Genomic DNA, 57,671 nt, shown 5'->3' with positions numbered 1-57,671 from the left:
TACATCACCGTTCCCAATAAAACGGATATGATAATGATAAAGAAAACAAAAACGAATATTTTAGTCCTGCTGGCATGCAATGCCCTGACCAGATTGTTGGATTCCCCCACAAAGCGCACCAACTTTAATATTCTAAAAACCCTTAAAAGTCTTAAAATACGAAATGCCGTAAGGTATTGCGAACCAATCAGAAATAGGGAAAGGTATTTGGGAATAGTGGATAGTAGATCAACAATACCAAAGAAACTGAAAATATACTTTTTGGGCCGGTTAATGGAAATTATTCTTAAAATGTACTCAATGGAAAAAAGTATTGTGACCGTCCATTCCGAATAGTTTAAAAATCTATGGTGCTTTTCATCGAAGGAAGGGATGCTCTCGAGCATTACGATTACAACACTATAGACGATCACTACAAGTAATATGATGTCGAAAAATTTTCCAGCGGGAGTATGGGTCCCGTAAATTACTTCGTGAATCTTATGTCTCCAACTTTTATTGACTTTCAAAGTTTAGTGTTTTAGTTCTAGAATTTTTAAGACCTTTTTTTTTCTTAGATAGGAAGAAATGATGTGGGTCGTGTTTTCATTTCCTTCCATAGGTGTTATTATGGATTCCAAGATATGAATATTATTTATCTGATGGTTTAAATTAAAATATCCAAGACCTTTAAAAACACCATCTTTAATTTCTATTCCACAACGTTCGCCAATTTCCCTGCCCTTGTCCATGATCAAAATGCTCTTTTTTGAAAAACTGTATTTTTCAATAGCCTGCCGTGCTCTTTCATTATAGGCTTCTGTAGGTTCTTTTTTAATGCAGCCTCCTAGGCAACTGTTGTCCTCGTAATGGGAACAGTGCATTTTTGCCTGCGAGAGCCTATTTATTTTATTACACAACTGAAATTCCTCCCTAATCTTATGTAGAAAATTCTCGGCACCTTGAAGGCTGTTAAAAGTGGCTACCGGTCTTTTTTTTGGGTCAATGGTCTCTGCCGTCAGTGCAATATATCCATTCCCGTCAACGGATTGGTATATTCCATGGGAAAAAAGCCTTCTTTTGTAATAGGAATTGTATTTGGGCTTGTTTCGTAATAATTCTGCATTTTCCTTTAATAGTGCAGCCAATTCATTGCCTGTCTTTTCGTAAGAAACCCGTTTAGTCTCTTTTTGAATTTTTCTGGCCTTTGGACTATTATTGGTAAAATGCTGATTGACCCTTTTTTTTATGTTGCTGCTTTTGCCCAACAAAATAATATCTCCATCCTTATTGTGTAAATAATAGACTCCTGTTTCTGAAGGTAATTCGTCTACCATATCAAGTTGCCTGGGCGACAGTTCGCCTTGGGTCTCACTTCTTAAAACACTTTTAACAATGGTTTTATCCAAGTCTTTTAAAAGTAATAGTTTAAATAGCTGTAAAGTGGCCAATGCATCCCCATTGGCCCTATGGCGGTCACTTACGGGGATCCCCAAGGAACGAACCAATTTGCCAAGACTATAGGATTCGGCATCCGGTAGTAATTGCTTGGAGAGTTCAACGGTACAGAGGGTCTTGCGTTCAAAATTAAATCCCAACCGCCTGAATTCAGTACGCAATATGCGGTAGTCGAACTGCGCGTTATGGGCTACAATTACGGCATCTTCCGTAATTTCGACTATGCGCTTGGCTACTTCATAAAATTTCGGAGCTGTACGTAGCATATTATTGTTAATGCCCGTAAGATTGACTACAAATGGCTGAATGTCTTTTTCCGGGTTTACCAAGCTAATAAATTGATCCACCACTTTATGCCCGTCAAACCTGTGGATAGCAATTTCGGTAATCCCCTCTTCATTGTATTTACCTCCTGTGGTTTCAATATCTAATATGACGTACATGTATTATTTCTAATTCGGATTGGTAAACAAAGATACATATTCTGTTGTCAAAGAAATAGCAAGTTTAGCGGCTAATTTCTGGCTCCAAAAATGCTGCTTCCTACTCGTATCATGGTACTCCCTTCCACAATGGCAATCTCGTAATCGCCACTCATTCCCATAGATATTTCTGATAGATCCGGGAGTACGGGTTTAGTTTTTTCAAACAAACTTTTAAGCTGTTTAAATTCTTTTCTGATTTGCGGGATGTCATCGGTAAATGTAGCCATTCCCATTAATCCAACTATCTTTATGTTAGCTAGTTGTTGAATGTCATTTGCGGTAATTATTTCATTTAATTCTTTCTCGTCAAAACCAAATTTGGTGTCTTCCTCAGCGATGTGAATTTGTAGCAGGCAGGGAATGATGCGTTGGTGCTTTTTGGCCTGTTTATTTATTTCCTTCAGCAGCTTTAGGCTGTCCACCCCATGGATCAGGGATACATACTCGGCCATATACTTAACTTTATTGCGCTGAATATGACCGATCATATGCCATTGGATATCTTTTGGAAGAATCTCCCATTTCTGCGTCATTTCCTGAATTTTATTTTCACCAAAAATCCTTTGTCCTGCGTCATAGGCCTCCATAATGTCCGATGCAGGTTTGGTTTTGGAAACCGCTACCAGTTTAACGTGGGGCGGAATCGATTCCTTGATTTTCTTTAAATTAGCTTTAATGGACATTCACTTATTTTTTTGGCTTAAACCTTTAGTATGGCATTTTAAGCGGTAAAACTTATAATTTAAATATAGGGGCTCAATTAACTGCTAGTTAAACTGTTTTGAAACCGTTTCGGCTTTTCGGGATTGGGAATAATCATAAAATCCTTCTCCGGATTTAACACCTAATTTTCCTGCCGTTACCATATTCACCAATAAGGGGCAAGGAGCATATTTAGGATTTTTAAATCCGTCATACATTACATTTAGGATGGACAGGCAAACATCCAAACCAATAAAATCTGCCAGTTGTAAGGGACCCATTGGGTGTGCCATACCCAATTTCATGACCGTATCTATTTCAGCAACTCCGGCAACCTTATTGTACAGGGTTTCTATGGCTTCATTTATCATTGGCATTAATATGCGATTGGCTACAAAACCAGGATAGTCATTAACTTCTGTAGGGGTTTTTCCAAGGTTCAGGGAAAGGTCCATTATAATTTTTGTCACCTCATCAGAGGTGCTGTAACCTCGTATAATTTCTACCAATTGCATTATGGGTACGGGATTCATAAAATGCATTCCTATTACCTTATCGGCCCTATTGGTGGCAGCTGCTATCTGTGTTATGGAAATGGAAGAGGTGTTGGTTGCCAAAATAATGCCCGATTCGCAGATGGTATCCAATTCTTTGAAAATTTTAAGCTTTAGGGCCGTGTTTTCTGTGGCGGCCTCTATTACCAGGTCGGCTTTTTTGACCCCATCAGCTAGGTTGGTATAGGGAGTTATGAATTCCAAGGTCGCTTTCTTGTCATTCTCGGTGATAAGCCCCTTGGCTACCATTCTGTCCAGGTTTTTGCCTATGGTGGCCAAGCCTTTGTCCAAAGAATCCTGGGAGATATCTATAAGGTTGGTTTTGTATCCATTTTGGGCAAATACATGGGCAATACCATTGCCCATTGTTCCGGCTCCTATGACTGCTATGTTTTTCATTGGTGTGTGTGTTTACCTAGGATTTTATCCCTTATTGCTTACTTGCGCTCCTTGTTTTATAACAATTAAACTTTGCTTCTATTTCTTTTGAAAGGATTTAATGACTTCCAAGGCAACCCTTAATGCGCGGGTACCTTGTTCCAGGGTTACCACGGGGACGGTATTTTGGTTTATTGCATCGGCAAAGGTTTCCAGTTCGTCAAGAATGGCATTGTTTGAAGCTATGTCGGGGTTTTCAAAATAAATCTGTTTTTTTACACCTTCGGCATTCTGCAAGATCATATCAAAATCTCCAGGTTTTTCAGGGGCGTCCTTCATTTTGACCACTTCCACTTTTTTCTCCAGAAAATTCACGGCGATATATGCGTCCTTTTGGAAAAAACGGGACTTACGCATGTTTTTCAAGGAAATTCTACTTGCCGTAAGGTTGGCTACACAACCATTCTCAAATTCGATTCTGGCATTTGCAATATCCGGGGAATTACTGATGACCGATACGCCACTGGCGTTAATTTGTTTAACATCGGACTTTACCACACTGAGTATGGCGTCGATATCATGGATCATTAGATCCAAAACCACTGGTACATCTGTGCCTCTTGGGTTAAATTCTGCCAACCTATGGGTTTCAATGAACATAGGGTTATTAATGTTCTCCTTTACCGCCATAAAAGCTGGATTAAATCTTTCCACATGGCCGACCTGTCCTTTTACCTGATATTTTTTCTCCAACAGTAACAATTCGTCAGCTTCTTCTATGGTATTGGTGATAGGTTTCTCAATGAAAACATGTTTCCCTTTTTCCATAGCCTTTTTGGCGCAATCAAAGTGGGAAAGGGTAGGGGTAACAATGTCAATGACATCAACGGCATCTATTAGTTTATTGATGTTTTCGTAAAAAGTATATCCGAATTCCGCTTCCACTTTTTTGCCATTGATAACATCTGGATCGTAGAAACCTACTAAATTGTATTTTTCGGACTCATTGAGTAATCTAAGATGAATTTTCCCTAAATGTCCTGCTCCGAGGACGCCAACATTAAGCATATTTATTTATTTTCTTCAAAAATAAGGATAGTTTGCAAGTTTAGGGGCTTAAAAAATAAAAGTTAGGATTTATACACCTTCTTTTATGTGATCCTATATTTTAAAGGAAATTGATAAAAATTATTCAGGGTCATTGGAGCTGTGGTTTGGAAAATTAAAAATAAATCTGGTTTTAAATTACCTGCAGATAGTAGAATAAGTTAGATTGCAGTATGTAATTTATCCAATTTTTCCATTTTAAGTTTTTCGTTTTTTTAACTTTACAGACCAAAACCAATCAATTGAAAGATACATTAAAACATCGCGGAATGCGCAACAAATTGGCGGACATTCTTGCAGAAAAGGGAATTGCCGATAATGCCGTCCTAAATGCCATCCGCTCTGTGCCAAGACACCTGTTTTTGGATAGTAGTTTTGAAGACCACGCTTACCAGGATAAAGCTTTTCCAATTGGAGCGGAACAAACTATCTCCCAGCCTTATACAGTGGCCTTCCAGTCAGAACTTTTGCAGGTAAAGCCAAATCATAAAATCTTGGAAATAGGGACGGGTAGTGGGTACCAAACCGCGGTTTTATTAAAACTTATGGCCAAAGTATATACCATTGAGCGCCAATTGGAGCTTTTTAAAAAGACGAATCTCTTTTTTAAAAAAATGGGGTACAGGCCCAAGAAAGTAATTTTTGGGGATGGTTATAAGGGGTTGCCAGAAGAGGCTCCCTTTGATAGTATCATAGTAACTGCCGGGGCTCCATTTGTGCCTAATCCTTTGTTGGCGCAACTTAAGGTTGGTGGCAGGTTGGTGATACCTGTGGGGTTGGATGAGCAAATAATGACTTTATTTGTAAGGAAGTCAGCCAAGGAATTTGAGAAAAAGGAATTAGGGTCTTTTAGATTTGTGCCTTTGTTGGAGGATAAAAATTAGTTAATTCACTAATTATTAAAACTTTTTTTAATTCTGTCCAGGTTTTTCTTGTTGTCACGGTCTTTGATGCTTTCGCGTTTATCATACAGTTTTTTACCCTTTGCCAATGCAATGTTTATTTTTGCCAAACCCCTGTCATTTAGGAAAAGGTTTAGAGGGATTATGGTTAGGCCCGAATTCTTTACTTCTTTTTCCAGTTTTTTAAGCTCACCACGGTTCAATAAAAGTTTTCGCTCGGCTTTCGGCATATGGTTAAAATGGGTTCCGTGAGAATATTCATCTACCTGCATGTTAATGACAAATAATTCGCCTCGGTCATTAAATTCACAAAAACTTTCCGAGATGGAAGCCTTACTCTCCCGAATCGATTTAATTTCGGTACCGGATAAAACTATGCCCGCGGTATACGTGTCCAACAGTTCGTAATCGAACCTAGCCCTTTTGTTTTTTATATTTATTTTTTTCTGCATATGTTTGACAAAAATAGCAACAATTATCCGATTGGCAATTAGGGCTTACTTAGAGATTTTGCGTTTGTGATCGCATGTATGTTTGTTTTTTTTGTAATGAATGGGACCTCTTTACGATTAATCTTAAAATTATAGAGATGAGAATAGTATACCCTTTGGTTTTGATTTTATTAATTATTTCGTGTAAGGAAAAAATGGGAACCGCTATTACTGCCCAGGATATAGTTGATAGGTCAATTTTGGCGAGTGGCGGGGAATTGTATGAAACTAGTGATATTTCTTATAAATTCCGGGATTTTCACTATGCTTCTGAATGGAATGGGGGTAGTAGAATCCTAAAGCGTATTAAGCTCACGGATTCTTTAACGGTGTTGGATGTTAAAAGTACCCATGGATTAAAGCGTTTCATTAATGATAGTTTGGTGCCATTAAAGGATTCGATAGCCAATGTGTACGCAAACTCGGTGAACTCGGTACATTATTTTGCAAACTTACCATATGGATTGAATGATCCCGCAGTCAACAAGAAGTTGTTGGGGGAAGTTACCTTAAACGGCAAGGAGTACTATAAGCTAAAGGTCACCTTTGATCAGAAAGGTGGAGGGGATGACTATGATGATGTTTATTTGTATTGGTTTAACAAGGTGACCTTTAAGCCCGATTACCTGGCTTATGAATTTCATGTGGATGGCGGTGGAATCCGTTTTAGATCGGCTTACAATGAGCGCTATATAAAGGGTATCCGTTTTGTTGATTATGAGAACTTTGAAGCTTCCCCGGAAGTTGCTACAATATATGAGGTTGATAGTCTTTATGGACGAGGTCAATTAAAACTATTGTCAAAAATAGAGTTGAAGGATATCTCTGTGGTGGCGTCCGATTAATCCATTTTTAATCTAATGTCGGTAGCTTTTCCATTTATGATCCGCACAATAAAAAGACTACTGTTGTCATAATCATCCATGTGTTCATATTTTTCTTCTCCCAACATAAGATTTACAAATTCCGGAGTGGTATTGCTGTGACCAACGATAAGTACGTCTTTGCCTAGGTTCTCTTTTTTAAATTCTTCTATGATAATCGCTTTCGGGTCATAATATTTTGGGGTAATTTCTTTCTTTATGGAGGTAGGTGCGGCAGTCATTGCGGTTCTTTCAAAATCCGTGATATAAATGGCATCGAGCGCTACAGGGTCAAATACCTCTGCCCAACGGATGGCCCGTCCCAATCCATCTTGATTCAATTCTGGATCTATATTTTCCGGATCGCTACGATCTTTTTCGGCATGTCTTATGAAATAAAAGGAGGAAATATAATCTTCTGCATTTTCCAAGGGTAACTTTGGTTCGTCCTTACAGGCCGTATTCCCAATAGTTAATGCTAGAATTAATAGCAGTTTTATATTTTTCATGGTCAATTCTATTTTTGGTAAATGATTATTCTAGTAATGTAACTAAAATTACATTAAAAAAGTATGTAGAGCCCGCAGATTTTTGTTCTTTTGTATATGGATAAAAAGTACGCTATTTATGCTGTTTTGTTTGCGATATTTGTTTCGCACGCCCAAGAGGTTGCAGTTCCTACCGATCTTAGGCAGCATAATTTAACTGAATTCAATTCCAGTTTATTTAATCCCGTTTTTTCTCTGGACAGGAATAATCCGCAGTCTATTGCGTGGTGGTCCAGATATCAGTGGCAAACCATAGATGCTGATCCAACTTCTATTTTTTTAAATTATTCAGGAAAAATAAACGAGCAATCGTCTATAGGTGCTGGTTTTATCCAGAATAATACGGGCGTGTTTTTAAATACCGGCGCAGTGCTTAATTATGCATATGCCTTTAATTTCGACAATAATATGCAATTGTCTGTGGGGTTGAATGTATTTGGTTTCAGTAGTGAAATTGCCGATGACCGCTATACACCGGATCCAGATATTTTACTACCGCAATTGGAAGTATCCAATGCCTTTATTATGCAGTTTGCGCCCGGAGTTAGGTTTTCAGTGGATGGTTTTAGTGTAGGTTTTACTGCCGAAAATATTTTTGATTATGATTTTTCCACTAATAATAGTTATTCAGAATCTGATGAAAAAATCTACTTGGGTATGGTAGATTATCAGTTTCCCTTAACACTTTTCAGTGGTGTGGATAATGCTTATCTACGACCTCTATTATATGTGAAGTCGGTACCTTATGGCGATACCCAGGTGGGTCTAAATGCCTTGTTATCGTCCAATAAATTTTGGGTTCAAGGTGGTTATAATAGTTTTTATGGTATATCCGGTGGATTGGGTGGTAGATTTTTTAAGCATTTATCATTGGGTGCCTTAATAGAATACGGCACGGACGCTGAGATCAAGAATCAAGACCCAAGTTTTGAACTAATAGCAGCTTATACATGGGGCAGTCCCGATGACCCTAAAAAGGGAGTAGGTCTTGAGGTGGATGAAGACGAGGAAGCCTTGATGAAATTGGAGGAAGAAAATCTACTGAAAGAAGACGAAAATCAGAAAGCGGAGGATTTAAAATTGAAGGAAGAGCTCACCAAAGCAGAGGCTTTAGCTGAGAAAAATGCGAATAAAAAATCCAAAAAACAAAAACGGGTTAGGGGCAAGAAAAAGAAAGCTTTGGCTGAAGAATTAAGGCTGGCCCAGGAAATGGCCGAGGCTAAAAAATTAAAGGAAAAGCAGGAGGCTGAGGCTATGGCCAAGGCTATTCAGGTGAAGGAGGAGCAACGATTGGATTCCGTGAAAAATATGGAGCTTGCCTTAGCTAAGAAAATTCAGGAAGATCTGGATAGGATTGCAGCTAGGAAGAAGGCGGGCAAGTCTGTGACTCAAGGACATTATGAGGAAGTAGACAAAATTGAGGGTCAGAAAGCCGGTTTTTATCTTATTGGCAATGTTTACGGTACAAGCAGATACCGTGATATCTTTATTCAAAATCTTAAGAAGAAAGGTATTGATGCCAAGTTTTTCTACCTAGCGAAGACCAAATGGGACTATGTGTATTTGGAAAGGTTTGATACTCTAAGTGATGCGGAAGCGGCGAGGGATAATGACTTCAATGGCAAGTATGCCGAAAAAACCTGGATTTTCAGGGTGATAGGGGAGTAGTACTTGGTTACTTTTTTATCTCGCGTACAATTAATTGGTCCAAGTAGGCTATAGTGTTGATCAGGTATTTTCTATCACCTGTAATAGTTGCCATGGCAACTGCGCCTTGTATCATTGTAAATAGTTGTTTGGAAAATTGAAGGGGGGTTACCGGTAACCTTAGTTCATTGTTGTTTAGCCCATTTTCCAAAACCAAGGCAATTTTTCCTTCAATAGTTTTTATCGTTTCCCTAGTTGCGGCCAGTAACTGTGAATTATTGTGATTGGCGTCAACACCAATATTTAAGATTGGGCAGCCACCCAATTCCTCTACGAAGGTGTCGTAGTGCCGATAGAAATTGGTAAGTACAAAAAGCTTCTGAAGGGAAGTTCCACTCGAATTTAATTTTTCATCAATTTCAGATAAAAGTTTCTTGCTATTGTATTCGAATGCGGCAAGTGCCAAGGAATCCTTATTTTCGAAATTCCCGTAAATCGCCCCTTTGGTAAGTCCGGTAGCTTCTGTAAGGTCGCTCATGCTAGTTCCCACATATCCAAGTTTGTTAAAAATTGGCGCAACAGTTTCAATGATATAGGCAGTGGTTCTTTCAGCTTTTGTAGACATGTCCTTACAGTTTTATGCTAATATAAAAAATATTATACTGCATGGTATTTATTGTTAATAAAAAAAGGGCATCCAATTATGAATTGGATGCCCTTCTATTGTAAATGATTAATTTATTTGGCTAGTTCATTTTCATTTCTAAATACTAGCTGGTCATCAAAGGAGTCTATGAGGATAATCCCACCTGGTTGAATTTTACCACTTAACAACTCTTTGGAAATATTGTTCAATACCTCTCTCTGAATTACCCTTTTTATGGGGCGTGCTCCATATTGGGGGTCGTAACCTTTATTCGCCAAATATGCAATGGCCTCGTCTGTAGCATCGATTGTGATATTCTGCTTACCAACCAATTTTTTCAACTGATCGAGCTGCAGGACCACTATCTTGCTTATATCTTTTTTACTTAAAGGGGTAAACATGATAATGTCGTCTATACGGTTTAGGAACTCCGGCCGTATTGTTTTGCGCAATAGCCCGAGCACTTCCACCCTTGCGGCTTCCGCGGCGCTATAGATGTCCTTGTTGTTCTCAAACTTTTCCTGTATAATATGGCTTCCCATATTACTTGTCATGATAATTATGGTGTTCTTAAAATCAGCGACCCGGCCTTTATTGTCCGTTAATCTACCTTCGTCCAATACCTGTAATAAGACATTAAAGGTATCTGGATGCGCTTTTTCAATTTCATCAAGTAGCACTACGGAATACGGTCTTCTTCGTACTGCTTCGGTCAATTGTCCGCCTTCGTCATATCCTATGTATCCTGGAGGCGCGCCTACCAATCTACTTACGGCATGTCGTTCTTGATATTCACTCATATCAATCCGAGTCATGGCATTTTCGTCGTCAAAAAGATAGGCGGCCAATGTTTTGGCCAATTCTGTTTTTCCTACCCCGGTAGTTCCTAGGAACAGGAAGGATCCAATGGGTCTTTTGCTGTCCTGTAAACCAGCCCTACTTCTTCGTATGGCATCGGAAACCGCCTGTATGGCTTCTTCCTGGCCCACTACTCTTTTGTGGAGGACATCTTCCAATTTTAACAGCTTTTCGCGTTCACTTTGGAGCATTTTGGTAACAGGGATACCAGTCCATTTGGCTACCACTTCGGCTATGTCTTCATTGGTGACCTCTTCTTTGATCAAAGTTTCTCCAAGTTGTTGCTCTTCCAATTCGCTTTCAAGCTTTTCCAACCGTTCCTGGGCTTCCTTTATTTTACCGTATCTAATCTCGGCAACTTTTCCATAATCCCCATTGCGTTCGGCCCTTTCGGCCTCCAACTTAAAGTTTTCAATGTCGTTCTTTGTTTTTTGGATGTCGTCCACTACTGTTTTTTCACTTTCCCATTTGGCAAAGATTTCATTTCGATCCTCCTTTAAATTGGCAAGGTCAACGTTCAAGGCCTTTAGTTTTGAGGTGTCGTTCTCTCGCTTTATGGCTTCGATCTCAATCTCTAACTGCATTATTTTACGATCTAAAACATCGAGTTCTTCAGGTTTGGAATTAATTTCCATTCTAAGCTTGGAAGCGGCCTCGTCCATTAGGTCAATTGCCTTGTCCGGCAAAAACCTATTGGTAATATAGCGTTGCGATAATTCTACTGCAGCAATTACGGCTTCGTCCTTAATTCTCACCTTGTGGTGTGCCTCGTACTTCTCTTTTATTCCTCTTAGAATGGATATGGCACTCTCGGTATCCGGTTCATCCACTATAATTTTCTGAAACCTTCGCTCCAAGGCCTTGTCCTTTTCAAAGTACTTTTGATACTCGTCCAGGGTGGTGGCTCCTATGGCACGAAGCTCGCCACGTGCCAAGGCAGGCTTTAATATATTGGCCGCATCCATGGCACCCTGACCTCCTCCAGCACCTACAAGTGTGTGGATTTCATCAATAAAAAGGATAATATTGCCATCGGAAGTGGTTACTTCCTTAATAACTGCTTTTAAGCGTTCCTCAAATTCCCCTTTGTATTTGGCACCCGCAATAAGAGCGCCCATATCCAATGAAAAGATTACCTTATCCTTAAGGTTCTCAGGAATGTCGCCCTGTACAATTCTGTGGGCCAAGCCTTCTGCAATAGCTGTTTTTCCTACTCCTGGTTCACCTACCAGCATAGGGTTGTTTTTTGTTCTTCGGGACAGGATTTGTAATACCCTTCTAATTTCCTCGTCCCTGCCGATCACTGGGTCCAGTTTTCCGCTATCGGCAAGTTCATTGAGATTTCGGGCGTATTTGTTTAAGGAATTGTAGGTATCCTCTGCACTCTGTGAAGTTACCTTTCCGCCCTTTCTTAATTCGGTAATAGCGGCTTTGAAATCCTTTTCGGTAACTCCCTGGTCTTTTAGAATATGTGCTATTTTACTTTTGGATTTGAAAATGGCCAATAATAAATGTTCAATGGAAACATATTCGTCTTCCATTTTTTTTGCAATAATACTGGCCTCGGTCAATGTTTTATTAGCTTCCCGTGAAAGCATGATTTCACCACCGGAAACCTTGGGGAAGCTTTCCAGTTCTTTTTCCAAAATTTGGTTTAATAAGGTGGTGTTGACATTGAGTTTTTTGAGAATAAATGGGAGCACATTTTCCTCAACTTCCGAAATGGCCTTAAAAATATGTTCGTTCTCAATTTGTTGATGGCCCAAACCTTGCGCCATCTGCTGCGCATGTTGTAGGGCCTCCTGTGATTTTATAGTGAAGTTATTGAAATTCATATAGTTGTTTTTTTTGCGTTATTGTTTACTTTTGAAGTATTAAGGGCAACAACCTTACCACTGTTTTTAGCAGGACAAAATGTCGCTTATTTATAGAAAACGAGCGACAATTAGACAGGCTGTAATTTTTGAAGCCTAATACGACTTAATATTAAAATTACGAAATGGGAATTCTTAACACACTATTTGGGAAAGAAAATAATAAGGAAAAAAAAGAAGCCAAGGTGGCGCCATGGATTGCATTGGCCTCAGTAGAACAATTGGCGGAAATAAAGGAAAGATCTAAAGTGAAACCTCAGGCCATATTTAAGCACTCCACAAGCTGTGGAATTAGTAGAATGGTCATGAACAGGTTTAATGAAGGGTATGACATACCCACAAACAGTTTGGATCTACATTACCTTGATTTGCACAATTACAGGTCGGTTTCCAATGAAACCAGTAGCATTTTTGGGGTTATTCACGAATCGCCACAGTTACTAGTGATTAAAAACGGCGAGGTAGTAGCGCATGAATCCCATGGGGCCATTACCCAACTGGATATAAAAAAATACATTTAGTACTAAAGAATATCCTTTCTTTTTACTAAATGTATTTTTCAATTTGGGGCTAAAAAATAAGTAAGACCTATTTGGGCTTAATTGAATCTATGTCTGGTGACTATGCCTTTTAATTTGGCTTTTAAATCCTCCCCTGCATCATAAACCATTTGTTCATTACTAGGGAATGGAACTGCCGATAATTGCAGCAATGGAACCATATCCTCTTCAAGGGCATTTGTATCGCCATTGTGTTTGGCGTATACGTGGTTAAAGATAAATTGACTCGCCAAAGGGTAAGAATTAATTTGTTGTTGATTTTGTAAATCCAAAAAACTAACATTTCCAACTACTTCAACCGACTTCTGCTGGGTAAATTGATAAAAATTACATTTTACGGTTTTAAATTTATCAACCTTTATTTTATTGCCCAAACTGTCCTTTAAAACCTCTCCTTGAGGGTTTGTGGCGTATTTGTAACCATCCTTGATCTGTTTTTCTTTAGAGATTTGTTTTTCGGTAATCTGTTCCGGACTAATATTTATATTCCTAAACGCTACCTGCATCTCGTAGTCGTAATTAATATTTTTCAAGGCATTGGTATGATAAACGGTCCATAGATCGTTTAATCCGTAAGTATTAAAATTTAGTAGCTCCTCCTCCAAGCGATTGGGGACTATTTGTTCGGAATCGTTGATCATAATCACTTGAACGTAATCCAATCCTTTGTTGTGGGCCTCTTCCAATTTAAGTTCGGTATCCTTGTAATTAGGATTTAACTGGCTTAAATAGGTAAATTGCTCAAAAGCTTTTCTAAAATCTTCTTTGTAGTTGCCAGTGTTTAATAGGGCAGTGGCATTGTTGTATAGATAGTCGGACAATTGGCGTTTCGACTTTAGTATCTCTTCATCATAATCCTTAAACGCAAACCTGGCATTCCTATTTTCATCATACAATTGTAATGGTAATAAAGGTTTTATACGTTCCTGAATGGATTTTAGGTTCTGATAGCTATTAAAGATCACCTCATGGTTTGCTGGATTGTTATCCTTCTTTAAGAATGCAATCTCTTGAAGCTCGCGTTCTGTATTTTTCTTATAGGCCTCCTCCAGCAATTGAATGTAGGGCTGGTTGGACTTCTTTGTCTTATTCTCTGCAATATTCTTTAATGCATTATTAATGGCATGGCCATAGTTACCTGTATTTAAGGCTTCCTGTGTTTTTTTAACCCCTCCGCAAGAGATAAAAATAAACAGCATAAGTGATGCAAGTAATGATTGTTTCATAACGTTTGGTTTAAAAATATTATGGACATAGTTCAATAGCTATGCCAAAATAGTTCTATACACAAACGTGAAACTATTCGGTATCGTACAAACAGAGGTTATTTTTTTGACTTCTATTTTTTCTTTTGTTGAAAAACAGGCAGCAATTTGGTGGTAACTTCCCCAAAACCAATACGCACATTATCCTTTTGGCAATATCCCGTTATGGTTACGGTATCATGATCCTCAATAAACTTTCTTGTTGATCCGTCTTCCAAGGTCAAGGGTTTTTCCCCGCGCCAAGTAAGCTCCAGCATTGAGCCATAAGTATCAGGGGTTGGACCGGAAATGGTCCCACTGCCCATCATGTCGCCACTATTCACTTTGCAACCATTTATGGTATGATGGGCCAGTTGTTGCGCCATAGTCCAGTACATATATTTAAAATTAGATCTGGTAACTGTGGTGGCTTTGCCATTTTCTGGCTTAATGGCAACTTCTAAATTAATGTCGAACCCTTTTTTTCCTGATTGCTGTAAATAGGGTAGGGGTTTTGGGGTTTGTTCGGGACTGCCCACTCTAAATGGTTCAAGAGCATCCAAGGTAACTATCCAAGGTGAGATGGATGATGCAAAATTTTTGGCAAGGAAGGGACCTAATGGAACGTATTCCCATTTTTGTATATCCCTAGCACTCCAATCATTAAAAAGTACCATACCAAATATATAATTCTCAGCCTCCTCGACCGGTATAGGTTCGCCCAAAACGTTGGCATCTGTGGTAATAAAAGCCATTTCCAATTCAAAATCCACTAATTTGGAAGGGCCAAAAATAGGTTGGTCTGCCCCTGCAGGAAGGGTTTGCCCCATTGGCCTTCTAACAGATGTGCCGCTTGGTACAATTGAAGAACTCCTACCGTGATACCCCACAGGTATGTGCAGCCAATTGGGAAGAAGAGCATTTTCTGGATCTCTGAACATTTTGCCAACATTGGTGGCATGTTCCTTACTGGAATAAAAATCCGTGTAGTCGCCAATTTGTACTGGAAGCTGCATTTCAATTTCGTCCATGGTAAAAAGAACAATATTCTTGTGGTCCTCATTGTTCTTCAATTGGTCGTTATTGATATCGAAAATTTCGCTGATTCTGTTTCTAACCAAACGCCAGGTCTTTTTGCCGTCGGAGATAAAATCGTTAAGGGTGTCCTGTAAAAAAATATCATCGGTCAATGGAATATCCTTAAAATACCCCAATTGATGCAATGCCCCCAAATCTATTGCGTAATCACCAATTCTAGAACCAATGGTGATTATGTCATCCCTAGTCAAGAAAACTCCAAAAGGAATATTCTGAATGGGAAAATCAGAATTAACGGGTACAGGTAACCATGTTTTTTTTTCTGGATGATTCGTTTTTAGTGGCATCTTCGAATTGTTAACTTGTGTTTAATAAATATCTTATCAAATATATTATTTTCTTCCAATTAACGCTCTGCAATTCGTATTTTTGCACATTATTTAATAGAATAATACAGTATGCAACGCGACAATCAAATTTTTGAACTAATTGAGGCGGAAAAGGAACGCCAAATTGATGGAATTGAACTTATTGCTTCCGAAAATTTCACCAGTCCCCAGGTTATGGAGGCTGCTGGATCGGTATTGACCAACAAATACGCCGAAGGGTATCCTGGTAAGCGCTATTATGGTGGTTGTGAAGTAGTAGACGAAATAGAGCAATTGGCCATAGATAGAGCCAAGCAATTATTTGGAGCTGCTTATGCCAATGTTCAGCCACATTCTGGTTCCCAAGCCAATGCTTCTGTTTATCATGCCTGTTTAAAGCCTGGAGATACCATTCTTGGATTTGATTTGTCCCATGGGGGTCATTTAACCCACGGGTCTCCGGTAAATTTTTCAGGTAGATTGTATAACCCCGTATTTTATGGAGTTGATCAGGAGACAGGAGTTTTAAACTACGATAAAATACAGGACATAGCTACCAAGGAACAGCCTAAGCTCATTATTGCAGGAGCTTCTGCCTATTCCAGGGATATGGATTTTAAAAGATTTAGGGAAATTGCCGATAGCGTAGGTGCTATATTATTGGCCGATATATCCCACCCCGCGGGGCTTATAGCCAAGGGGATTTTGAACGACCCAATACCACATTGTCATATTGTTACCACAACTACCCATAAGACATTGCGAGGACCAAGAGGAGGTCTGATTTTAATGGGTGAGGACTTTGACAATCCATTTGGTGTTAAGTTGAAGAACGGTACTCTAAGAAAGATGTCGGCTTTATTGGATTTGGCAGTTTTTCCAGGTAATCAGGGCGGTCCTTTGGAGCATATCATTGCTGCAAAAGCAATAGCCTTTGGAGAAGCCTTGACCGATGAATTCTTACATTATATGTTACAGGTTAAGAAAAATGCCGCAGCAATGGCCAGCGCGTTTGTGGAAAAAGGATATAATATTATTTCTGGAGGCACGGATAACCATATGATGCTTATTGATCTTAGAAATAAGAACATTACAGGTAAAGATGCCGAGAATGCCTTGGTAAAAGCAGATATTACCGCCAATAAGAATATGGTTCCTTTTGATGATAAATCACCTTTTGTTACTTCGGGTATCCGTTTTGGTACTGCCGCCGTTACTACAAGGGGTTTAAAAGAAGATCAAATGAAGACCATTGTCGGATTTATTGATCAGGTAATCATGAATCCAGAAGATGAAAAGATTATTGAAGAAGTAAGGGAAAATGTAAATGCCCTAATGCATTCAAGAGAATTATTCAACGCTTAATAAGGCTATAGATAGCTGTCCAGAAGGTTTAATTAAAGTCTTGCCCGCATTGTAAGATTTTAATACTTTTTGGACAGCTTTTTTTTTGGAGATCAATTATCCTATTCGCTTAGGATTTGAATATCTCCATAAATAATTGTTTTGGTATTTAGATCGTAAATGGCCGCTTCTTCAGTTTGGTCATAATACATGCCCCAAAATCCGAAATAGTCGTTTATGTTATTGTTGTCGGAAACAATATTCCTCATTTTGGTATCGCCCTCCAAGGTATCTTCCTCAAATACTGGTATAAACATTTCAAAAGGGGTCTCGTTTAAACCTTTTGTATAATATAGGTTATGTTTAACGAGTTCCGCAAAGATTGTTTCTGCTTGGTCGGCAATACTTTGATCGTATATTTTACTGATTAGAATAGTAGTATCCGTAAGGGAAATAGTCAGCTCACTTATGTCTATGGATATAGTGTTCAATTTTTTTAGTTCGAAATATGCCCGTAAGAACAAAAAGGTCTTTTTGGGACCGGATTTTTTATGGGTTCCATGGTCGGATGCTATCTTGTTTAAATAAAACAATGATTCGTCCAGACTGAAGTTACATTTAATATCTATGGTTAAATTTGCTGACTCTTTTTTCAACCCATAGTTACCAATATTGACTTCTGCATAATAATTCTTTTCCAAACTTTTTCTAAAAGACTCCAAACCTATAATATGGTCGGTGCTTTTAACCTCAATGTTTGAATTATTGAAAAATTCGTTTCCTAACTTAGACATCTCGAAATAAATTTATTGAAAATCTAATTTCAAAATTAGCTTAATGCTTTGTCCTTAATTAAATAAAAACCTTATAAAAAGTAAGGTTTCGATTCAATTGGGGTGTGTTCGTCGAAAAAGTAGACGATGAATGGTAAAAGGGTAAAATTTGATAGGGAATGGGAGGAAATAAAGGTATTTGATGATAGTTTTTAGATTTTCCGAATTTGGAGTTAAAAAGACCTCATTGAGTTCGTGAAAAGCTATAAATTCAATTATAGAAATCCTCTGTTTCTAGCTTCATGAACCAAAGCTAAATCGTTTTGCTTTTCTACGCCAAAAATAACTTTAAGTTGTCTTTTTCTATTTTCGATTCCGGCGAGCGAAAGGTTTATAAAATCTACCATATCCTTGGTCCTTGTCCCAATGGATACGTGATACAGTATTTTTTTATCATTATCATCCAATAAAAGGTCATTGGATACCTTCTTTCTTATGGCAACCAATGCTTTTTGACTATAATAGGGCGGTGAGGTAATTACACCTTTGACCATGGCAATGAGCGATTTTTCGTCAACTTCCGATTTCACCATATAGCCATCGGGATTTACGTTTTTCAAAATACTATTGATCCTATAGTTGTCGCTAAAGGATGACATAAAGACTATTTTGGTGTCAGGAATAACTTTTCTTGCAAATATTCCTAGGTCTTCCCCGGAGTAAGGTTCTTCCAAATGGGTTTCCGTTAATTGTACGTCCAACAATAAAAGGTCATATTTAAAAGATCTAGCGGAATCCTCTATTTTCTGCTTTCCGGTTTCAAAAGTATTGGCTGTTTCAACTTTGACTTGGAATTCTTCGAACTCTCCAGCCTCCAAAAGATATTTATAGCCAGTAGTGATCATTTCGTGATCATCTATCGTTAAAATCCTTAAAGTTCTCATTCTATTTGCAATTAGTAATCTATTATGCAGATTGGGGTTCTATCTGTTTTTCCAGGACATAAGGGATAGTAACTATTACTTTTGTTCCTTTTCCAATGCTACTTTGAATGTCATAAGTTCCATTTAGCTTCTCCAATCTAGAATTTATATTTTTAAGTCCAATACCTCGTTTTCCTTTCTTTTGATCAAAACCTACTCCGTTGTCCAATACTACAATTCTCACATTATTCTCATCAGACTCAAACAATAGGTCCACTTTCGAGGCCTTGGCGTGTTTTATACAATTCTGTAAACTCTCCTGTACAATTCTATAAATGTTAATTTTAATATCTCCCTTTAATTCATCCCAATCTATTTTATCGTCGTACTCAAAATGACATTTCATCTTGGAAGAATCCTGAATTGTTTTAACCAATTCCTCAATGGATACAATAAAGTTATGAATTTTTTCTTCCGATGCCCTGCTTAGTTCATGTGAAATTGTTCGAATTTCCTCCTCCAACTGTTGTAATTTCTTTAGTAGGTCGCTCCGCTTTAGAACGGAATCGGAATCGGTTTTATTGTTGAGGCCGGTGAGAATTAAACGTATTCCTAACATTTGTCCCAAAATACCGTCGTGCAATTCTTCCGATATTCGTTTCTTTTCCAGTTGTTTACCTTCTTCAACCTTTTTGTTTTGAGACAATAAAAGATTGAAAATTTCTTGATTCGCCTCTTGTTGAGCCTTTTCAAATCTTAATTTTTGATTTTTCCGGCGTTGATCAAGGGTAATAAGTATAAAAACTGCTAATATAAGTACCGCCACAGCAATACCTATCCATAATTGACGCTGCCTGGTAAGCAATTCATTTTGTTCAATAAACTCATCGGTCTCAAACCGTATCCTGGTAAATTTATTTCTAACAGCACGTTCCTCTCGAAGTAGGCTGTCGTTCAACTTTATGTATTCCTGAGTATAACGAGCAGCATGTATTGGGTCAAGTCTTGCAATATGTTCAAGGGATTCGAGCAACCTAAAGTTGTTACCTGTCTGTTCTGATACTATTTTAGATTTTTTGGCATACTCTAGGGCCATTGTTGTATCATTTTGACTCAAATAATAATTTGATATTTCAAAAAGGGTATTCGCTAAGCTCCTAGGGTCGTGTATACTATCCTTAATTCTTAAGGCTTTTTTAAATGTGGCAAGTACTTCGGTGGTATCTCCAAGTTTATTTTTACTGTTTGCATAATTAGATAGTGCTATAGCATACAATCGGGTATTCAGGTGGTATATATTGTCTGCAGTAATCACAATATTAAATGATTCGATGGCCTTTTTATATAGGCCTTTGTCGTGATACACTTTGCCCATATTATTTATGGTGTTAAAGCGGGTTTGATTAGATTTATCCGATTTGTCCAAATAAAAAAGTGCCTTTTCATAATATTCCAAAGCCTTGTCATATTCATTGATGGCGTTGGTCACGGAACCCAAATTATTATAGCATAGAAATAATTGGTAATTTTTGTTCAGTGGTTTAAAGAATTCAATGGCCTCAATGGTTGTGACCTCACTTGCGGTATAATCCTTAATATTGGACTGCACCCTGGCCAAATTATATAAAATGCGACCGGTAGCATAATTATCTTTAAGGGATTTAAATATTTTCTCAGCTTGTGTATAATGGTAATACGCACTATCCTGTAAAGCATTGTCTTCTAGAAAAGAACCCAGATCCCAATGATTGTTGGCCAGGGCATTGGAATCTTTTGTTTTTTTGGAAAGGTGAAGTGCAATTTTATTAGAGCGCCTAAATTGCAAAGAATCCCCTAATATGGAATAGTAGTAGGATATTCTGGAGAAATGTTTGGATTTAAGGGAGTCGTTTTTTTCTTGCAGGGCCAAATCATAGGCCTTTGCTAGATTTTTTTTGTAATCTTGTTCAGAATTGCTGTTGTCTTCGGACAACCAATAGGCAATACTGTCATTTTCTTGTGTAGATCTTGAGTCTTTTGTGCCAATGGAAGTTTCCTTACAACCAATATTTATCAGTTGTAGGAAAATTAATAAGTATAATACAAATTTATAACAGATACTTTTCTCCATAAAGGTGGAAAGATAAAAAAAAAGCCCTAAACAAATTTGCTTAGGGCTTTAAATTTTATTGATGTAATTGAAACCTTTTTTAATATAGAAACGTTTTCCGTTCCTTATGCAATTTCGCTGTTAACATTTTGGAAATCAGACGTTGCCTTCGGAGGGTCCCTTCTTTCTTTTGGTATACTGTCTCCATCGGTGGCAACGGCATTATCGCTGTACTGGAAATCTGTGGTCGCCTTTGGAGGATCTCTTCTTTCCTTTGGTATACTGTCTCCATCGGTGGCAACGGCATTATCACTGTACTGGAAATCGTTGTTGGCCTTTGGAGGATCCCTTCTTTCCTTTGGGATACTGTCTCCATCGGTGGCAACGGCATTATCACTGTACTGGAAATCGTTGTTGGCCTTTGGAGGATCCCTTCTTTCTTTTGGAACGCTGTCTCCATCGGTGGCCAAGGCATTGTCATTGTACTGGAAATCGTTGTTCGCCTTAGGGGGATCTCTTCTTTCCTTTGGAACGCTGTCTCCATCAGTAGCAACGGCATTATCGTTGTACTGGAAATCGTTGTTCGCCTTTGGAGGATCTCTTCTTTCCTTTGGCACACTGTCGCCATCAGTGGCGATGGCATTATCTACAACAGGAAACATTTCATGGGTTCCCATAGCAAATAAGCCCATACTTAGCAGAACTACTGCAAAAATAGATAGTAATTTTTTCATTTTTCGATGGTTTTCGAGGGTTAATAATGTATTGCTAAACTAATACAGATGACCCATGAAAAAATTATGTAGGAATTATCTTTAGCAGATGTCCGAGTTCTATTAGTGAGCGTACTGTTTTTGTAAGAATTTGACTAATTAAGCGTGGAAATGGTATTTTTGGCCAATACTTGTTTTAGATTTTCAATATTGCTTTTGTAAGATTTGGAAAATGGCAATTGTAGTTTTTCATGCTTCAAAGTGCATAGGCCTTTACCATAATTGATCCTAGAAACAAAGTTAATGTTAATGATATAACTCTGATGGACCCTCACAAAATTTGTGGGCAAATTGTTTTCAAAAGTCTTTAACGTTTTAAAAGCGCTAATAGTACTTCCGTCTTTCATAAAAAAATCGGTAGCATTATTATCTGCCTGTAAATACATGATTTCTTGTGTATTTATATAGCGGTAGTCTTTATAGGATTGAAGTAAAAGTGTCTTGGGCTCTTGTTCCTTTGGGGTTTTTAATTTTAAACGGAGTAAGGTCTTTCTGATGTCGAATTCGTTATAAGGCAGTAACCAATAATCGAAGAAATGACATTTTAATGCTTCAAAAGCGAATTGTTTGCTTTTGGAGATACCTATAAATAAGGGGATTTCCTTTAAATATTGGTGCATTTCCATAATCATGTGAAAATACTCATGGGCTTTTTCATTCAAATGAATGAATACAACATCTGGTGATTTCTTCAGAATACCATTTAGTCCGTGTACACTGTCAGTGGCTACACCAGCACAATAAAACTCACTATATTCTTCCATATAGTGCTGTAGCTGCAAATTGGATTGGGCATCGGAGTCCAAAATGGTATATGTATATTCCATATTTTCAGATGATTTTAAGGCAAATTAGTGATACTTAGTAGCATAGGGTGGCATTTTAACCTTAGAAAAACTAGGGTTTTCGTTTTATTGGCAAAATATACAAAATTTGGAAGATTTTTCTTTCAAATATTAAAGAGTAGTATTATGTTACTTGGTGTATATTACTTCATAGGCACCAATGGTTGGATTTTTAGTCCTGTCTGTACCCAAAATATCTAGGGGAACTAAATCAGCTGCATCTTGATTTCCGGTTCCAATTGCACTGGAATTTTCTTTGATCATAAAATTGTTTTTAGTGGGCGATAGAAAGATTGGGTCCAGATTGAGAAGTGTATTTTTGTATAAGTATGTATCGCTAAAATTGTATAGGCCGTCTTCTGTATTGTTTGTGAATTTTAATAAGCAGTTTTCAAAATTAAAATTAAAGGTTCTATCGGGCGCCTTGCTTAAGTTTAATTCGTTGGGATTGCTTCCGTAAATAATGCAATTCTTAAAATCAGCTTTTACCAGGTCATAGGAATTACCTTCAATATTGACTGAGTTGTCTATTTGTAAAGCAGCATTGGATCGAAACCCATATTTCCAATAATTGGCGATGGTAGCATGAATAAAGCTGTACTCGCCACCCTGGTTACAATACAATGATATGTTTCCTGCTCCCCCAAGGACCAAATTCTCGCTTTGCAACACCGCTGTTTTTGCCCATAAATTAATATTTTCACTATTATATATTTGAGAATTTTTTATGGTCAATGTGGTTTCCGCAACGGTATTATCGCCCTGAACGAGAATACCAACGGTGGCATTTTTAATTGTGAGGTATTCTATTTTGTTATTTATACTGCCTTTAGATATCCATATAGACCCCCACTGTCCCGGGATGTCCGAATAGGAGGGCTCCAAACGGTTGCCTTCAAAAATAACTTCATTTTCCAGTAATTCCTTGTCCTGGCTTAGTTTACCGCTAATATGTATGGAGGCATTTTTTTTTATCAATACCCCGGAATTCTTATGGAAATGCACCCGTGCACCTTCCTCTATTGTCAAGGTTTTGCCTTCGGGTACCGAGGCGTATCCGTAGATTACATGGGGTTTATCCTTGGTAAACAGCAGTTGATTTGCGTTTAGTTCAAAACCCTCGACAATTATTTCTTTCCCTGTTTCATTAACATCAAGGACAATTGTTTCGCGTTGTCCGTTTACCGATTTTTTTGGGAAGTAAAATATGGCATCTTTTACCAAGGTTACCAATTGTACTTCTTGCAAGTGGTTTTCTTTGTCAAATTGTATGGCGTCCGTGTACAGAAATTCCATGGCATCCGAATTGCCAAAGTCATAAGTGGTCTCAACAAATATGTAAAGGCTATCCTTGGCGAATAACGGTATATCTTTAAATTCTTTGCCGGCTTCACCGTCCACATTTAAACGATACTTGCTGCTGCCCCCGTTTTTGAGTCCTATATTGGGGATGCTTATATCGTTGGTAGTGCGGTTATAAACTTTTAAGGTGTATGTGCTGCTTCCTATACGGCTGAAAATGGTATCCAAAAAAACAGTATCCTTGGAAAATTCCAGGGAGCCATTGCTTTGTGCATAATCGAAGTCCACCCTGCAGGAAGATAAAATTAGGAGTATAATTAGGGCTGAAAATATAAAAAAGGATTTATGCACGTAATTTGTTCAATAGTTTAGGTTTGGGTGATAAAAATATTTTCAATTTCTGGGGAAATCCGCATGGGTTTAAAAGTTTCGGAGTTCAACAAGCACCATTCCGTCTTGGACTTGACGAGTAATTGATTGCTTTCCTTGTTGTACATTTCTACGACCCTTACGCTTACAGGGCCTTTGGACTTATCTATATAGGTTTTCATTAAAATGATATCGTCCAATTTTGCGGAGCTTTTGTATGTAATGTGATGGGTTAGGACCACCCAAACCGTTTTGTTGACCAATTCTTTAGGAGCTTTGGCTAGCCAATGCTCCTTGGCAATATCTTGCATCCATTGTACGTAACGTACATTGTTCACATGCTCAAGGTCATCCAGATCATCTTCTACCACCTTTATGGTTTTTTCAAAAATTCCCATACTTATTTTTTAAGGATGTTTACCTCAAATAATTTGTCCCAGTTTTTTCCGGTAACAAAGAAAGTCTTTCTTTGTGGGTGATAGGCCACTCCGTTGAGTACATCGAGATTTTGGTGTTGGGTCACCTTTTCCTTTAGACCTCCAAAATTTATTACCCCCTCGATTGCACCACTTTTGGCGTCAATGATCATCATACTTTCCTTTTGATATACATTGGCATAAATTTTTCCGTTTACATATTCCAGTTCATTGGCTTTGTTAAAAATAGAGGTATTGGTCACTGTTTCAAAATGCCCCTCTTCCGCCAAGGTTATTGGATTTAAAAACCATATTTTCTCAGTACCGTCACTCTTGTATAATTTGGCGCCATCATTGCACAAACCCCATCCTTCTTTACTCTGGTTGTATTTAAAGCTGTCTATTTTCTTAAAATCCTTAAGGTCATAAATAAATCCAACTCCACTTTGCCAGGTAAGTTGATAAATTTTATCGTTTAGGATAGTTATGCCTTCACCAAAATAAGTGTTGTCCAAGTCTATCTTTTTTAAGATTTCACCAGTTCTAAAATCCACTTGTCTCAAAGAGGATTTTCCCTTTTTACCTGTGCTTTCGTATAGGATGTCATTATGGAACTCCAATCCCTGTGTATAGGCATCCATATCATGGGGATATTCGTTAAGAATTTCATATGTGTAAATCTCAGGGGCATGTTCCGCTAATAATTTTATCCCTTTGGAAACTTCTACGGTCTCCCCATTGAAACTAATATTTGCTGTCAATTTTTTAGCGCCAAGTTCGGATTGATCCAGTGTAATCTTATTGTTATTAAGGGTAATTTCTTCGTCATCTATCTTATAAGTAATCTTTTCAATTTCTTTATTCTTAAGATTTTTGACTGAAACACCAACAACCTGATTTTTTTGAAATTCGGTTACGTTTCCTTCCAATTGAATTTCGAAGAGCTTTGAAGGGTTGGTAGTGCCGTCACAAGCCAAAAAGAAAAGGGGAATTATGAAAAAAAGATTTAATTTAAAGAAGTTCATTTTGTTATTGTGAGTATAAATTATAAAATAATTTTAGTGGGTAAAGTGCTTTTTCCGTACAATTATTAACATTGAATTCAATATAGTTGTCTTAAAATCAACTTGCTATATATAAAATAATGTGGCAACTTTTTAAGGCAAGATATTTAATAAAATTAAGACCTGAAAACGATTGCAAAAAAATTAAAAGATTGTATATTTGCATCGGCAAGTCCTACACGACCAGCTCCTGTAGAATCCCCCAGGGCGGGAACGCAGCAAGGGTATACGGTTGTAGCGGTGCGATGTAGGTAGCTTGCCATTTTTTGTGCCCTATAGTCAACATAAACTTCACATCTTTTTGTGTAACATTACACATATATAACTCCTTTAACAACTTCATTTCCTGTTTTATTCGTTAATTTGCACCCTTAATTTCTATTAATGGAGCATAAGGTTGTACTGGTTACAGGAGGTTCTTCGGGCATTGGAAAATCCATTGGGATATATTTAAAATCAGAGGGTTTTAAAGTTTACGGAACTACCCGGAAAGTGGCCAACTATCCTAATTTTACAGATTTTGATCTTCTGGAGTTGGATGTAAGGAATCCAGAAAGTATACAAACGGCAATTTCCGATTTGATTGCAAGGGAAGGCAGAGTAGATGTTTTGGTGAATAATGCCGGCATAGGCATTACTGGCCCAATAGAGGAAACACCGCATGCTGAAATCTTAAAAGCATTCGACACTAATTTTAATGGTCCCTTGCATATGTGCAAAGCGGTTCTGCCGCATATGAGGAGTCAAAAAAAAGGCCTTATAATCAATATTACTTCCATTGCCGGTTATATGGGTTTGCCATATAGGGGTATTTACTCTGCCAGCAAAGGTGCATTGGAGTTGGTAACGGAAGCTTTGAGAATGGAAATAAAAGGCTTTGGAATAAACATCACAAATTTGGCCCCTGGAGATTTTGCCACCAATATAGCCTCTGGTCGATATCATGCACCAATATTGGCCGATTCACCTTATAACTCACCTTATGGGAATACTTTGAAAATCATGAACGAACATGTGGATAGTGGTCAAGATCCTATGTTGGTAGCACATATGGTATTTAAAATTATAAACACTAAAAATCCCAAAGTTCATTATCAGGTAGGGGAGTTTATGCAAAAGTTTTCACTGTTTCTTAAAAAAATATTACCGGACAAAGTGTATGAGAAACTCTTGATGAACCATTATAAATTGTAATTTTGCATCACCAAAAGGTAGACTTGCAAAAAGACATATCTTTCACATTAATAATTTAAAAAAGCAATTAACATGAAGTTCTTTATTGACACCGCTAATTTAGCACAGATAAAAGAAGCCCAGGAATTAGGGGTATTGGATGGGGTAACCACAAATCCTTCCCTAATGGCCAAAGAAGGGATTACCGGAAGAAACAATATCCTTAAACATTATGTGGATATCTGTAATATTGTTGATGGTGATGTATCTGCAGAAGTAATTTCCACGGACTTAAAAGGAATGATTAAGGAAGGTGAGGAATTGGCGGAACTACATGAGCAAATTGTAGTTAAAGTTCCTATGATAAAGGATGGGATTAAGGCTATAAAATATTTTACGGATAAGGGAATTAGAACCAACTGTACCTTGATATTTTCATGCGGACAGGCTTTATTGGCCGCTAAGGCAGGTGCTACTTATGTTTCTCCGTTTATTGGAAGGTTGGATGATATCTCTACCGATGGATTGAATCTGATTTCTGAAATTAGACACATATACGACAATTATGATTTTGAAACTCAAATTTTGGCTGCATCGGTTAGACATACCATGCACGTGATCGATTGTGCAAAGTTGGGAGCAGATGTTATGACGGGACCTTTGTCTGCCATCGAAGGTTTGCTTAAGCACCCTTTAACAGATAGTGGTTTGGCAAAATTCTTGGAAGACTACCAAAAGGGTAATTAGATTTCAAAATACCCCTAAATACAATAAAGCCTCTTTTGCTTATTAGCTAAAGAGGCTTTATTATTTAATATTCTGTTGTGTTTTCTGAAATGATCGGGATTCTTAAATCCAAATCCAAATCCAGATCCCATACTTTAATCGCAGTATATTAGAAACTTCTATAAAGGTCTGCAAAGGCATCCACTATTAGCCCGTCTTTGGTTATTATGCCTTTATTAAGACCTCCAATGACCAAGGTGTTTCTTAAGTTCTCAAAATCATCAGTACGAAATTGTTTTTCCATATCCAATTGATTGATGTTTAGTAAAGACTGCCACCTTAAGACGTCTGTATTACAATTTATTCCAACAAAAGTATATTCAGGTTTCTTTTCCGTAAGTTGTGCAACTCGGGTTAATACATTCTCAAAGTTGGACCTCTGGGTGCCCGACCAAAAATAGAATACTGTATTCTTTTCTTTTTCGGCAATTTCCTGTAGCGTTACCAAAGCCCCCTCAGTATTGAAGACCGATATATTGGGTAATTTCTTGGTAGGTTGTAAATTGTTCACCCCTTGATAAATGGCTTCTATTTCTGCACTATGTCGGTTGTTTCCCGAAAGTTTGTGAAATTCCTCTATAAAAATTCTATTGTTTTCATCAGTGTCATGCACATTGATCAGATAGTCCATTGCTACATTTCTAAAAAGGTTATCGCGTAAATCCTTTTCAGTAACCAAGCTATCTATCAGCTTCAGTTTATGTTGATTAAAATGTAATTTATTTTTAACGATCTCATGATGTTCTTCCTTACATTTGGAATAACAGCCCATATAGGATAAATTATTGAAATGGGTTTTCATGAAATTGTAGTAATATCTATGGTAGGCAAGACTTTCGTTATTGTAATCCAAATCTTTCCGATAATCATAAAATTGTGACGGTAATTCTGGAATGGTGCTTAGTCCAGTTTTCCTTCTGTTCCAAAAAGGATATTTTTCCTTGTAGATGTAGTAATTGTAATTTATACTGGCCTTGGCCATTTCTATGGCATTAGCAGACAACTTTACCTCCTTAATAAGTTCATTTAGGGCATTAACTTTGATAGCTTTAAGAGAATCCAGTTTATTGTTGAAGTCTAAAGGACCGAGTTGGGAAAAGGAATATACTGTGGCTGGCTCAGCCTCGGTAGTCAAAAAAAGATCTAATAGAAAATTATTTATCTCCTCACCCTTACCTGAAAATATCAATGATTCATCAAAATCCTCAGTATTGAGTCGAATCATTAGACTGTCTCCCCTTTCCAAGTAAACGTACTGTAATTCTGGACTATGGTCAAAATGGTACAAGCCTTCAGCAACTGAATCCAATCTTATGGAGAACCTATTTTCGTCATCAAGTTTAGCCGAATCGATTACGATATCGTCCTTATAGAGTACGACATATTCGCTTGTGGGATTTACGATTTCACCAGCAAAGGATGCACTAGGGGGATTTTTTTCTATCGAACCGCAACCAACCAAAGCGATAAGAAAAGAATATAGTAAAGGTTTATTCATATGAGAATAGCTACTTTATAGTAAACAAATCTAATAAACTCAACAGATACAGGCTGTTAATTGTGCGTTAAAACTATTGGGTCTTAGTTAAAATGGTATCTAAAGGCGTTGTAATATAGTTGCTTGAACGGGTTTATTTTTGTTATTTTTGCACAAAATTAAAAATATTATATATGCTGTCAGTATCAAATTTATCTGTGCAATTTGGAAAAAGGGTTCTTTTTGATGAAGTAAATGTTTCCTTTACTCAAGGTAATTGTTATGGTGTTATTGGTGCCAATGGGGCGGGAAAGTCTACATTTTTAAGAATTCTATCAGGACAAATAGATCCAACTTCTGGTCATGTTCATTTGGAGCCGGGAAAACGGATGTCCATCTTAGAACAAAATCACAACGCCTACGACGAGGATACTGTATTGGAGAGCGTTGTAATGGGTAATAAGCCATTATTCAAGATTAAAAAGGAAATAGATGCCCTTTATGCCGATTACAGCGATGAAAACGCAGATAGAATAGGGGAGCTGCAAGTGCAATTTGAAGAAATGAACGGTTGGAATGCCGATAGTGATGCCGCTGCCTTGTTATCCAATTTGGGTATTACCGAAGAGTTCCACTATACCCTAATGGGCGATTTGGATTCCAAGCTTAAGGTAAGGGTGTTATTGGCTCAGGCCTTGTTTGGTAATCCGGATGTATTGATTATGGATGAGCCTACAAACGACCTGGATTATGAGACCATAAATTGGTTGGAAAATTTCCTGGCAGACTATGAGAATACAGTTATAGTAGTATCCCACGACAGGCACTTTTTGGATTCAGTCTGTACCCATATTGGGGATATAGATTTCGGAAAGATGAACCTTTACTCCGGAAATTACACTTTTTGGTATGAGAGTAGTCAGTTAGCGGCGAGACAGCGGGCACAGCAAAACAAAAAATCAGAGGAAAAGGCCAAAGAATTACAAGAGTTTATTCAAAGGTTCAGTGCCAACGTAGCAAAGAGCAAACAGGCAACTTCCAGAAAGAAAATGTTGTCGAAATTGAAAATTGAGGATATAAAACCTTCAAGCAGACGTTATCCGGCCATTATTTTTGAGCGCGAAAGGGAAGCCGGCGATCAAATTCTGAATGTTGAAAAACTATCGGCCTCAACAGAAGAGGGTGAAATTTTATTTCAGGATGTCAATATTAATTTGGCAAAGGGAGATAAGGTGGCAATAATTTCTCGTGATTCTCGGGCCACTTCGGCGTTTTATGAAATATTAAATGGGAACAGAAAGGCGGATAGTGGTTCCTATCAGTGGGGTGTAACTACCAATCAATCTTATTTGCCGGCAGATAATGCATCTTTCTTTACAGAAAACATCAACCTTGTGGATTGGCTAAGGCAATGGGCAAAAACGGAAGAAGAAAGGGAAGAGGTCAGTATTAGGGGATTCTTGGGAAAAATGTTGTTTAGCGGTGAGGAAGCCTTGAAAAAATGTACGGTTTTATCCGGAGGGGAAAAGGTACGTTGTATGTTGAGTAGAATGATGTTGATGAGGGCCAACGTTATTATGTTGGACGAGCCTACCAACCATTTGGATTTGGAGAGTATAACCACCTTTAATAATTCCTTAAAGAATTTTAAAGGAACTGTTCTCTTTACGACCCATGACCATGAATTTGCTGAAACTGTGGCAAATAGGGTCATAGAATTGACACCTAAAGGTAATATTGATCGCTATTTGACGTTTGATGATTATATGTCCGATAAGAGTATAAAGGAGCAGCGGAACAAAATGTACGCCGTCCCGGTGTAATTTTATTGGCCCAAATTCTTACTTTATGAAAACCTACCTAATAACATGCATGTTTGTTGCATGTCTCGTTATGGGCTGTTCTGAGGAAGGAGTAGGAGACAAGGATGTCGAATCTCTTAACTTAACAGCCGACTATACCGTTTTGTTGAAAAAGGACGGTGTTTTACAAAGTGCTTATTTAAATGCTGATTCGGAAGGTATGACCGTTAATTCCTCCAAAAGTGATTTTGAGGTAGCGCCATTACCCGAACTTAGTTATAGGAATGCCTCCAAAATAGGTTTTTATAATTCGTTGGAAGACTGTAGTGCTACCATTAAAATCCATGACTTTGGCGATAATACGGACGTTAATACCACTGTGTTCACAGAGGATATGAATTGCGAATTTCTTGTAAAGTCCATGGCTTATTCAAAGGATAAGGCTTTTGTGGCTTATGTTGATCCTTCCAACACTAAAAAAGACGGTTATTACTTAAGGATTTTGGATTTATCAATAAGCCCAAATTCTTATACGGAGGTGGAATTGGCCAAGGAACCAAAGCAAATTATGGTTTCCGGTAATCAGGTCTTTGTCCTGGCAAGGGATTCGGATATTACCGATAAATATGCCATGATCGTAATAAATATCGACAATGGGACTATTGCCCATGAGGCTAACTTGGGAGCGGAAGTTTTAAAAATTTCAAAGGACGGAATGGGCAATATTCTGGTAAGTTATCCAAATCTGCACAGCCTTTTTGACGGAAAAACTATGATTTTGGGTATTACCACCAATTATTTATTGGGAAAAGAACCCAAGTTTGGATATGCCAATTCGGAATTTTTTGGGGAACAGACTTTGTATTACCCCATGGAATCCGGTTCAAAAAGTGCTTATCCCCATATTGCCGCGGTGTATGATTTTAAGGAAAACATCTCGATTCTCTATATTTATGAAAATTTTCTCACCCAGGAGGAACGGGACTTAAAATATGAAATAGAAGACACCACTATGGTTTCCTATGATTCCAAGAACAATTTGATCTTGATCGGGTATAAGAAAAAAGGGGACAGCAACAAAGGGGGGCTAATGAGGATAAAACCAATACCAGATCCAAAATTTTTGGATAATGTTGATCTAGATGGCATTCCAATGGAATTGTTTCCTAATTAGAACTTAACAGTAAGGGAAATTAGCCCTAAGTTTTCAAGTATTTGGAGTTCCAAATGGCGGGATTGAAATTTTTGCCCAAAGCAAAGCCGTAAAAAATTACTATGGAGGCAATGCACTTAAACATAAAAAAGAAAATTACCCAAAATTGAAAGCTGGAACTCTCCTTGGAGAACAATCCGTTTGGGACCAGTAACGTTACTAAATAACTAATAGCTATTACGACACCAATAAGATTTATAATACTCTTAAAAGGCCACATCAATAATTTTCTTAATGGGTGCAGGTCTCGACCCCATTTATGGATCAAATAGTAATAGTCGTTGCCTATGGGAGCAAATAAAATTGGATCATCCCTGTCCTTCAATTTAAAAAGTTTTGAAGGAGCAAGAATCTTAAATCCCTTTATTTCCATTTCATGATCCTCTTCCAGTCTTTTGATCTTGGTAATTGCCTCGGAAGGAATTTCACCCTTAAAATAATGGGAATCCAGAAAACGGAGCCTGTAGTCTATTGCTATCTTTTTAATATGACGAATATGATAAATTTCAGCCGTTTCAAGTAGATCAATATTAAAGTCATTGTTCACTACAACCTCCTTACTTCGAAGGTTGAGGTCAATTTTTTGTAGTGCATCTTCGTCCTTGTTTAGGAGTAGATAAACTTCATTTAGTAGTTCATCGCCAGAAGCGTCCCTTCGTTTCGCCAGAATAAGCTTTTCCTGAATATTGGTTCTTCTCAAAAACATTTCACACCTTTTTTATAGCAATTGTTATAAAGTTAAGGAATTACCGATTTCATTTTCAATTCCGATCGTTAAAAATTGGATATCGGTGATGATAAGCACTTAAATTCATTGGATTCGCAATCAATTTGTTAATATTGGATCAATTCAAATATGGTTAATAACTTTTTCTAAAATTATTGACCTAATGTTGTATATTGTCGACGAAATTAACCTTTCATCGATTTTTTTGTAATCCCAAGTCCCAGAACCAATGAAAAGCTATGTGTCTCTTTGCGCTCTAATATTTTTTGTTACCTCCATCAGTTATGGGCAAACTTCCTTCAATGAGAATAGCTTTTTAAAGAAAGAGAGTTCCATCGTAGAGAGTACGGCCGATTCTGGTCACCATTATACATTATTGGAAGTTGTAAAGGCAGCTAATTTGGAGAAAATATTGAATGAGGATGGCCCGTTTACAGTTTTTGCCCCTTCGGATATGGCTTTTAAGAAACTTTCCAAGGTAAGCTTGAAGGAATTGTTATTACCGGAAAACAAAAAGGAACTTTTTTCACTTTTAACCTATCATATCGTTGCCGGGAATATAACGGCCTCCAAAATTTTGAAGGCTTTGTGCAACGGGAATGGAAAAGCAAGTTTTACCACAGTGCAAGGCGATAAAATATTCGCATCTATGGACGGGTTGGATATAGTGCTTACGGACAAGTCTGGCAATAAGGCTAAAATCACCAGTGCCGACTCCACTCAATGTAATGGGATTATTCATGAGATAGACAGTGTAATTCTGCCCAATTCACTTGCAACGGCGAATTTATTACCGTAATTCGGCTCCTAATTCGCTTTCATAACGCTGCAATAGCTTATTCATTATCTTATCTATCTGTTTATCGGTCAAGGTACCGTTTTCATCCTGCAGGGTATAACTTACAGCGTATGACTTTTTACCTTGGGGTAAATTTTTGCCGTTATAAACATCAAATAGGTTTATACTGGTTAAATATTTCCTCTCGGTCTGCTGGGCGATATCATGTATCTGCTTAAAAGTTACACTCTCGTCCACCAAAAGTGCATAGTCCCTTTTTACCTCAGGGTATTTTGGAATCTCCTTATAAATGATTTGGTTGGTTACAATTGCCTCTAAAATATAATCCCAATCAAAATCGGCATATAGGACTTCCTCTTTAATGTCAAACGCCTTTAAAATAGATTTTTTTACTACTCCGAGTATCACAACTTCCCTTTGCGCTATCTTCAAGGAAATTCCCTCAGAAAGAATATCGCTGGAGGTTGGTTGCGAATTAAGTTCGGTAAGGCCCAATCTATCAAGGAGATTTTCTATTATGGATTTAAGATAAAAGAAATCAGTTTTTTTAGGTGGCGCGGTCCATGTATCTTCCAATCTGTTTCCGGTAATAAGGACGCTTAGATGCTTTTTTTCCTCTCTTTCGGTTTGATATTGATGATACGTCTTCCCAAATTCGAAAATTTTAAGGTTGTGCATTTGCCTATTGCTATTATGTGCAATGGCTTCCAGACCGGAAAACAACATAGATTGCCTCATTACCGATAAATCGGCACTTAGGGGGTTCAACATGGCAATTGTGTGCTCTTCCTTGATATCCGCCGATAATTTATTGTAGTCAGGGGAGGTAAGGCTATTGGCCAATATTTCATTAAATCCTTTTGCTGCTAAGAGATTGCCTATTATATTTTGGATCTTATAATCTTCAAATTTGGAAGTAGGAGCAATGGAAGCGTTCAATTTCTCTTTGAATTCTACATTGTTGTATCCGAAAACACGTAAAATTTCCTCAATAACATCAACCTCCCTTTGTACATCCACACGGTAAAACGGGATGGATAATCCGAGGCCGGATTCCGTTACGTTTTTTACCTTAATGTCCAATGATGCCAGAATGGATTTTATGGTATCCTTAGGTATTTCCTGACCTATAAGTTTGTGTATTTTGTCGAAAGTTAAAAATACATGGTAGTCATCCTTCTTTTTGGGGTAGATATCTACAATGTCCGAAGTAATATCGCCTCCGGCAATTTCGTGGATCAGCAATGCTGCTCGTTTTAGGCAATATTCCACGTTGTCTATATCTATACCTCTTTCAAAACGGAACGAGGCATCTGTATTTATGCCGTGTCTTTTGGCAGTTTTTCTAACGGATACGGGATTGAAAAATGCACTTTCCAGAAATACACTACTTGTACTTTCGGTAACCCCGGAATTTTCACCACCAAGTACCCCGGCGATACAAAGTGGCTTTTCGGTATCACAAATCATTAGATCCTCCTCGCTCAAGATGCGCTGAACTCCATCCAAAGTGGTAAATTTAGTTCCCTTGGGAAGTGTTTTTACTACTATTTTGTTCCCTTTGATCTTTGCGGCGTCAAAAGCATGTAGAGGCTGGCCCAATTCGTGCAATACATAATTGGTGGCGTCCACTACATTGTTTTTAGGAGTGATCCCAATGGATTTCAATCTATTTTTTAACCAATCTGGAGATGGCTGTACAATAAGATTGCTAATGGTGATACCGCAATATCTCGGTGCCAATTCGCTCTTAACAACTTCGACATCTATTTTTAATGATCGGTTTACAATATTAAAATTGGTAACCGGAGGTGTGATCAATTCCTTAAGTATGTCTATTTGTTTAAATCCGGCCTTTAAATCCCTCGCAACCCCAAAGTGGCTCATAGCATCGGCCCTGTTGGGGGTAAGCCCAATTTCAAATACTTCATCTACCTCAATTTCAAAAACTTCGGAACAGAGTGTCCCCACTTTTAAATTGTCGGGCAAGACCATAATTCCGTCATGGCTTTCTCCTAGTCCCAGCTCATCTTCGGCACAGATCATGCCATGGCTTTCCTCTCCTCGAATTTTACCTTTTTTTATTGTCCAAGCCTCTCCTTCGGCCGTGTACAGGGTTGTGCCTATTGTGGCTACGGCTACCTTTTGTCCAACATCCACATTGGGCGCTCCACAAACGATTTGTAAGGGAGCTTCCCCACCAACATTTACAGTGGTCAATTTCAATTTATCTGCATTGGGGTGTTTAATGCAGGTCAAGACTTCTCCAACAACGATTCCCTTCAATCCGCCTTTGACCGATTCAAAAGGAGTAATACCCTCAACCTCCAAACCTAAGTCAGTTAATAATTCAGCTGTCTTATGTGAATCCCAGTCAATTTTTAAAAACTGTTTCAGCCAGTTGTAAGATATTTTCATTGAGTATTTTTAAAGACCCCAAATATAAAACAATGGAATAAGACATTCAATACGTATTTGATCGAATGTTTTATTTTTTATTATCCAAAAATTTTCGTTACTTAAGCTAAGATAAAGCACACAACCTGCTTATAGTTCTCAATTCCAACATAAGAATTTAGTTAAGCCCCCCCGATTTAGATTTTCCCCGAAGTATAATTTTACAATGGATCATCATGAAGCGAGTATTCTTTATATTTTTTCTATTTATAGCTTGCCATAGCTGTAAAGAGGAGCAAGCTGTTGGTTTAACGGAGGGGTTTTGGTTGGCTGAACTTGAGGTAGGCGACAACCAACGGCTGCCATTCAACTTTAAGCTTATAAGACTTGGGAATGGTAAGTATAACATTGAATTGTACAATGCCGATGAGACTATTTTAATAGACGAAATAAAAGTGATTGGAGATTCCGTGATTATTAGAATGCCGGTTTTTGAGGGATATTTGGCCGGAAAATATACTGCTGAAGAAATAAACGGAAAATTTGTCAAAGAAAATGAAGGCAGGGTCTTGCCATTTAAAGCTGTTCATGGGATAAGGGAGCGCTTTAAAAGACTTAGTATACCCAGTACCAATATTTCTGGAGACTGGGAGGTTGAGTTTAGACCCATCAATGAGGAAAGCTATATGGCCAAAGGAATTTTTAAGCAGGTAGATGACAGGGTTTCCGGTACCTTTAGGACCATGACAGGGGATTATCGGTATTTGGAAGGTATTAATAGTGGGGATTCTGTAAAATTTTCCACTTTTGATGGGGCGCATGCCTATTTATTTCATGCGAGGGCTACCGACAGTTCCATGGTCGGAGTATTTTACTCCGGAAAACATGCCAAAGAAACTTTTGTAGCGAGAAGAAATGAAAATTACGAGTTGCCCAATACCGAGTCATTGACCTACATGAAAAAGGGATTTGACAAATTAAAATTTTCCTTTCCGGATGCTGAAGGCAATATGGTATCCCTTGAAGATGCCAGTTTTAAGGATAAAGTGGTAATCGTGCAAATTATGGGAACCTGGTGCCCTAATTGCTTGGACGAAACCAAATTTTTGGCGGAATACTTCAAAGAACATTCAAATAAACAAGTAGCTGTTGTTGCACTTGCATTTGAGTATGCAAAAACCAAAGAGGCTGCATTTAAATCCATTGATAGACTTAAAGATAGAATTGGAATTAAATACCCCATACTATTGGCGCAATACGGAACAATAGACAAGAAAATGGCGCAAATGAAATTACCTATGTTGAATCATGTACTTTCCTTTCCTACAACAATAATTATTGACCAAAAGGGTGATGTGCGGAAAATTTATACTGGTTTCAACGGTCCTGCAACCGGTAGCAATTACGACAGTTTTAAGAAGGATTTCCACAGCTTTATAACGCAGCTGCTTGAGGTGTAAAAGTACTCACAAAGAATCAATCCCAAAAGTTGTGTGTTAATTAGAAAAAGATAGAATAGACTATCCCAGAGTTGGTGTTCTGTTCATTTTTTGCATCGCCCAAAAAACGAACCAAAAAACGCTAGGCTGATTTTAAATTTCTTTAAATCCACGCACTTTCCACGGCCGCACCGTCCAGGCCGTTTTCACTAGGGTGAAATACTCTATGGACGCCTGCCTGCCGGAAGACAGGGCTTCCTTTGCCCAATTTGAAAACCACTTGATTTAAGACGAAATAAAAAATAGGCCGTTTCTTTGATCCGTCAACATATAAAGTCCAGAAAAATCCTTATACGCTATTGAATACCGTTGAATATTGTCCATAAAGTCCATTGTTGGGTAAATCTTCTTCCGTAGTGGAGATGTCATGGCCGTTAAGAATTATCGAAGCCTTGGAGATAATTTAGGCCATGGCATCGGTCCATAAAACCCTGAGATTTTAGGGGCCACCTAGCGAAGAAGGGTCTTTTCTTTTGTTTCGTTTTCTTTGGACAAGCAAAGAAAATGAAAGAATAATTTCAACAAAAGTTTCATTCGATTATGCCCAATAAATAAAGCTAAAATCAAAAAACACGAAATATTATGTTCATCCCAATTTTTAAAAGAAACACAACAAATAAAAATCACTCTTCACAAAATTACTGAAAAACAGCCTTGAAATAACGTAATGAAAAACCAGTAAGTGGTGTTGTAATCAGAAGCGGATATTGTTACTATCCCTACATCAATAGGCCTTTGGGTCAGAGTGCCCTATTCTTCCCCACTGTGCTTGATACGTACGAATCGAAGTAGTCAGGACTGCTATTTTGCATAGTTCTGGGTGAGGTGAAATGACGAATGCCCTTAAGGGAAATTAAATGATGGTTGATTTTCCCAATCCTATGTTTTCGTAGTTATAATTTAGATTCTCATCAGAATCTATAATATTGCCAGCTATAAAATCGCCAACCTGACTAGTGCCGTATTTGGTCGTAGCGCTTAAATCCTTGGTAACCACATGTTTTCTCATAGATTTGTCCACCGCTATTACAACTGCTCTAGATTCTTCATATAGGCCAAAATGGCTAAGCATCATGGCGGTAGAAAGAATGGAGGCCACGGGATTGGCAATATTTTTTCCTGCTGCCTGAGGATAGGAACCGTGAAAAGGCTCAAACATGGCATGCTCATTACCTATTGAGGCCGAAGGCAACAATCCTTTTGACCCACAAATGGCACTTCCTTGGTCGGAAAGGATATCCCCGAACATATTGTCGGTAAGGATAACATCAAATTGGTTGGGATTCAGCATCATTTGCATTGCTGCATTATCAACAAAAAGAAAATCCAATTGCACCTCCGGATAGCTTTCGGCAATTCTCGTGACCACTTTACGCCAAAGCCTAGAGGTCTCCAATACATTGGCCTTGTCTACCAGTGTCAGTTTTTTTCGTCTACTCTTGGCGGCCTTAAAGGCCAAATGGGTAATTCTGCCGATCTCTTTTTCCGAGTACTCGCATAAGTCCGAAGCCACTGTTCCATCTTCACTGAGTTTTTTTTCACCGAAATAGATACCTCCGGTAAGTTCACGGTAGATTACGAAATCCGTTCCAAAAATAACGTGCTTCTTTAAAGGGGATTTATTGACCAATGTTGGGAAAAGCTTTACTGGTCTAATATTGGTAAAAAGATTCAACTCCCGTCTCAGTTGAAGCAACCCCTGTTCGGGGCGTACTCTAGCACTGGGGTTATCATCATATTTTAAGGTACCTATGGTGCCAAAAAGAATAGCGTCGGAAGCCCTGCATAGGTCAATGGTCTCCTTTGGCAATGGGGAGCCATATTTATCCATGGCAACGGCGCCAATCAACCCTTCAGTATAGGTAAAATGATGGTTGAAGGTCTCTTCAACGGCCTGTAAACATTTTACAGACTGTGCCAAGACCTCTGGACCAATTCCATCCCCCCCTAAAAGAGCAATCTTTAGATTCATTTTAAGCTAAGCTTTTTATTTTAATACCACTGGCAACAATAATATCGTGGATGTCCTCGTCAAAAATTTCTTTTTGTCTATCCGCAAATTTCAAAAATTCCTGATAAACCACATCTAGTTGAATCTTGGTAAGTTCGTACCCTACATTTTTTGCCCTATAGGCCAATGCCGCCCTACCACTTCTAGCGGTAAGAACAATGGAGGATTCGTTTACGCCTACATCTGCCGGGTCGATAATTTCATAAGTCTCCCTATTTTTTATTACCCCGTCCTGATGTATTCCCGAGCTATGGGCAAATGCATTGGCTCCCACAATAGCTTTATTGGGTTGCACGTATACGCCCATTTTTTGAGATACCATCTGACTGGTATCATATAACAATTTACTATTGATATTGGTATCCAGGTTAAGGGTAGGGTGTTGTCTTAAGATCATTACCACTTCCTCCAGGGCTGTGTTCCCGGCCCGTTCTCCAATACCATTGATGGTACATTCAATTTGCCTGGCACCATTTATTACACCGGCTATGGAGTTGGCGGTTGCTAATCCGAGGTCATTGTGACAATGACAGGATAAAATAGCTTTATGTATACCAGTTACGTTTTCCTTTAGGTATTTTATTTTGGCCCCGTATTCATCAGGCAGACAATAGCCTGTTGTATCCGGAATATTCAATACCGTTGCACCGGCCTTTATAACGGCCTCACATACTCTAGCCAAAAATTCGTTATCCGTTCTACCGGCATCCTCAGCGTAAAACTCCACATCCTCAACAAAGGATTTGGCATAACTTACGGCCTCAACTGCACGTTCTATGATGGCATCCTTATTGGAATTGAACTTGAATTTGATATGGGATTCCGAAGTACCGATACCTGTATGTATTCTTGGTCTTTTGGCATATTTTAACGCCTCTGCTGCAACTTCAATATCTTTTTTAACAGCACGTGTAAGACCACATACTGTTGCATTTTTTACAATTTTTGAAATCTCTTGTACAGAATTAAAATCTCCGGGACTAGAAATTGGAAAACCAGCTTCTATAATATCAACTCCCAAAATATCCAATCTTTCGGCGATAATTAATTTTTGGTCAGTATCCAATTTACATCCGGGTACTTGCTCTCCATCTCTAAGTGTTGTGTCAAAAATATGTACCTTTTCTTTGCTCATTATATTTACGTAATTTTATGTGCGCTATACGAATATAATACTAGTATGTTTTCTAGTCCAAATCGCAAAATGGCATTTACAACGTTAAATAACTTTTTGTAGTATATAAATCACTGATTATCAATCATTTAAACCTTTATTATTACGATGACAAATGCGCATAAAGATGCATTATTCGTTCTGGTTAAATCACTATCCAAGTCAGAGAAGCGACAATTTAAATTGTATGTTGGTCGCTTGGGGGTGAATACCGATGCCAAATTTCTTGCTCTTTTTAATTTAATGGACAAAATTAAGGTATATGATGAAAAATTAATACTGGAAAATGGTATTGTAAAGAAGGCACAGCTTTCCAACCTTAAGGCCCACCTATATAAACAAATTTTGGTGAGTCTAAGATTAAACCCCGTGAATCAAAACATTAGGGTGCAGATTCGGGAACAATTGGATTTTGCTACCATTCTTTATCAAAAGGGGCTGTATAAGCAAAGCCTTAAAATATTGGATAAGGCTAAGGCTACCGCTATTGAGAATGAAGAAAAGAATGTGGCCTATGAAATTGTGGAATTTGAGAAGTTGATCGAGACCCAGTATATTACCCGTAGTATTCCGGATAGGGCAGATGAACTGGCCGTACAGGCCAAACAACTTTCGGCACAAAACGTAATTACCAGTAAATTATCCAACCTAGCGCTACAGTTATATGGACAAATGCTTAAAATAGGATATGTACGGAGCGATGATGATATTAAAAGAGTTCAGAAATATTTTGAGAAGCACATGCCAAAGTACAAGATGGAAGACCTGGGCTTTAGGGAAAAGCTTTGGCTATACAAGGCACATCTTTGGTACAGTTTTCTGACCCAGGATTTTTTGTCCTGTTATAAGTATTCCAGTAAATGGGTAGATCTTTTTTATGAGAATAAGGAGATGATCTATCTAAACCCGGTATTCTTTTTAAAGGGAAACCATTATTTATTGGAATCCTTATTTTATGTAAAATATAGCTCCCAATTCAAGGAAACCTTGGAGAAATTGGAAAAAATTGTCAGCACTAAGGAATTCCCTGACAATGACAACATAGCCTCTTTAGCATTTCTGTATATCAATTTAAACAAACTAAACCTTCATTTCTTGGAGGGCAATTTTGAAAAGGGCCTTTATTTGGTCAAAATCGTAGAATACGGAATCAATAAACATAAGGACAGGATAGACCAGCATCATGTTATGGTGTTGTACTATAAGATTGCATGTCTATATTTTGGATATGGGGATAACAAAACCTGTATTCAGTATTTAAAAAGGATCATTAATAACAAGAACCTTAAAATGCGTGAAGACTTAATGTGCTTTGCCCGGGTTTTAAGTCTTATAGCCCATTATGAAGCCGGTATGGACTATCATTTGGAAGTGCAATTAAAAAGCACCTATAAGTTCTTACTAAAAATGAACGATCTACATGCCGTGCAAAAGGAAATGATCAAGTTTTTAAGACGTTTGGGCGATATCTTTCCACATGAGCTGCCCAATGAATTCCAGAAGTTGTATGATGAATTAAAAAAATACGAGAACCATCCCTATGAGAAGCGTGCCTTTTTATACTTGGATATTATCTCTTGGCTGGAAAGTCATTTGCAAAATAAACCTGTAGCACAGATTATAAAAGAAAAGGCCTTGTCCGTTACCCGATAAAATTTATTCTTGAAAAGTAAAAGCCTACACATTAACCATCTGCTGGAGATTAATCTGGCCATGTTATTTATTAGTACTTCCGGAGCTCTGGGGAGATATGTTCAATTACCGGTACCGGTGACTATAGCCAGTAGGGCGGGTTTGGCATTTTTGTTTTTGCTGCTCTACTGTAAATGGAAAAAAATATCGTTCCCTATTGCGAAAAGGGATAGGCCAATACTTTTTTTAGGTGGAATTCTTATGGGGGTACACTGGTTGACCTATTTTTATGCCCTGCAGCTTTCCAATGTCGCAATAGGTATGTTATCTATGTTTACCTATCCCATAATAACGGCATTATTGGAACCGTTGATCTTAAAAACGTCCTTCCAAAGAATTCACTTTGTCTTGGGGCTGTTGGTATTGGGCGGTATTTATTTGTTGGCACCAGATTTTGATACGGGCAATTCCCATATTATTGCTGTGGGTCTGGGTGTTTTTTCGGCACTGGCGTACGCTATCAGGAATATTATATTAAAGTCCAGGGCGGCCCATTACAATGGGTCCATGATGATGACCTACCAGACGGGCATAGTGGGATTTGTATTGGCCCCTGTTTTTTTAATTTATAATGTTGAGGCCATAAGTGATCAATGGCCGGCTCTGTTAACTTTGGCCTTGTTTACTACTGCCATTGGACACACCTTGTTCCTAAATTGTTTTAAACACTTTAGCATTACTACGGTGAGTATTTTAAGTAGTATACAACCTATATATGGTATTTTGATCGGTATAGTTTTTCTATCGGAAATTCCCAGCTGGACTACGGTAATGGGCGGAATACTAATTTTAAGTTCCGTAGTTATAGAGAGTGTGCGGTCTTACAAATAAATATACTAGTTATTTATAGAGGGGGTATTTGGATTATATTCCTTGACCAAGCTTTCGGTAAGTTTTTCAAACTCATTGTTTTTTGCCATCCCCCGTACCTTAACTGGGTCAAAATCACCATTGAAATACAGGAATGATCCAGTTTTGTTATTGTTGTTGAATATTAAAATTTCCTTGACCGAATTTTTTCGCTCCCTTATAGAAACCACGGAACGTTTTAAATCATCGTTTTTACGAAAAATCTCGATAAAGGAATTTCCGGTAATTCCGTTCATTTGCTTGTTCAGGAAATCGGCCTTTGCAGGAGTTTCTACAGGAAACTGCATATATCTTAAATCTTTGGTGTCTCCTATCAATGTATTTATTTCTGGGGAAATATTACTTAAAAGAGATATCATAAAATGGGGTACGCGGATGGCGGTAACCTGGTTGTCATTCTTATGGGCTTCGTAAAAGGTATCAATGGAATTGTAACTTCCACAGGAGACCAATATCATCATACTCAGAATAAATAGTGTTGTCTTGCCCATGGAAATATATTTTATGTTGGAATTAGGAACATGCCACTAGTAAAAGTAGTGAAAATTTACGTACATGCATCCCATACACTGTCCTCCGGAGGCGGGGCAATAATCTTTAGCATTTCTTTTTTTACGGGGTGAACAAAGGAAAGACTTCTTGCGTGCAAGTGGATACTTCCATCTTTATTGCTTCGGTCCGATCCATATTTTAAATCACCTTTAATGGAACACCCTATGGCAGCCAACTGTGCTCTTATTTGATGGTGCCTACCCGTTTTCAAGTCAATTTCCAATAAAAAATAACGATCCAGGCTCTTAATGACCTTATAGTCCAGAATGGCCTTTTTGCTATCAGGCACCTCATTTTTATGGCCGTAGGATTTGTTTTGTTTCGTATTGCGCTTTAACCAATGGATCAGGGTGCCATTTTCCTTTTCGGGCATTTTGTTGACCACGGCCCAGTAAGTTTTTTGGGCATCCTTCTCGGCAAATAATTTGTTGAGTCTAGGTAGTGCTTTTGAGGTTTTGGCAAAGACCACGATCCCTGTCGTTGGTCTGTCCAACCGATGCGCTACCCCCAAATATACGTTACCAGGTTTGTTGTGTTTTGTTTTAATATATTGTTTTACAACCTCGCTCAAGGGAGTGTCCCCAGTTTTATCCCCTTGTACAATATCGCCAGCCCTTTTGTTAACGGCTATAAGGTGATTGTCTTCGTATAGTACCTGAAGATTCTCTGGGGTAGAAATTATTTTTGTGGACACCTAGGTTGAATTAATTTTCTGGTTCAAAGGCCAAAATCCCTAAAGGAAATGGCATAAATTATAGGGAATACTAATAAAACAAGTTTAGTATTGCTCCTCATCACTTGGGAAGTCCCTTGTTTTTACGTCATCGACATATTGTGAAATGGCATTGCCCATCTCTTCATATAAGTTGAGGTACCTCCTTAGAAACCTTGGATTAAATTCTTGTGTAATTCCCAATAGGTCGTGTATTACCAATACTTGGCCGTCCACACCATTTCCTGCGCCAATACCTATGATCGGAATGGAGACGCTTTCTGCTACTTCCTTGGCCAATTTGGCGGGAATTTTTTCAAGAACAATGCTAAAACAGCCCATTTTCTCCAAAAGTTTGGCATCTGCAATAAGTTTATGTGCTTCTTCTTCCTCTTTAGCTCTAACAGTATAGGTGCCAAATTTATAAATGGATTGTGGTGTTAGGCCCAAATGTCCCATTACCGGTATGCCCGCATTTAAAATTCTCTTGACCGATTCCTTAATTTCCTGTCCACCTTCAACTTTTACGGCATGGGCACCACTTTCCTTCATTATTCGGATTGCTGATCGCAACGCCTCTTTAGGGTCGCTCTGATAACTTCCAAAGGGTATATCAACCACTACCAGGGCTCTATTTACTGCACGAATTACAGAAGAGGCATGGTAAATCATTTGATCTAAGGTAATAGGTAGAGTAGTTTCATGTCCGGCCATCACATTACTGGCAGAATCGCCCACTAATATTACATCTACGTTGGCAGCGTCGACAATTTTGGCCATAGAATAATCATAAGCCGTTAACATGGATATTTTCTCTCCGTTCTTTTTCATGTCAACGAGAGATTTTACGGTAACTCTTTTGTATTCTTTTTTGGCAGCGGACATTTATTTTGGTTTAGGTGGGATAAAAGTAATGATTTGTTCCAAAAATTAAAGTTGTTTCAACTTTTTGTTTTTTTTGATTATTTTTATTTGACTTCCATGTGCACTACAAATGAATAAAATTTGGTCATTCTTTTTGGTCTTTATGTTAGCCTCTGTTATGCAGGCTCAGAATGGGGGAGAGGTGTTGGTAAAAAACACGATTGATGCTTTTTTTGAAGCCTTTCATCAACAGGATTCAATGGCCATAAAAGAAACGGTTTCCAAGGATATTGTGATGCAGACCATTGGAAAAAATGCGCAGGGTACTGAGGAAGTGAAAACCGAAAATTTCGCTCATTTTCTTAAATCGATCGTGTCCATACCAGCCACGACAAAATTTGAAGAAAGAATCCTGAATTACAATATTCAAATTGATGGCTCCATGGCGAATGCATGGACGTCCTACGAATTTTGGGTGAATGATACCTTAAGCCATTGTGGTGTAAATTCCTTTCAACTCTTCAACCAACAGGGTAGCTGGAAAATTATTTATTTGATCGATACCAGAAGGAAAGAAGGCTGTGATTAATTGGGGTCATTGGTTTTCTATTGAGGAAATAAATTTGATCAAGGCTTCGGGCTGATCGGTTTGTATTACAAATATAATCTATTGTATTAGTGTTGAAAAGAGGGGGTCCGGGGGAGGACTTCAATAAGAATTTTGAATGAACGATAATAAAATAGCTCCTTCCCTTGGGCCTGTGCTGAGCGGAGTCGAAGCATAAGGGAAGGTGGATCCTTCGCTGGTAAGCGGAGGAGACAGAAGGGATTGCAAACCCGAGCCTAGGGGGAAGATTGGAGTTCATGGGAATAAAACACACCCCCTGCCTGCGGCAGGCAGGCTAGCCTCCCACCAAAATGCGGGGCAGGCCTTCCCAAAGGACCCCTCCCTAACCCTCCCCCAAGGGGAGGGAATTAGTTAGGTGCCAATATTATTTAATCTAAAAAGATTCCCCTCCTTGGGAGGGGGGTTAGCCTGCCATAGTTGGCAGGCAGGTTTGCCCTGAGGTAATTGACTTGGCCAAGTTCATATTTTTAGGAAATCTTTGAAAAAATAATTAGCGATTTTCCTGGGAAGAAAGGAATTTAATTAAAGCTTCAGGTTGATCAGTTTGTATCCCGTCTACCCCAAGCTTAAGTAGTTTTTGCCATTCTCTATGCCATTTTTTTAATTATTGGGATCAGGGCCTTGGGATCTGCTTCCTTTAGGTCCAGATATATCCCAATCTTGCCTTGGCATAAGACTAGGATTTCCTCCAAGGTTGGTATTTTGGTATTGCGCCATTTTTCGTCCACTTTTATTCCAATGTCCATGGTGCGCATTTGGGACAAGGTGTAGTCCTTTACCTTTCCTTTCTGTCACACAACATAGGCATCAATGGTGGCATTATGGACACTTACGAATTCACCATCCTTGGTGGTCCTTATATCGATTTCCACAAAATCGCATCCCAGGTCAATAGTTTACTGATAGGCGGCCAAAGAGTTTTCCGGAATCCCGCTATGGACACCTCTATAGGCTATAACAAAGGTGCTGCCATTCTGAGGGTAGCCATAACCATTACCCAGTGGAACAATGAACAATACTATTATAAATGGCCGATGCATTGTGTTATGCTTTAAATCGACACATCGCTATGACCAATATGGCTGTCTATGGTTCAATCAGCTTATGGTAGGCCGCCAAATAATAGGGTAGGAGATAAAAGGTTCCTTCGTGTTCCGCGTATCCATTACCTTCGTTATCGTGAAGAACAAAGGCATCCCTATCCAATCTTACGTGGCCCCTTTCGTCTATTGGGAGGGCATAAGTGTCATTGCCCCATCCCATATCTGTGGCTTGGCCCGGTGTAGGGTCTAATTGTATATCCAAACGGTGGGTGTTGTCCATATCATAGCCTATTAGATCCATGGGAATTCGTTGCAAGGTTTCCGTCATGTATCGGGTATCCAAACTACTTTTGTAATACCTGTCAATGGTAGCTTTTGCAAATAATGGATTTTCAATAAACAACTCTTCGGGCTTAAAAAAACCTTCATCCACTTTATGGGTAAAAAAACCGGCCATAGCACCGTAGAGTCCGTCCCAAAAGGCATTTTTCTGTTTGCTAATATGCAACCAGGCATTTTCCAGGGCAATACGGTACATAAGTAACCTTTCCGGATCCTGTTCGTAATTTATTAGGCCATAAAGACTCATTAGGCCTAGATTGTTGTCCCAAGGAACAGCATTTTCAGGCGGGAAAAATTCTTTGGCATGCATGGCGTAGATATCATAATTTTCCTCTTCACGCAGCTTTTCGGCCACCTCTTCATAAATGGGATCTCCGGTTACATGGGAGGCGACATTTAAAAAGGAAAGCATCATCATGGCATTTAATCCGCGTTGATCCCAGCCCCAAATAGAATTAAAATAGTCAGGATCAAAACTCCCCCAACGGGTTGGTTTTTTGTCATAATCCACCAATTTGAAACCGTGCCGAATAAGGTGATCGGTTATATCGGCGACTACTTGTTTAACGGCCTCTTTCTCTTCATTGGTCTTCGCAATTAAATCGTGGTATATGCCATAATAAAAATAATGTCCGGCCAGTTCATCCGAGCTGGTATCGCATTTCCATCTATAATTGCCATCATCACTTAGGGGGAAGCGGGGAAAAATATCTTTCCAAAAGGGGTCTTTTGCCTGATTTCGGCGATTGTATTCTCTATTGTATTGCTCATTTACCGGTTCATGCCAATCTACAGGGATGATTACCCTGGCAGGAAATCCGGGTTCATAGGTGATGTCTACCAACCATTTTAAGGCATAAAAGCTTCTATTGGCCAATTCGCGGGCCTCTGGGTCTTTGGTGAGTGTGTATCTAAATGCCTGGGCGGCCCCGTACATGGCAGTGTACTGTCCGTCATTGTCCGAGATGGCCAACTGACTGGTATTGATATTGAATTGTTCCGAAAGATGGTTTTGACAAATAAATCCCATCCTGTTGTGTCTGTCCTCTACCTGTTTTGTAAAATGGGTCGCTTTTTCGGCATAGGTCATTTCCATGGAAATAATTTGGGCAATGCCGTTCTTGGTAGCGATCCAAGCCGTGCCTTCCATATCCACGGCAATATCATTTACATAGTTATCCGGTAACCATCTGCGGTTAGATCTATAGAAAAAGTTATTGTTTTCTACCCTGAAGGCTCCATTTTCGGTGCCAAACCAGACTTTCCCATTTGGGCCGGAAGCCGCAGTTGTAAAATGATTGTAGGGAACTCCTTCTTTACCGGTAAACAGTTTCCAGTTCCCTTTGTCCAAGCGACCAATTCCTTCCTTGGAACCGAACCAAAGACGGTTATAGGAGTCTACCGTCAAGGCGGCGACCTCTTTCAAGGCCCAACTATAATTTTCGTCATAGGGGAGTTCCTGTTGCCATTTATTTTTTCCAGTTTTTACATAAAGTCCATTTTCACAACCTACATAGGTAGTATTGCCATAAGTTGCCCAGCTCAGGACCATGCCGGAATTTTCAGGTAGACCTTTAAAACTAGGAGGGGCTACAGATTTTGAAGCAATGTTATTGGAGGACCATGTGGCACCCTTCCATTCAAATTGTCCGGAAGAGGTTGTTGCCAATGGCGTATTATTAATTATTGATATGTGATCGATGTTTCCCTGGGGAAGCCCTTCGGCATTCCCATGGATAATAGCTATGTCTTGATAAAACTTGGTTTCCTGGGCATAAGACCCAACGGAAAAATGAAAGATAAAGAGTACTAGGAATAGTCTTGATTTCATGTTCGTTCGGTTAGAATTCCAGTACGAAAATCTGCATTGTAGGTTTTTCTCCATTACTGGAAACCATTCGGTTATAGGCTATTTTACGTCCATCGTGCGACCATACCGGGTTTTTAGGTGGATTTTGCGTCGGTTTGGTCAAGACAGTATTTTTTCCGTCTTCAATATTCAACCCCACCAACGAATTTTGCCAAATATAGACCAAGCGATGCTCTTTGGGATGCCAGCGTACCCCACCCTGAACATCCGAATCATGAAAAGTGCGTTGTATGGGTTCGCCGCCCCATGGGGAGATGGTGAATATCTGTTTAATGTTGTTGTCATCTTGAGCCAAATAGGCTAGCATGCTTCCTCCATAAGAGGAACGGACAATGCCCTCACACCCTGGATATTTGTTATTGACCGTGTAGGTTAGTCTGCGTTGTTGGGTTCCTTTTGGAGGGGCCGGCATGGTGGTTTCTGTTCCTTTCAAAGCACCGTCTCCAGGAATGGTGATATCTTCCGGGATATCCACGATATAAACTTCATCTACCTGCTCTCCTTCTTTGTTGGTGGTTGTCCCAATAAAGGCCCTTGCCCTTTGGGTACCGCCATCGGTTTTCAGGTAACCGGAATGTCCCACCCAACTATCTCCGGCCGCTTTACTAATATCATCGGAGCCAGGTTTTGGGTCTGGCACTACTTTTACTACGAGGACGCTGAACCATTTTCCGGAAAAATTTTCGCCGTCTGGAGATTCGGCAACAGTTACCGGTTGATTATTTTTGGATACCCCTATGGTTCTTAGATTATGTGTTACACCAGTAGAGTCTTCCAACTTCTTCATAATGGCATCATTGTAGGTAAAGCCTATCCATTGTCCGTCGCCACTATATTCATGACGGTGGGTTCCTCCTCTAAGGGCTCCTACGGTGAAAGGGGATGAGATGTCCCTGGCATCCATAAAAATAGGCTCTCCGGGTTTGTCATCCTTTATGATTACTCCGGTTCTACGCCATTGTTCGTAGGGTTTCTCTTCGGAACAATTCAATAGTCCATGTATAAATACGACCTCATTATTGGTGTGGCTATAACTTACAGCGCCAACTCCCGGACCAAAGGCCTGGTTCTGTTCCAGGTGATATAGAACCACTTTTTCGCCGGTTTTTATATGTATCTTTTCTATTTTGCCATTGCCGCCAATGCCACCTTCCTCAGTTCGGGTATCATAGACCAGCCATTCATCATCTGGAGAAAAGTTGTCATTGCTGTCCAGATCATGGTTATAGGTTAGGTCTTGTGTTATTTGTTTTTCCATTTTATAATTATCTTGACCACAGGCACTAAATAGTATGGGAGTCATGAAGAGAAGGAGCATTGGTTTACTTTCTAAATTAAATTTCATGAGATTTTTTTGGGTGTCCATACCATTTTACTTGTTTCTATTATTTATAATTTTCAATTTGAGGAGCGCTTATAACCCCTAAATATCGTCCCATCCAATAGGGCAATAGCCAGATATCGCCGGCAGAAAACTCTTCGGAACCGTCTTTTGCGGAGTTTCTGTCCAATCTAAACATATTGGCATTATGGCGTTGAACCGGTCTTTCGTCCGGTGGTAGCACTTCGTTAAGGGTCTGCTCCCTAAAATTAGGTTCCAGGAAGGTGACATCTTTTCTATGGCTGTTCATAATGTTCCAGGATACCATATCCATGGGGTGTTCCCTTAGGTACCAGGCCGCCTCTTCCAAATCGAATTCCTGGGTTCCGGTAAGGGCGGTCATAATATTCCATGCCCCTTCTTTTTCTGGCCTTTCAATTTCCCAATGATCAATAATAGCGTCTTTGAATTTTGTTTTTAGGGTGTCGTTAAAGGCATATTTGTAAAGGCCCCAGTACCCTACAAAGTACATTTCATCATCGGAATGGTTCCAGGATTCGGACAGCATCTTGCTCCAATCATCGGCATCATCCGGAGCTTTGGCCACATCTTTCATAGGCCACATCAGGTTGTCCAAATAACCGTGATTATCCATTAGATCAAAGGCTTTTTCCTTGTATTTTTCCTTGCCGGTAAAATGATATGCCGTTTGCAACATGCCTATAATATTGGAAGCATTTATTTTTCTGTCGCCTACCATCTTTGGTCGGGCATTTACGTATTCTGGATTCCATCGGCCCCATGTGGTAGGTTTCCCATCAAAATCTACCATATACAGATCATTTCTTACAATATGGCTCATAAGGGTGTCGATTAGAACAATGGCGCGATCCTTAAGATCGTTGTCCATGAGTTCGGCCATAGCACCATAGGCAAAAATGTGCCCAATGGCCTCATCACTACTGGTGGTAGATTTCCAATCCCATTCGGGGTCATTGGAATGTTGCCATCTTTCCGGGTCATGCAAGCGCTCTTTATAACCACTTCGTTCAAAGGACCTGGAAGGAAAGCCCGGTACTGGATTAATACTGAACAATCTCTCCATGGCATCCATAGATTCCCTACAGTTCTGAAGGGCATCTTCCGATTTGGTCACTGCGTAACGGAAAACTTCTCCAGCTAGGTACATAGTAGTCCATAGTCCATCGTTATCGGAATCTGAAAGTCGACCTGTATCAAAATTGCCATTGTCCATATCCACCAGGGTTGCATTAAAACCAAGTCGGATATGTCTGTTGCGCACTTGTTTTTCATAGTATTGAGCCTTGTCGAACAAGGTCATTTCCTCATATACTATTTGTCCCAGTCCGGCATCGGTCAGTACTAGGATAGAACCATCTGTACCTTTGGATATATGTTTTACGTTATTACTTGGCAACCAGCGTTTTCCGTAGTAGTAATTAAATTTACCGTCTTTCTTTAGCATAAATGCCCCTTTCGTGGATCCGAACCAAAGTTGGCCATCTAGTACATCAACATAGGTAATTTCTGTCCATGGCAATTTTATTTTCTTTTCTCCAATTTGTTTTCCTGTAGTGGCATCCACTTCCAAATAACCATCCAAAGTGGTAAGTATCAATTTATTTTCCAATAGGGCAAAGGAGGTAAAACTACCGTTTTGGAAAACCGTTTTCTGGGTTTGATCTTTTGGATTGAAGGAAGCAATGGATTTTTCGCCCAATATCCAAAAGGTGTTGCTTTTAGAATCGAATTTAATGGCTTTGGCCTTGTCCTTTGCATTTGAAAAGGAACCCTTCCAACTCGTCTTGTTTTTGGAAACATATTGAAGCGTTTCACCGTCACTGATCAAAAAATCGAAATCGGTCCCGGCGGCAAAAATATTTGCCTTTGGCAATTCGTGCTTCAGGTAAAGACTACCGGCCCAGGCATTGCTGAGTACCGCTTTATCATCCAGGTATACAAATTGATCTTTATATATGGTGATTGCCGAAATATTCTTATCGGTAAGCGGACGGTAGGTCTTATCCTGTAAAAGGACTCCAGGATATAGGAATTGTCCGTCGTGGGTACGTAATATGCCCTCCGATGAAGCCACTTGGATAACCTCGTTGCGGTCCATGAATATCTGGGACAACATAAGTTTGTCCTCTTGTTTGTTGTATTTAATGCTATAATCCTGCAAGTAGGGCACGTCCTTATAAACAGGCAGCGATGCTGTTTTTGTTTCACCATTAGGGGCATCTGAACAAGATATGGTTACCAAGAGAACGGTCCATATTAAATTTCGAAAACTTTTTCTCATGTAATTAATTATTATTGTTGCAATAGATAGACAGTCGCTAAATATTATCATTAATAAGTATTCCTTCAAAGAGGTACTACAGCCCTCTACAAATAAACTTTATTTGAGGGGATGGAACCTCCTATATTTTACATGATTTACATTATATATTGCCTTTAATATTCATTTCTAAAATATTTTTAAATTAAAGTGTTAGAATAATTGAAATTTTGGAAATGTCTGACTATTGAAATTGATAAAAAATTGTTTATTGATGAAGTAGGTGTTCGGGAAGTAAACATCTTTTAAGAGCCATCCCGATAGTTATCGGGAGGCAAGAGGCAAGAGCCAAGAGAAATGAATAAAGAGAAAAGAGAAAAGATAAATGGAATAATGTGGAAATGGGTTAATGTGGAAATGTAACAAAAGGTTAATGTACCAATGTACCAATGCAAAAATGTAGCAGTGGAATAATTTGAAAGTTGGTTAATTTGAAAAGTTGGTAACGAATCAATGTGGAAATGGGTTAATGTGGAAATGAACCAATGACGGAATAGCCATCCGGTAGTTATCGGGAGCCAAGAGAAAAGAGAAAAGATAAATGTAATAATGTGGAAATGGGTTAATGTGGAAATATAACAATGAGGTAATGAATTGATTTGAAAATGAGTTGATTTGGAAATTTACTAATGGGTTATTGTGCCAAAAAGTTTTTTTAAGTAAAAATTTCGGATCCTTCCCTTGAGTGACCCCACCCTAGCCCTCCCCCAAGGGGAGGGAATTTGTTAGGATGTGTTAATATATTTTTGTGCAAGATTTATTCCCCCTCCTTGGGAGGGGGTTAGGCGGAGGACTTTTAGTCACTTCGACAAAGTCCCTTTTCGGGACTCCCGATAGTTACCTTAAACCTTGAACATTATTATTGTTAATTGTTAAAACCTGCTGACTAACAATCACTGAGGTACACACCAACGGCAAGTCCACCTTCGGAGGTTTCTTTATACTTGCTACTCATATCCTTTGCGGTTTCCCACATGGTGTTCACCACCTTGTCCAACGGAACTTTTGCATTGGCGGGGTCGGAGTCCAACGCCAATTCTGCGGCATTGATGGCTTTTATGGCGCCCATACAATTGCGTTCTATACACGGAATTTGTACCAATCCGCCAATGGGGTCGCATGTAAGGCCTAAATGATGCTCCATGGCAATTTCTGCTGCCATAAGCACTTGTTCAGGGGTACCGCCCATTAGTTCTGTTAGGGCTGCGGCCGCCATGGCAGAGGAAACCCCAATTTCGGCCTGACAACCGCCCATGGCTGCGGAAATGGTAGCGCCCTTTTTAAAAATGCTGCCTATTTCACCTGCAACTAAGAGAAATTGTTTTATGTGCTCAAAGGTGGCCTCATGGTTTTCAATGACCATATAGTACATAAGGACCGCGGGGATTACCCCTGCACTGCCATTGGTAGGGGCGGTGACCACTCTTCCCAAGGAGGCGTTCACCTCATTTACACTCAGGGCAAAACAGCTTACCCATTTGAGGATGGAACGGAATTTAACTTCGGTCTGTCTTATGGTATGCAGCCATTCCTGTGGCGTGGAATAGGGGAGGTCCCCTTTTAGTTTTAGGTGGGTATCGTAGGCCCTTCTTCGTACGTTTAGTCCGCCTGGAAGGTTACCTTCTGTATGGCAACCAATGTACATACACTCCAACATGGTGTCCCAAATATGGTGTAGGCCCTCATCTATTTCCGCATCGGATCGCAGGGAGCGTTCATTTTCCAGCACCAATTGAGAAATGGATTTATTTTCTTTTCTGCAGGCGTCCAATAGATCTACTCCTTTTTCCACGGGAAAGGGGAAGGATTTGAAAACTTCCAGTTTTTTTTTGGAATTTTTGAGTTCTTCTTTGACTACAAAGCCCCCACCAATGGAATAATAGGTTTCCTTTATTGATTTGCCGTTGGAAAGACTGGCCGTAAAAGTGAGTCCATTGGCATGAAAAGGTAAAAACTCTCTTTTGAATATAATATCCAATTTGGGGTCGAAGGCAATTTCCAAGGAGTTGTTCAAAGGCAGCTTCTTATTTTCTTGGATACCTATTATAATACCGCTTATATTTTCAATAGGAATGGTGACAGGGTCGGCCCCAGTGAGGCCCAGCATAATGGCCAAGTCGGTGGCGTGACCTTTCCCTGTTAAGGAGAGGGAACCATAGACTTCTATTTGGATACGGGTAACGGAAGGGAAAACTTTCTTTTCCAATAGTTCCCCAATAAAACGTTCTGCGGCCCGCCATGGTCCCAAAGTATGGGAGCTGGATGGACCGACACCGATTTTAAGCATATCGAAAACACTAATGCATTCCATTTGGATATGTGTTTTTTGTTGTTTAAGCCAGTAAATATAGGATTATCCATTGGGATATGGATTAATTTGAAAATGAGTTAATTTGATAATTTGAAAATGTACCAATGACGGAATAGCCATCCCGATAGTTATCGGGAGCCATGAGCCATGAGAATAGAGAGGTTAATTTGAAAATGAGTTGATTTGATAATTTGAAGATGGGTTAATGAGGAAATTGGTTAATGTGGAAATGTACCAATGACGGAATAGCCATCCCGATAGTTATCGGGAGCCATGAGCCATGAGAATAGAGAGGTTAATTTGAAAATGAGTTGATTTGATAATTTGATAATAGATCAATGTGGAAATGGGTTAATGTAACAATGAATTAATTGGAAAATGTACCAATGGGTTGATGGGGTAGATTTTGGAAAAATTCGTCATTGCGAGGTTACGAAGCAATCTCCACATGGAATGAACAGGTTGCCACACTACGTTCGCAATGACGTCAGTTAATAAAGTTGAAGACACAAACTATTGGCTTCCGATAACTATCGGGATGGCTAATGGCTTTTGCCTATAGACTGTCTACTGAAAACTGTTCACAATTAACTATGAGGTCTCGACTGCGGGTTAAAGGGATGGGCTTACAATGACGAGAGTAAGGGCTCCTTCCCTTGGGCCTGTGCTGAGCGGAGTCGAAGCATAAGGGAAGGTGGATTCTCCGCCGGCAGCGGAGGAGACGGAAGGGATAGAAAGACCTGGCCTTGGGAGGGGACTATAGATTGGGTATGGGTTTAAGGTTCGGGATTTCAATCTCCCCTTTCTTTCCCCGCCCAAATGCGGGGTAATTCATTCCCCTCTTCGTTCCAAGAGGGGAGCCTTATGTTGGTGAACTACAAAGGAGTTCTCGGGATGCGCCTGCCTGCGGAAGGCAGGCCTACCTGCCGGTAGGCAGGCTCGAACGGACAACGGTGATGCCATGAGCCTAGATACTAGAACCAAGATTCTAGACTCTATCGTCAGTTCGAGACCCAAGAAATTTTATTTTTCAAGCGGTAATAATGACGTAAATTAGATTGTAATCTACCGAATTGCAAAATAATCGTAGTCGGAATAGTGTTATTTACCTGTGTTCGAGCATGATTTTCAAAAATTTGGAAAGCGAATCTGGTACTCAATTTCTATAATTGATGTCCGTATGGTAGTCTTGCAAGCTTGTTTTTTTTGAAGGCAATTTGGTTTTATAATCATATAGCTATGAAAAAGATCAGAACCCATGCTGCAGGTATCGACATTGGGGCAAAAAAAGTGTATGTGAGTATCGGGGACCTGCCTGTAAAAAGCTTCGATACCTTTACCCAGGACCTGGAGGCTCTGGGCGTTTATCTGGTGGCCCATGGCATAGAAACGGTGGCCATGGAGGCTACGGGCGTCTATTGGGTCATTTTGTACGATATACTGGTCTCCCAAGGTCTGGATGTTTGGCTGGTCGACGGAGCGGGTACCAAACAGGTACCCGGCAGAAAGACCGACGTAAAGGATTGCCAATGGATACAGCAATTACATAGTTATGGGCTGCTGAACAAATGTTTCGTGCCCGATATCCGGGTACAGGAACTGCGCGCCTATCAACGCCTTCGCGAGGACCACATCCGTAGTGGTGCGATGCACATCAGCCATATGCAAAAGGCATTGATACTGATGAATATCCGGCTGAAGGAAGTAATAAGCCAGATCCACGGGACAAGTGGGATGCGGATTGTCCGCGCTATCCTATCAGGCGAAAGGAATGCCGAAAAACTGGCATTGCTATGTGATCAAAGGATACTCAAAACAAAAAAGGAATGGGTCATAAGATCATTAAAGGGGCATTATTCGGAAGCCGCATTGTTCGAACTGGGCCAAGCTGTGGCCTGTTATGATTTCTATGGGGAACAAATTGCCATGTGCGACATAAAGCTGGAAGAGGCGTTGAAGAAGATGAACCTGGACGGTACACCGAAGCCAAGGTCCAATGGTGCAAGAAAGGCAATCCGTCACAATAGACCGGATATAGAGAATATGGGAGGACACTTGTTGGGAATCTTTGAGGGAAAGGATGCTACCGTCCTGCCCGGAATTACGGATTATAACTGGATGCAACTGCTGTCGGAGGTGGGCACCGATCTTGGGAAATGGAAATCGGAAAAACATTTCACCTCTTGGTTGGGACTTGCCCCAAAACAACACAATTCGGGAAAAATGAAACGCAACTACAAACCCAAGGGAGCCCCAAGGGCAGGTCTGATCTTCAAACAGGCAGCAGTAGGCCTGCTCAACAGCAAGCACATTGCATTGGGCGCTTTCGGTAGAAAGATACGGGCCAAAAAGGGAGGATTGGTGGCCATAAAGGCAGTGGCCAGGAAATTGGCCGAACTGTACTGGAAATTGTTTGTAAAAGGACTGGAGTATGTAGAGAATGGAA

Annotated in this window: 48 protein-coding genes and 1 other RNA gene (1 of these 49 running past the window's edge); 17 read left to right on the top strand and 32 right to left on the bottom strand. The window is 39.2% G+C overall.

Annotated features, from left to right (window positions below; genetic code table 11):
- The 5 genes from MWU78_RS18805 to MWU78_RS18785 all read right to left on the bottom strand — a co-directional run.
- On the bottom strand, nt 1-509 hold the 5' portion of the coding sequence (locus MWU78_RS18805; RefSeq protein WP_247000675.1) for an ion transporter. The gene continues 319 nt to the left of window position 1, outside the view; 509 of the gene's 828 nt are visible here — the first part of the coding sequence; its start codon is at nt 507-509; the stop codon falls past the left edge of the window.
- 3 nt (nt 510-512) lie between these two features.
- Nucleotides 513-1,880, bottom strand: a complete 1,368-nt coding sequence (locus MWU78_RS18800; protein ID WP_247000673.1) for an exonuclease domain-containing protein — start codon at nt 1,878-1,880, stop codon at nt 513-515.
- A gap of 71 nt (nt 1,881-1,951) precedes the next feature.
- Nucleotides 1,952-2,605 carry a YggS family pyridoxal phosphate-dependent enzyme gene (locus MWU78_RS18795; protein WP_247000671.1) on the bottom strand — a complete coding sequence of 218 codons (654 nt, stop codon included), beginning with the start codon at nt 2,603-2,605 and terminating at the stop codon, nt 1,952-1,954.
- Nucleotides 2,606-2,689: 84 nt separating this feature from the next.
- A complete protein-coding gene (locus MWU78_RS18790) occupies nt 2,690-3,577 on the bottom strand; it encodes a 3-hydroxybutyryl-CoA dehydrogenase (protein ID WP_247000669.1) in 888 nt (295 codons plus the stop codon).
- A 78-nt stretch (nt 3,578-3,655) separates the two neighbouring features.
- Nucleotides 3,656-4,624, bottom strand: a complete 969-nt coding sequence (locus MWU78_RS18785; RefSeq protein WP_247000667.1) for a Gfo/Idh/MocA family oxidoreductase — start codon at nt 4,622-4,624, stop codon at nt 3,656-3,658.
- A gap of 281 nt (nt 4,625-4,905) precedes the next feature.
- On the opposite strand from MWU78_RS18785, the gene MWU78_RS18780 reads away from it, so the two are divergent.
- Nucleotides 4,906-5,547 (top strand): protein-L-isoaspartate(D-aspartate) O-methyltransferase, encoded by a 642-nt coding sequence (locus MWU78_RS18780; RefSeq protein WP_247000665.1) that lies wholly within the window; start codon nt 4,906-4,908, stop codon nt 5,545-5,547.
- An 8-nt stretch (nt 5,548-5,555) separates the two neighbouring features.
- On the opposite strand, the gene smpB is transcribed toward MWU78_RS18780, so the two are convergent.
- Nucleotides 5,556-6,017 carry an SsrA-binding protein SmpB gene (gene smpB, locus MWU78_RS18775; protein WP_247000663.1) on the bottom strand — a complete coding sequence of 154 codons (462 nt, stop codon included), beginning with the start codon at nt 6,015-6,017 and terminating at the stop codon, nt 5,556-5,558.
- Nucleotides 6,018-6,154: 137 nt separating this feature from the next.
- Between smpB and MWU78_RS18770 the strand changes: the two genes are divergently transcribed.
- Nucleotides 6,155-6,901 carry a DUF6503 family protein gene (locus MWU78_RS18770; protein WP_247000661.1) on the top strand — a complete coding sequence of 249 codons (747 nt, stop codon included), beginning with the start codon at nt 6,155-6,157 and terminating at the stop codon, nt 6,899-6,901.
- On the opposite strand, the gene MWU78_RS18765 is transcribed toward MWU78_RS18770, so the two are convergent.
- On the bottom strand, nt 6,898-7,428 hold the full coding sequence (locus MWU78_RS18765) for a phosphoglycerate mutase family protein (RefSeq protein ID WP_247000659.1): 531 nt from the start codon (nt 7,426-7,428) through the stop codon (nt 6,898-6,900). The two genes, MWU78_RS18770 and MWU78_RS18765, sit on opposite strands and share 4 nt — an antisense overlap.
- 96 nt (nt 7,429-7,524) lie before the next feature.
- Here MWU78_RS18765 and MWU78_RS18760 point away from each other — a divergent pair, with 96 nt between their 5' ends.
- Nucleotides 7,525-9,135 (top strand): PorP/SprF family type IX secretion system membrane protein, encoded by a 1,611-nt coding sequence (locus MWU78_RS18760; RefSeq protein WP_247000657.1) that lies wholly within the window; start codon nt 7,525-7,527, stop codon nt 9,133-9,135.
- 7 nt (nt 9,136-9,142) lie between these two features.
- Here the strand turns inward: MWU78_RS18760 and MWU78_RS18755 are convergent, their stop codons facing one another.
- Entirely contained in the window at nt 9,143-9,739 is a 597-nt protein-coding gene (locus MWU78_RS18755) for a TetR/AcrR family transcriptional regulator (protein ID WP_187586346.1), read from the bottom strand.
- A 113-nt stretch (nt 9,740-9,852) separates the two neighbouring features.
- Complete coding sequence (clpB, locus tag MWU78_RS18750; RefSeq protein ID WP_247000655.1) at nt 9,853-12,453, bottom strand: ATP-dependent chaperone ClpB; 2,601 nt, start codon at nt 12,451-12,453, stop codon at nt 9,853-9,855.
- Between the two features lie 164 nt (nt 12,454-12,617).
- Between clpB and ytxJ the strand changes: the two genes are divergently transcribed.
- Nucleotides 12,618-13,013 carry a bacillithiol system redox-active protein YtxJ gene (ytxJ, locus tag MWU78_RS18745; protein ID WP_247000653.1) on the top strand — a complete coding sequence of 132 codons (396 nt, stop codon included), beginning with the start codon at nt 12,618-12,620 and terminating at the stop codon, nt 13,011-13,013.
- A 77-nt stretch (nt 13,014-13,090) separates the two neighbouring features.
- Here ytxJ and MWU78_RS18740 read toward each other — a convergent pair whose 3' ends face one another.
- Both MWU78_RS18740 and fahA read right to left on the bottom strand, forming a co-directional pair.
- Nucleotides 13,091-14,278 carry a hypothetical protein gene (locus tag MWU78_RS18740; protein WP_247000642.1) on the bottom strand — a complete coding sequence of 396 codons (1,188 nt, stop codon included), beginning with the start codon at nt 14,276-14,278 and terminating at the stop codon, nt 13,091-13,093.
- Between the two features lie 113 nt (nt 14,279-14,391).
- A complete protein-coding gene (gene fahA / locus MWU78_RS18735) occupies nt 14,392-15,681 on the bottom strand; it encodes a fumarylacetoacetase (protein ID WP_247000640.1) in 1,290 nt (429 codons plus the stop codon).
- Between the two features lie 111 nt (nt 15,682-15,792).
- Between fahA and glyA the strand changes: the two genes are divergently transcribed.
- Nucleotides 15,793-17,067, top strand: coding sequence for a serine hydroxymethyltransferase (gene glyA / locus MWU78_RS18730; protein WP_247000638.1), 1,275 nt, complete (start codon nt 15,793-15,795; stop codon nt 17,065-17,067).
- Between the two features lie 101 nt (nt 17,068-17,168).
- Here the strand turns inward: glyA and MWU78_RS18725 are convergent, their stop codons facing one another.
- From MWU78_RS18725 to MWU78_RS18690, 8 genes are all read right to left on the bottom strand, one after another.
- Entirely contained in the window at nt 17,169-17,840 is a 672-nt protein-coding gene (locus MWU78_RS18725) for a hypothetical protein (protein WP_247000636.1), read from the bottom strand.
- A 254-nt stretch (nt 17,841-18,094) separates the two neighbouring features.
- On the bottom strand, nt 18,095-18,763 hold the full coding sequence (locus tag MWU78_RS18720) for a histidine kinase (RefSeq protein ID WP_247000634.1): 669 nt from the start codon (nt 18,761-18,763) through the stop codon (nt 18,095-18,097).
- Between the two features lie 22 nt (nt 18,764-18,785).
- Nucleotides 18,786-20,852: a sensor histidine kinase gene (locus MWU78_RS18715; protein ID WP_247000632.1), complete on the bottom strand. Its 2,067-nt coding sequence runs from the start codon at nt 20,850-20,852 to the stop codon at nt 18,786-18,788.
- A 104-nt stretch (nt 20,853-20,956) separates the two neighbouring features.
- A complete protein-coding gene (locus MWU78_RS18710; protein ID WP_247000629.1) occupies nt 20,957-21,565 on the bottom strand; it encodes a hypothetical protein in 609 nt (202 codons plus the stop codon).
- Between the two features lie 134 nt (nt 21,566-21,699).
- Nucleotides 21,700-22,431 carry a LytTR family transcriptional regulator DNA-binding domain-containing protein gene (locus tag MWU78_RS18705; RefSeq protein WP_247000627.1) on the bottom strand — a complete coding sequence of 244 codons (732 nt, stop codon included), beginning with the start codon at nt 22,429-22,431 and terminating at the stop codon, nt 21,700-21,702.
- 147 nt (nt 22,432-22,578) lie between these two features.
- Nucleotides 22,579-24,039: a hypothetical protein gene (locus MWU78_RS18700; RefSeq protein ID WP_247000625.1), complete on the bottom strand. Its 1,461-nt coding sequence runs from the start codon at nt 24,037-24,039 to the stop codon at nt 22,579-22,581.
- 80 nt (nt 24,040-24,119) lie between these two features.
- Entirely contained in the window at nt 24,120-24,518 is a 399-nt protein-coding gene (locus tag MWU78_RS18695; protein ID WP_247000623.1) for an acyl-ACP thioesterase domain-containing protein, read from the bottom strand.
- A 2-nt stretch (nt 24,519-24,520) separates the two neighbouring features.
- Nucleotides 24,521-25,561, bottom strand: a complete 1,041-nt coding sequence (locus MWU78_RS18690) for a glutaminyl-peptide cyclotransferase (protein WP_247000621.1) — start codon at nt 25,559-25,561, stop codon at nt 24,521-24,523.
- A gap of 205 nt (nt 25,562-25,766) precedes the next feature.
- On the opposite strand from MWU78_RS18690, the gene ffs reads away from it, so the two are divergent.
- The 3 genes from ffs (at nt 25,767) to fsa (ending at nt 27,520) form a co-directional block, all read left to right on the top strand.
- Nucleotides 25,767-25,865: signal recognition particle sRNA small type (gene ffs, locus MWU78_RS18685), an RNA gene on the top strand.
- Between the two features lie 119 nt (nt 25,866-25,984).
- On the top strand, nt 25,985-26,794 hold the full coding sequence (locus MWU78_RS18680) for an SDR family oxidoreductase (RefSeq protein ID WP_247000619.1): 810 nt from the start codon (nt 25,985-25,987) through the stop codon (nt 26,792-26,794).
- A 72-nt stretch (nt 26,795-26,866) separates the two neighbouring features.
- Nucleotides 26,867-27,520 (top strand): fructose-6-phosphate aldolase, encoded by a 654-nt coding sequence (gene fsa / locus MWU78_RS18675; protein ID WP_247000617.1) that lies wholly within the window; start codon nt 26,867-26,869, stop codon nt 27,518-27,520.
- A gap of 148 nt (nt 27,521-27,668) precedes the next feature.
- Here the strand turns inward: fsa and MWU78_RS18670 are convergent, their stop codons facing one another.
- Nucleotides 27,669-29,057: a transaldolase gene (locus tag MWU78_RS18670; RefSeq protein ID WP_247000615.1), complete on the bottom strand. Its 1,389-nt coding sequence runs from the start codon at nt 29,055-29,057 to the stop codon at nt 27,669-27,671.
- A 173-nt stretch (nt 29,058-29,230) separates the two neighbouring features.
- On the opposite strand from MWU78_RS18670, the gene MWU78_RS18665 reads away from it, so the two are divergent.
- Together MWU78_RS18665 and MWU78_RS18660 are read left to right on the top strand one after the other, a co-directional pair.
- The gene (locus MWU78_RS18665; protein ID WP_247000613.1) at nt 29,231-30,859 is read left to right on the top strand and encodes an ATP-binding cassette domain-containing protein; all 1,629 of its coding nucleotides are present in this window, start codon (nt 29,231-29,233) and stop codon (nt 30,857-30,859) included.
- A 25-nt stretch (nt 30,860-30,884) separates the two neighbouring features.
- Entirely contained in the window at nt 30,885-32,012 is a 1,128-nt protein-coding gene (locus MWU78_RS18660) for a hypothetical protein (RefSeq protein ID WP_247000611.1), read from the top strand.
- A gap of 25 nt (nt 32,013-32,037) precedes the next feature.
- Here MWU78_RS18660 and MWU78_RS18655 read toward each other — a convergent pair whose 3' ends face one another.
- The gene (locus MWU78_RS18655; RefSeq protein ID WP_247000609.1) at nt 32,038-32,757 is read right to left on the bottom strand and encodes a hypothetical protein; all 720 of its coding nucleotides are present in this window, start codon (nt 32,755-32,757) and stop codon (nt 32,038-32,040) included.
- 250 nt (nt 32,758-33,007) lie between these two features.
- Here MWU78_RS18655 and MWU78_RS18650 point away from each other — a divergent pair, with 250 nt between their 5' ends.
- Complete coding sequence (locus MWU78_RS18650; RefSeq protein WP_247000607.1) at nt 33,008-33,577, top strand: fasciclin domain-containing protein; 570 nt, start codon at nt 33,008-33,010, stop codon at nt 33,575-33,577.
- On the opposite strand, the gene pheT is transcribed toward MWU78_RS18650, so the two are convergent.
- Nucleotides 33,569-35,995 carry a phenylalanine--tRNA ligase subunit beta gene (pheT, locus tag MWU78_RS18645; RefSeq protein WP_247000605.1) on the bottom strand — a complete coding sequence of 809 codons (2,427 nt, stop codon included), beginning with the start codon at nt 35,993-35,995 and terminating at the stop codon, nt 33,569-33,571. The genes MWU78_RS18650 and pheT overlap by 9 nt on opposite strands.
- A 215-nt stretch (nt 35,996-36,210) precedes the next feature.
- On the opposite strand from pheT, the gene MWU78_RS18640 reads away from it, so the two are divergent.
- Nucleotides 36,211-37,434 (top strand): TlpA disulfide reductase family protein, encoded by a 1,224-nt coding sequence (locus tag MWU78_RS18640; RefSeq protein WP_247000603.1) that lies wholly within the window; start codon nt 36,211-36,213, stop codon nt 37,432-37,434.
- Nucleotides 37,435-38,326: 892 nt separating this feature from the next.
- On the opposite strand, the gene leuB is transcribed toward MWU78_RS18640, so the two are convergent.
- Together leuB and MWU78_RS18630 are read right to left on the bottom strand one after the other, a co-directional pair.
- Nucleotides 38,327-39,445 (bottom strand): 3-isopropylmalate dehydrogenase, encoded by a 1,119-nt coding sequence (leuB, locus tag MWU78_RS18635; RefSeq protein WP_247000602.1) that lies wholly within the window; start codon nt 39,443-39,445, stop codon nt 38,327-38,329.
- 1 nt (nt 39,446) lies between these two features.
- Entirely contained in the window at nt 39,447-40,619 is a 1,173-nt protein-coding gene (locus tag MWU78_RS18630) for a 2-isopropylmalate synthase (RefSeq protein ID WP_247000600.1), read from the bottom strand.
- 147 nt (nt 40,620-40,766) lie between these two features.
- On the opposite strand from MWU78_RS18630, the gene MWU78_RS18625 reads away from it, so the two are divergent.
- Nucleotides 40,767-42,311 (top strand): hypothetical protein, encoded by a 1,545-nt coding sequence (locus tag MWU78_RS18625; RefSeq protein WP_247000598.1) that lies wholly within the window; start codon nt 40,767-40,769, stop codon nt 42,309-42,311.
- Nucleotides 42,312-42,320: 9 nt separating this feature from the next.
- Complete coding sequence (locus tag MWU78_RS18620; protein ID WP_247000596.1) at nt 42,321-43,181, top strand: EamA family transporter; 861 nt, start codon at nt 42,321-42,323, stop codon at nt 43,179-43,181.
- Between the two features lie 5 nt (nt 43,182-43,186).
- Here the strand turns inward: MWU78_RS18620 and MWU78_RS18615 are convergent, their stop codons facing one another.
- From MWU78_RS18615 to panB, 3 genes are all read right to left on the bottom strand, one after another.
- Nucleotides 43,187-43,711: a DUF4252 domain-containing protein gene (locus MWU78_RS18615; RefSeq protein ID WP_247000594.1), complete on the bottom strand. Its 525-nt coding sequence runs from the start codon at nt 43,709-43,711 to the stop codon at nt 43,187-43,189.
- Between the two features lie 56 nt (nt 43,712-43,767).
- Nucleotides 43,768-44,466 (bottom strand): RNA pseudouridine synthase, encoded by a 699-nt coding sequence (locus MWU78_RS18610; RefSeq protein ID WP_247000592.1) that lies wholly within the window; start codon nt 44,464-44,466, stop codon nt 43,768-43,770.
- A gap of 84 nt (nt 44,467-44,550) precedes the next feature.
- Nucleotides 44,551-45,369, bottom strand: coding sequence for a 3-methyl-2-oxobutanoate hydroxymethyltransferase (gene panB, locus MWU78_RS18605; RefSeq protein ID WP_247000590.1), 819 nt, complete (start codon nt 45,367-45,369; stop codon nt 44,551-44,553).
- 109 nt (nt 45,370-45,478) lie between these two features.
- Here panB and MWU78_RS18600 point away from each other — a divergent pair, with 109 nt between their 5' ends.
- A complete protein-coding gene (locus MWU78_RS18600; protein WP_247000588.1) occupies nt 45,479-45,937 on the top strand; it encodes a nuclear transport factor 2 family protein in 459 nt (152 codons plus the stop codon).
- Between the two features lie 626 nt (nt 45,938-46,563).
- Here the strand turns inward: MWU78_RS18600 and MWU78_RS18595 are convergent.
- Entirely contained in the window at nt 46,564-46,722 is a 159-nt protein-coding gene (locus tag MWU78_RS18595) for a hypothetical protein (RefSeq protein ID WP_247000586.1), read from the bottom strand.
- A 75-nt stretch (nt 46,723-46,797) separates the two neighbouring features.
- Here MWU78_RS18595 and MWU78_RS18590 point away from each other — a divergent pair, with 75 nt between their 5' ends.
- Nucleotides 46,798-47,031: a hypothetical protein gene (locus tag MWU78_RS18590; RefSeq protein WP_247000584.1), complete on the top strand. Its 234-nt coding sequence runs from the start codon at nt 46,798-46,800 to the stop codon at nt 47,029-47,031.
- A 31-nt stretch (nt 47,032-47,062) separates the two neighbouring features.
- Here MWU78_RS18590 and MWU78_RS18585 read toward each other — a convergent pair whose 3' ends face one another.
- The 4 genes from MWU78_RS18585 to MWU78_RS18570 all read right to left on the bottom strand — a co-directional run bounded on the left by MWU78_RS18585 (nt 47,063) and on the right by MWU78_RS18570 (nt 55,225).
- A complete protein-coding gene (locus MWU78_RS18585; RefSeq protein WP_247000582.1) occupies nt 47,063-49,192 on the bottom strand; it encodes a two-component regulator propeller domain-containing protein in 2,130 nt (709 codons plus the stop codon).
- 10 nt (nt 49,193-49,202) lie between these two features.
- A complete protein-coding gene (locus MWU78_RS18580) occupies nt 49,203-50,576 on the bottom strand; it encodes a DUF3748 domain-containing protein (RefSeq protein WP_247000580.1) in 1,374 nt (457 codons plus the stop codon).
- 40 nt (nt 50,577-50,616) lie between these two features.
- Nucleotides 50,617-52,875, bottom strand: a complete 2,259-nt coding sequence (locus tag MWU78_RS18575) for a hypothetical protein (RefSeq protein WP_247000578.1) — start codon at nt 52,873-52,875, stop codon at nt 50,617-50,619.
- 925 nt (nt 52,876-53,800) lie between these two features.
- Entirely contained in the window at nt 53,801-55,225 is a 1,425-nt protein-coding gene (locus MWU78_RS18570) for an L-serine ammonia-lyase (protein ID WP_247000576.1), read from the bottom strand.
- 1,239 nt (nt 55,226-56,464) lie between these two features.
- Between MWU78_RS18570 and MWU78_RS18565 the strand changes: the two genes are divergently transcribed.
- A partial coding sequence (locus MWU78_RS18565; RefSeq protein WP_247000574.1) for an IS110 family transposase occupies nt 56,465-57,671 on the top strand: 1,207 nt, incomplete at its 3' end.

It is taken from the genome of Arenibacter sp. F26102, assembly GCF_023015865.1.
Taxonomy (GTDB): domain Bacteria; phylum Bacteroidota; class Bacteroidia; order Flavobacteriales; family Flavobacteriaceae; genus Arenibacter.
Note: the sequence above shows the minus strand (reverse complement) of the source record. Positions and strands in the feature narration are given on the sequence as shown.

Coding starts and splice junctions, on each gene's coding strand:
- MWU78_RS18800 (WP_247000673.1), bottom strand. CDS start 1,880: ATGTACGTCATATTAGATATTGAAACCACAGGAGGTAAATACAATGAA.
- MWU78_RS18795 (WP_247000671.1), bottom strand. CDS start 2,605: ATGTCCATTAAAGCTAATTTAAAGAAAATCAAGGAATCGATTCCGCCC.
- MWU78_RS18790 (WP_247000669.1), bottom strand. CDS start 3,577: ATGAAAAACATAGCAGTCATAGGAGCCGGAACAATGGGCAATGGTATT.
- MWU78_RS18785 (WP_247000667.1), bottom strand. CDS start 4,624: ATGCTTAATGTTGGCGTCCTCGGAGCAGGACATTTAGGGAAAATTCAT.
- smpB (WP_247000663.1), bottom strand. CDS start 6,017: ATGCAGAAAAAAATAAATATAAAAAACAAAAGGGCTAGGTTCGATTAC.
- MWU78_RS18770 (WP_247000661.1), top strand. CDS start 6,155: ATGAGAATAGTATACCCTTTGGTTTTGATTTTATTAATTATTTCGTGT.
- MWU78_RS18765 (WP_247000659.1), bottom strand. CDS start 7,428: ATGAAAAATATAAAACTGCTATTAATTCTAGCATTAACTATTGGGAAT.
- MWU78_RS18760 (WP_247000657.1), top strand. CDS start 7,525: ATGGATAAAAAGTACGCTATTTATGCTGTTTTGTTTGCGATATTTGTT.
- MWU78_RS18755 (WP_187586346.1), bottom strand. CDS start 9,739: ATGTCTACAAAAGCTGAAAGAACCACTGCCTATATCATTGAAACTGTT.
- clpB (WP_247000655.1), bottom strand. CDS start 12,453: ATGAATTTCAATAACTTCACTATAAAATCACAGGAGGCCCTACAACAT.
- ytxJ (WP_247000653.1), top strand. CDS start 12,618: ATGGGAATTCTTAACACACTATTTGGGAAAGAAAATAATAAGGAAAAA.
- MWU78_RS18740 (WP_247000642.1), bottom strand. CDS start 14,278: ATGAAACAATCATTACTTGCATCACTTATGCTGTTTATTTTTATCTCT.
- fahA (WP_247000640.1), bottom strand. CDS start 15,681: ATGCCACTAAAAACGAATCATCCAGAAAAAAAAACATGGTTACCTGTA.
- glyA (WP_247000638.1), top strand. CDS start 15,793: ATGCAACGCGACAATCAAATTTTTGAACTAATTGAGGCGGAAAAGGAA.
- MWU78_RS18725 (WP_247000636.1), bottom strand. CDS start 17,840: ATGTCTAAGTTAGGAAACGAATTTTTCAATAATTCAAACATTGAGGTT.
- MWU78_RS18720 (WP_247000634.1), bottom strand. CDS start 18,763: ATGAGAACTTTAAGGATTTTAACGATAGATGATCACGAAATGATCACT.
- MWU78_RS18715 (WP_247000632.1), bottom strand. CDS start 20,852: ATGGAGAAAAGTATCTGTTATAAATTTGTATTATACTTATTAATTTTC.
- MWU78_RS18710 (WP_247000629.1), bottom strand. CDS start 21,565: ATGAAAAAATTACTATCTATTTTTGCAGTAGTTCTGCTAAGTATGGGC.
- MWU78_RS18705 (WP_247000627.1), bottom strand. CDS start 22,431: ATGGAATATACATATACCATTTTGGACTCCGATGCCCAATCCAATTTG.
- MWU78_RS18695 (WP_247000623.1), bottom strand. CDS start 24,518: ATGGGAATTTTTGAAAAAACCATAAAGGTGGTAGAAGATGATCTGGAT.
- MWU78_RS18690 (WP_247000621.1), bottom strand. CDS start 25,561: ATGAACTTCTTTAAATTAAATCTTTTTTTCATAATTCCCCTTTTCTTT.
- MWU78_RS18680 (WP_247000619.1), top strand. CDS start 25,985: ATGGAGCATAAGGTTGTACTGGTTACAGGAGGTTCTTCGGGCATTGGA.
- fsa (WP_247000617.1), top strand. CDS start 26,867: ATGAAGTTCTTTATTGACACCGCTAATTTAGCACAGATAAAAGAAGCC.
- MWU78_RS18670 (WP_247000615.1), bottom strand. CDS start 29,057: ATGAATAAACCTTTACTATATTCTTTTCTTATCGCTTTGGTTGGTTGC.
- MWU78_RS18665 (WP_247000613.1), top strand. CDS start 29,231: ATGCTGTCAGTATCAAATTTATCTGTGCAATTTGGAAAAAGGGTTCTT.
- MWU78_RS18660 (WP_247000611.1), top strand. CDS start 30,885: ATGAAAACCTACCTAATAACATGCATGTTTGTTGCATGTCTCGTTATG.
- MWU78_RS18655 (WP_247000609.1), bottom strand. CDS start 32,757: ATGTTTTTGAGAAGAACCAATATTCAGGAAAAGCTTATTCTGGCGAAA.
- MWU78_RS18650 (WP_247000607.1), top strand. CDS start 33,008: ATGAAAAGCTATGTGTCTCTTTGCGCTCTAATATTTTTTGTTACCTCC.
- pheT (WP_247000605.1), bottom strand. CDS start 35,995: ATGAAAATATCTTACAACTGGCTGAAACAGTTTTTAAAAATTGACTGG.
- MWU78_RS18640 (WP_247000603.1), top strand. CDS start 36,211: ATGAAGCGAGTATTCTTTATATTTTTTCTATTTATAGCTTGCCATAGC.
- leuB (WP_247000602.1), bottom strand. CDS start 39,445: ATGAATCTAAAGATTGCTCTTTTAGGGGGGGATGGAATTGGTCCAGAG.
- MWU78_RS18630 (WP_247000600.1), bottom strand. CDS start 40,619: ATGAGCAAAGAAAAGGTACATATTTTTGACACAACACTTAGAGATGGA.
- MWU78_RS18625 (WP_247000598.1), top strand. CDS start 40,767: ATGACAAATGCGCATAAAGATGCATTATTCGTTCTGGTTAAATCACTA.
- MWU78_RS18615 (WP_247000594.1), bottom strand. CDS start 43,711: ATGGGCAAGACAACACTATTTATTCTGAGTATGATGATATTGGTCTCC.
- panB (WP_247000590.1), bottom strand. CDS start 45,369: ATGTCCGCTGCCAAAAAAGAATACAAAAGAGTTACCGTAAAATCTCTC.
- MWU78_RS18600 (WP_247000588.1), top strand. CDS start 45,479: ATGAATAAAATTTGGTCATTCTTTTTGGTCTTTATGTTAGCCTCTGTT.
- MWU78_RS18595 (WP_247000586.1), bottom strand. CDS start 46,722: ATGGACATTGGAATAAAAGTGGACGAAAAATGGCGCAATACCAAAATA.
- MWU78_RS18590 (WP_247000584.1), top strand. CDS start 46,798: ATGGACACTTACGAATTCACCATCCTTGGTGGTCCTTATATCGATTTC.
- MWU78_RS18585 (WP_247000582.1), bottom strand. CDS start 49,192: ATGAAATCAAGACTATTCCTAGTACTCTTTATCTTTCATTTTTCCGTT.
- MWU78_RS18580 (WP_247000580.1), bottom strand. CDS start 50,576: ATGAAATTTAATTTAGAAAGTAAACCAATGCTCCTTCTCTTCATGACT.
- MWU78_RS18575 (WP_247000578.1), bottom strand. CDS start 52,875: ATGAGAAAAAGTTTTCGAAATTTAATATGGACCGTTCTCTTGGTAACC.
- MWU78_RS18570 (WP_247000576.1), bottom strand. CDS start 55,225: ATGGAATGCATTAGTGTTTTCGATATGCTTAAAATCGGTGTCGGTCCA.